Genomic DNA, 57,671 nt, shown 5'->3' on the forward strand with positions numbered 1-57,671 from the left:
GCCGATCAGACGGTTGCGCGGCAAGGCGGCGACTGCGGCGGGGCCGGACAGGGATTTCATCATCGTTTCAGGCTCCATAGCCGCGCATGGTCTGGCGGTTGGTCTTGACCGCCTTGGCCGGATCGGCGGCGGCGGTTTCGGACTCTTCCTCCAGCACCAGCCAGCCGTTGAAGTTGGGGGCAGCACTGGCGATCTCGATCACCTTCGCCGTATCGCAGACGCCCTTGCCGAGCATCGCCCAGCTGCCGTTTGCGTCGACATCCTTCAGGTGGACGTAGCGGATACGATCGCGGTAGGTGGTGAGCGTATCGGCCATGTCCTGACCGCCGCGCAAGATGTGACCGGTGTCCGGCACCCAGCCGACCAGCGCGGCGCCGATCAGCCCGAAGATGCGGTCATAGTCGGTGCGGTCGAACAGCAGCGTATTGTGGTGCGAGCTCGGATGTACAGCGACCTGGACGCCGGCCTTGCGCCCGAGCTCGCCGGCTTTGTTGTAGACCTCGGCGGCGATGGCGAACTTGTCATCGCGCGCTCCGTCGGAGACGACGGTGGCCGAGCCCATCGACACCAACGCGCCCGGAAAAGCGGCGGCGAAATCGATCCAGCGCTGCGCGGTATCGAGGTCAGCGCCGATCTGATCTTGCAGCGTAAAACCGCTCCTCGAACCGAAGGCGAAGGAAACGAGCGTCAGCCCGTATGACTTCAACGCGGCCGCGAATTCCGCCGGCTTGCCGGCATAGCGGCCGATCATCGTGTCGGTGATCTCGATGCCGGCATAGCCGCCATCAGCGATCGCCTTGAGCAGATCGTCGGGGCCGCCGGCAAAACGGTCTCCGAGCATTTCCCAGGTAAAGGTCTGGCAGCCGACTTTGAGGTCTTTCACGGTCATCCTTTCATTCCTTGATATCCTACTTGACCGAGCCTGCGGTCATGCCGGCGAGGAAGAACCTCTGGGCAACGAGGTAGATGACCAGGAGCGGCAGCGAACCGAGCACGCTCATCGCCATCATCTGGTTCCATTCGAAGGCGTGTTGCCCCATCAACAGCTGGATGCCGATCGGGACGGTGCGCATGGACGTTGACTTCGTCAGCGTCAGCGCAAAGAGAAATTCGTTCCAGCACAACAGGAAGGTGTAGACCGACGTCGCCACGATACCAGGCAGCGAGATCGGGACGATCACCCGCCAGAGCGCGGTCCAGCTGGTGCCGCCGTCGACAGCCACCGCTTCGTCGAGATCGCGGGGCAAGGTGTTCAGATATCCCGTCATCAGCAGGATCGCGTAGGGCAGCGTAAACACCAGGTAGGTCAGGATCAGTGCGACGTAGGTGTCGAAGATGCCATACGAGACGACAAGCCCGAAGAAGGGGATCAAAAGCGTGATCGGCGGGATCGTCTGCGTGCTGATGATAAGCGTGTTGAGGCTGCCCTTGCCGCGGAAATTGAAACGGCTGAACCCATAGGCCGCCAGCAGGGCGATCAGAACCGTCAGCACGGTCACCGCTCCGGCCACGAAGTAGCTGTTGAAGAAGAAGCGCAGCTTTACCGGGTCACCAAGGATGGCCGCATACGCTTCCAGCGTGAAGGCCTTTGGCAGGACGGTTGGCGGCAGGGCAAAGATTTCGGTATTCGACTTGAACGAGCTGCTAAGCATCCAGTAGATCGGGAAGGCCGCGAAAAAGAGCCCTGCGGCAAGCGCGACATGGAGCGCGACGGTGATCAGCCTGTCTTTCGGCGTGTGCCTTTTCCTCATGGTGACTACCGAGCCTTTTGATAGCGGATGTAGAACAGCGTCAGGCCGAGAGAGATCAGCAGGATGACCACGGCGCTCGCCGACGCCTGCGACAGGTTGTAGCTCGAAAACGCCAGCTTGTAGGTGTAGGTGCTCAGCACCTCGGTCGAGTAGATCGGACCGCCGCCCGTCGTGATCCAGATCAACGGGAAAACCTGCATGGTCCAGATGAAATCCAGCAGCGAGATGCTGATAATGATCGGCATCAGCTGCGGGATGGTGATGAAGATCAGCTTCTGGTAGGCCTTCGCCCCGTCGATATCGGCGGCCTCGTAGAAATCCTTGGGAATGCCTTGCAGGCCCGCCAGCAGGCTGACCATGAAGAGCGGATAACCCGCCCAGATATTGGCGAAGGTGACGGCGTGCAGCGCGGTCTCGGGCGAGGAAAACCACTCGACCTTGGAACCGATGACGCCCATCTGCATGAGAACGCTGTTCACGACACCGTTCGGCTCAAGCAGGAGGCGCCAGATCACGGCGATAATCACCGCGGTGAACAGCCAGGGCACTATGTAGAGCACGCGCAGGACATTGCGCAGCGTCGGATTGATGCGGTCGCTGTTCAGCATGAGTGCGAAGACCATGCCGATGGTCATATGGAAGACGACACTCATGCATGTGAAGTAGAGCGTGTGCCACAGCGAGGCCCAGAACACCGGATCGGCAAAGATCGCCTGGTAGTGTTTCAGTCCGGCAAAGGACGGGTCGCGACGCAGCACCGCGCTGTTCTGGAACGAATAGCCAATCACCGTCACCATCGGCAGCAGCATCAGAAGGCCGATTATGAGGAGCGAGGGTGACAGATAGAGATAGGGGGCGACTGCTCGTTTCAGTCGATGGTGGGAGCGCTTCTGCCGAGTCATGTGCCACCCTTGGTGTATGCCTTCCAGACGAAGGTGCGCTTCGGAAACAGGTCCATCTCAAATTGCCGACCCGTTGTTGACGGGTGGCCTGCCCGAAGTCAGGCCACCCGGTGGAAGATAGCAAACGGGCAATGAGCCGCTCAGAATTTCGCCATCCAGCCCTTTTGAGCAGTGGCTGCGGCTTGTTCGGGAGACTGCTCGCCGGCGAGCATCTTCTGGGCTTGCACGTCGAACTGGGTCATCAGGTCTTCAGCCACCGGCAGACCCGTGAATTCGTTGGCGAGATAACCGGTCTTGAAGATTTCGAAAGCCTTGCCGAAAGCCTTGTCGGACGTCACGAAGTCGGGTTTGGCGTTGACGTTGCCCGGGAAGGCGTTTGCAAGCGACACGAGCTTGGCGTTCACCTTTTCACTCATCAGATATTGGACGAGCTTCCAGGCTTCATCCTGATGTTTCGAGGCGGCAGAGATGCCGATGCCCCAGGAGGCATAGGGAAGGCCGCGCTTGCCGGTATAGTTTTCCACGACCGGGACCGGGATGAGATCGAAGTTCAGCTTGGGATTGCGTTCGCGGATGAGGTTCACATGCGCAAGCGAGTCGATCATCATTCCGACCCGATCGTTGACGAATTCCTCGACCTTTTCCTGCTCGGTCTTGGTGGCAATGCCGGGCGAGACGACGCCGGCGTCGTTCAGCGATTTGACGAAGGTGAGCATATCGACGACCGGCTTGCCCTCGAGCGCCGGCTTGCCGTCAGCCATCATCGATTGACCCGAGGCCCAGACCCACGACATCATGTCGTTCTGGACACCGGACGGCGTTTGCAGCGACAAGGGCAGCACCCAGCCATACTGGTTCTTGTCGGCATGGGTCATCTTCTTGGCGGCTTCGAGAAATTCCGCGCGGGTTGACGGCAGCTTGGTCACGCCTGCCTGGGCGGCGAGGTCCAAATTCACGAAGACCGGATAGACGAACGAAGCCACGGGAAACATCACTGCTTTGCCGTCCACCTTGATGATATCCGCGACCTGGGTCTTGTCGAACCCGCTCGCATCCATCATCGGGTTCATATCGGCCAGCGCACCCTGCGCGTTCAGATTGTTCACCCAGGCGCCGTCGAGACCGACGACGTCGCTAAGCGTTCCAGTTGCGGCACCAACCGAGATCTGGTCTCGCGTGGTCGCATAGGGGCCGCTGACCAGCGTCACTTTGATTCCGGGGTTTGCAGCCTCGAAGTCATTCATGATTGCCCTGAGCGATCCGGCCGGCAATTCGGGCTCCCACCATTGGGTGAATTCCAGCGTCGTGTCCGCCATGGCGCTGGTTGCGCCAAGCAACCATGCGGCCGCGGCTATTTTCAGCATCGCGGGTTGTATCCGAAACATCATTTTCTCCTCCTTCTTCAAGATCGACCGCACAATGCAACCGATCGCCTGCTTCATTCAGAAGTCTTCTTACGAGTACTTCGCAGGCGCCTCACCCTCGCCTGCGGGCTCTGCCACAGATCTCAGATCGCCAGGTGCGTCTCGGGATCGAAGAAATGGAGCTTGGTATCATCCAGGGCCAACCGGATTGCCGAACCGGAGCGGACTGCGCTGTCCGGTTCGAATCTCGCCACCGCATTCGACGTCAGGCCGAAATCCTGCACCGCGTCGGGGTCGCCGGAGTCCACCCGGACCCCGTCGATGTTCAGATGGACGATATGTTCCGACCCGAGTTCTTCGATCGAGGTCACCTTTGCGGGTATCGTCTGATACTTGCGGCCAGATTCGAGGCTGCTGTCATAGAGATCCTCCGGTCGTATCCCGAACACGACCTTGCGCCCCGCATACGACTTCAAACCCGGCCTGCGCACGAAGGCTGCTTCCTGCAGCCGAATGGCGAAGGTGCCTGACATCAGTTCGTCGCCCGTAAGCGTCGCCTCGAAAAGGTTCATCGAAGGAGAACCGATGAAGCCGGCAACGAAGGCGTTCACCGGCGATTCATAGAGCCTCTTGGGTGTGTCGACCTGCTGCAGCACGCCGCCTTTCAACACCGCGACCCTGTCCCCCATCGTCATCGCTTCGATTTGGTCGTGGGTCACGTAAATGGTCGTTACGCCGAGCTGCTTTTGCAGGCTGGTGATTTCGGCGCGCATTTGCACACGCAGTTTCGCATCCAGATTGGAAAGGGGTTCGTCCATGAGAAAGGCGGCCGGCTCGCGCACCATGGCGCGGCCCATGGCAACCCGTTGACGCTGTCCGCCTGAAAGGTTCGCGGGTTTGCTGTCCAGCAAAGACGTCAGCTGAAGGGTTTTGGCGATCTCGTCCACGCGCTTCTTGCGCTCGGCCTTCGGCTTGCCTGCCAGCCGCATCGAAAAGGCGATGTTTTCGGACACCGTCATATGCGGGTAGAGCGCGTAGCTCTGGAAGACCATCGCGATGTCGCGGTCCTTGGGTGGCATGTCGACGACGTCGACTCCGCCGATCCGAAGGCTGCCGCTGGTGATGTCCTCCAGTCCCGCGATCATTCGCAACGCCGTGGATTTGCCGCAGCCGGACGGTCCAACGAGAATCAAGAACTCGCCATCCTCGACCGACAGGTTCAATTGGTCGATTGCGTGAAAATTGTTCCCGTATGTCTTGCAGATATTCTCAAGAACGACTTCTGCCATATTCCTCCCTCCACAAGTCTAAGCCACTGATTTTTAATGATTGTCCTCGGCTTATGTTCACCTGCGAAATATATCCTTGGATCGTTCGGGCTATGTTCCGGTATCGAGTTGCGCACATTTCAGTTCGACTGCCGACGGCGCGTTCGTCGACGCCAGGAGTTCCGTGACCTGGTCGGCGGTGGGAAGCGCCTCGCGCCCGCCACGCCCCGTTATCGAAAGGGCCGCCGCCGCGGCCGCGAATGCCACCCGGCCTGCGGTATCGGCTCCGCGCGTCAATGCAAGGGCATAGGCGCCATGAAAGCAGTCACCGGCGCCGGTCGAGTCGACGACCGCAACACGGTGCGGGGGCAGGTGCCAAAGCCCTGTCTCGTCGCGTCCGCGATAGTACACGCCCCTGCCGCCATCAGTCAGAACCACGGCGGACTGCGACGGCAACCACAATGCATCGAGTATCTCGGCGGGCGATCGGCACCCTGTGGCAGTCCGCGCAAAGCCGAGAGGAAGAATGAGATGGTCGCAGAGCGCGATCAGCCTCTTCGTGGCTGCGCCGCTGCTCCACTCGATATCGCCGAGGATCGCAAGGCCGAGATCGCGAGCCCGAGCGACGACATCCAGCGACCGGATCGCATAGCTATCGACGATCAGGACTGTCGCGCGGCTGAGAACCTCGTCCGGAAAGTCCGAAGCGGTGCCCAGCATCGCATCGTCGTCATACGCGATGAACCGTTCCCCGTCCGAGCCGACGGTGATCCGCGAGCGCACCGGGCGTGCATCGGGATGGCGCGGCGCGAATGCGGTTTCAACACCGCTCGCAACGAGATCGCGCAGCACGGCGTCGTCCTCGGCACTGCCCAGCCATCCGACGAACCCGGCGGTTCCGCCGAGCCGCGCGACGGCGGCCAGCGCCGTCGCAACATTTCCCCCGAAAGCGCTGGCACTTTGCAGAACCTTCCCCTTGCCTGCCGACAACGGCTGATCGACGTAGACGATGTCGTCGATCGCAATAGCGCCGAAGCCGAGGATCGAGGGGACGGTGGGCATCGTTCAGGCCCCCGCCTTCGCCAGGGCGTCTTGCGCCGAAAGGCCGTCATGGATGACGCCGCGAAAGGCAAGCGCTGCCTTCTCCGGATCGCCATGCCCCCAGAGATTACGACCGACCACGGCACCGCGTGCGCCGGCACGGATGGCGTCCGCCGTCTGCTGAAGCGCGCCGAGCAGCGTATCGGTCTTTGGACCACCCGCGATCACAACCGGCACCGGGCAAGTCCGGACGGTCTCTTGGAACGACTCGAAATCGCCCGTGTAGCCGATCTTGATCACGTCGACGCCGGACTCGTAGCCGATGCGCGCCGCATAGGCGATCTCGTCGGGGGTGAAGACGATTTTTGCTCCGTCGGTGAAATCGCGAGGGTAGATATGCGCCACCACAGGCATGCCGTAACGGGCCGCCGCATTCACTGAATCGGTCAGCCAGCGTATGTATTTGCCCTCGGTCGCGCCGCGCACCGGAATGGCCACGGCCAACGCATCGGCGCCAGCGCGCACCGCGTCCTCGGGCGTTGCGATCAACTCGCTGATGCGATCGTCCGGAGTGAAGCAGCCCGCCTGAATCACCAGGGAAGCTTTGCCCGCATATTGCGGCCACAGATGGCGCGCGGTGCCAGGCTGGATGCTGACGTAGTCGGGTTTGCCCGCCATGACGCGTGCGAGCGCACCCGGCAGGTCGGCAAGGCCGCCTTTGCGCACGTCGCCATAGCCGACGAAGTGGTCGACCGCACCGCCAAAAAGGTTCCCCGATGGATGCGAGAAGAGGCGCGCAAGACGCACCTTGGTTCCTAGGCTCATGAGTGCAAAATTCCCTGATCGGTTGATTTCAAAATCCCGAACTCAGTGTTTCCGAAAGAAAAAAGAAAAACAATCTTTCGAAAGCTTTCGAATTTGCGTATTTTTGGTAGAGTGAGCCGAGGCCAGAGCGGTGGCTTGGCGCAGGGAGGCAGGGGCAGGGCAATGTTGTCGGAGCAGAGACGCCAATCCATCCTGGGTGAGGTGCAGCGCAGCGGACAGGTGCGCACGAAGGACCTGTCGGACGGGTTTGGCGTGTCGGAAGTCACGGTGCGTTCCGACCTCGAGATACTGGACCGCAAGGGATTGCTGACCAAGACCCGTGGAGGGGCGGTGACCCGGACCACCGATTCGACCACGGCCGCGTTCGCCCGGCGTATGCAAACGAACCTCGATGCAAAGAAGCGCATCGCCCGGGCGGCGGTAGACCTGTTCGAGGACAACCAATCGGTCATCTTCGACGGCGGCTCGACATTGATGCAGCTTGCCATGCAGTTACCGCCGCTCAGCAATGTCGTGGTCGCGGCCACGGCCATGAATATCGTGCAGCATCTTATGCATCGTCCCGGGCTCGACGTTCATATGATCGGCGGCCGGGTCTATCCCGACACGGTGAGCACGCTGATCACCGATGCCGATACGGCTCTCGGCGGCTTGGTAGCGCATCAGGTCTTTGTCGGAGCGCATGCGATAGACTCGTCACTGGATGTGGTCGACGTGAACGAGGACATGGCGCGAACGAAGCGAAACCTCGTTCGCATGGCCCGGCGCGTTGTCCTCCTCGCCGATTCGAGCAAATGGGGCGTCAGCGGGACCTCCAAGGCATTTTCGCTGTCGGCCGTCGATGTGGTGATCACCGACGATGGCCTGCCCGGTCCAATACGCAGCCAGCTTGATAAGATCGCGGCCAAGGTGATCTATGCCTGAACCCGTCCCGGTCTCTGACCGCGACAATGCGCGCATGACCCACGGGCTTCGTATCGGCGGTCGGCCGTTTTTCATGACAGTCATGTTCTCCTCCTCAGGCTGGCGGCCTCCCAACGCTGCGCCAGAATTATCACATGCTCTATAAAAATTTTACGCGCGTCAACATTTAAAATCCTGTATAGCGGATTGTGAAGGTGGACCGCTGCACTACGACGGTCCCTCAAGCATGCCATTGGCTTCGGAGGAAAAGCTGGAAATGCACGGAAAATCAAAGACAAAGCTCGGCATCGGTGTCATCGGCTGCGGCAACATTTCGATGACCTATCTGCGCAATGCAGCGCTCTTCGGCGGCGTCGAGCTGCGTGCCTGCGCCGACATTTCGGCTGATATGGCTGAGCTCCGCGCCAGGGAATATGGCATCCGCGCGCTCGGCGTCGACACGCTGCTCGCCGACCCTGATGTCGACCTCGTACTGAACCTGACCATTCCGGCGGCGCATTTCGACATTTCGTTGTCAGCGCTTTCGGCGGGCAAGCATGTCTTCACCGAAAAGCCGCTGGCTACTACCGCCGCCGACGGCCGCCGGCTTGTCGACGAAGCGGCAAAGCGGGGCCTGCTGATCGGCTCGGCTCCCGATACTTTCCTTGGCGCCGCCGGACGCCGCGCCCGCCGCCTGATGGACGAGGGCGCCATCGGCAAGCCGGTGACCGGCACCGCCTTCATGATGGGACGCGGCATGGAGCACTGGCATCCCAATCCGCAATTCTATTATCAGCCCGGCGGCGGTCCGGTGTTCGACATGGGTCCCTATTACCTGACCATGCTGGTCAATCTGCTCGGTCCGGTCGAGCGCGTCATGGCGATGGCGACGCGCGGCCAGGAGGAGAGGCTGATCACGGCCGACGGCCCGTTCAAGAACACGACGTTCAAGGTCGGCACGCCGACAAACATATTGTCGCTGCTCGAATTCCGTTCCGGCGCCACCGTCACCTTCGGCGCCTCATGGGACGTGTTCAGACATTCCAACCATCCGATCGAACTGCACGGCACCGAAGGCTCGCTCAGGCTGCCCGACCCCGATACGTTCGGCGGGACGGTCTCGCTGTCGGCGCGCGGCGCCGACTGGGCCGATTTCGCCAGCGAGAGCGAGCTCTACGGCGCCCGCAACTGGCCCTATGCCGCGCCCGACCGCGCCAACTACCGCATGCTCGGCGTCGCCGATCTGTCGACCGCGCTGACCACGGGCAGGAAGCCGCGCGCCTCGGGCGAACTGGCGCTGCATGTACTGGAGATCATGGAAGCGATCCTGGCTTCGGGCGAAAGCCGCGGCTCGGTTGGCGTCAACGGCACGGTCGACCAGCCGCCGCTGCTTGGCGAGGAGGAAGCGGCAAGCCTGCTTGCCTGACGGCAGGTTGGTTCGTGACGACATCGCCGCTGACGCCATCATCGCGGTCGCCGCATGGCGCAGCTTCGACCCCGCCTTTGGAAGTGTTCAGGCCGACTGCCGCATCACCAGGGCGGCGTCGAGGCTGACCTTCGGTGCGACGCTCGCTGTGTCCTCGTTGAGCAAGGCGAGCAGCGTCTCGACGCTGCGCCCCGCCATGGCGGCAAAATCCTGCGCGATGGTAGTCAGAGCGGGGCAGGTGTAGCGGCTCAGCGGATGGTCGTCATGGGCGGCGACACGCAGGTCGCAGTCTGCCTTGCGGCCGACCTTCTTGCCTTGCGCGAAGGCTGCCGCCATCACGCCGAAGGCCAGGCGGTCGTTGGCGCACAGTATGGTCTTGCCCGGCAGGCCGCCAGCCCCGAGCATCTGTTCCATCTGCTCGTAGCCGATACGCTCGAAATCCCATGTGTAGTCGCTTGTGTTGCCGATGACGACCGGCTCCTGGCCCAGCCGCTGCATGGCGCCGATATAGCTGTTCAGCCGCTCCGGCGAATTGTGGTTGACGTGCGGGATATCGAAATAGACCGGCGCGTCGCCGGAGCGGCAGAGATAGTCGACGATGGTCGAAACACTCTGGGCGTTGTTGTTGCCGACGAAGGGTGCGCCGCCTTCGAGATAGGTGTCGAAATAGACGATCGGCATTGTCTGCGTCAGCTTCTCCAGCGCGTGGCGGTCCGAGCGCAAGCCGAGCGGCGCGATCAGCGCGCCTGAGACTTTCAGCGACAGGATGGTGCGCGTCGCCTCGACTTCGAGCTCGCGCGAACCGTGTGAGGAAATGACAATGGGCCAGTAGCCCTCGTCGCGCAGCCTGAGTTCGATGCGGCTCACCATTTCGGAATAGAAGGGATCGGCCACCGTCGGCACGACGATGCCGATGCTGCGGGTACGCTTGCGATTGAGGTTGCGGGCAAACAGATTGGGCTGGTAGTCGGATGAGCGTAGCGCCTCCTCGATGCGCTTGCGCGTTGCCGGTTTGACGCTGGTCGGATCGTCGAAATATTTCGACAGTGTCGGCCTGGAGACGCCGCAAGAGCGGGCGAAATCCTCCATCGTCCTGTGCTTTGTCATTCGATCCCTCGTCTGGCCGGCGCCAGAACCTTGGTCATCCCTTGGCACTGCCCACGGTCTTGTAGCCGGCGCGCCGCCACGCAACCTCAGACGAAATTTACAGGAAACTTCAGTCGTTTCAACGCGCAATGACAAATTATGCCGTGCGTAAATGTAGTCAATTGACGCGAAAATTGTCCCGCATCAAAGTCTCGACCGCAGCGAGCAAGCGAAATATCCAGGAACCATGACGCAACAGATCGATCAGCTTCTTTCCCAGCTTTATCAGCGGCTCGACGCCGCCGCTGTTGTCACTGGCAATGCGGTCGATCCGCGCTATGGAGACGATCTCTCCGGCAAGGACGGAAGCCGGCCCGAACTGGTCTTGCGTCCGCGCAGCGCCGGCGAAGTCGCCGAGATCCTGCGAGTTTGCAGCGGCCTTGGCCAGAAGCTGGTCGTCCATGGCGGCCGCACCGGGCTGGCCGGCGCCGCGCGCGTGCAGCCGGGCGAAGCGGTTCTGTCGCTGGAGCGCATGACCGTGGTCGAAGCGCCCGACCGCCAGGCGGCAACCATCATCGCGGAAGCCGGCGTGCCGCTGCAAATGGTGCAGGAAGCCGCCGATGCGGCCGGCCTGATGTTCGGCGTCGATATCGGTGCGCGCGGCACCGCGACGGTCGGCGGCAACATCGCCACCAATGCCGGCGGCATCCGCGTGCTGCGCTACGGCATGTACCGCGCCCAGGTGCTGGGGCTGGAGGCGGTGCTTGCCGACGGCTCGATCCTGACCTCGCTGCGCGGCCTGGCCAAGGACAATTCGGGCTACGATCTCAACCAGCTGTTCATTGGCAGCGAAGGCACGCTGGGCGTGGTCACCCGCGCCTGCCTGAGGCTGCATCCGAAGCCCGCCACGGAGGTCGCCGCCTTCTGCGCACTTGCCTCGCTGGAGGCGGCTATCGCGCTGCTCGGGCTGCTGAAGCAGCGGCTCGGTCCGTTGCTTTCGGCCTACGAGGTGAATTTCTCGCCGCTCTACGGCGCCATGATTGCCGGCATGGCCGCGCCGGCGCCGCTGCCTGCCGGCGCGCCCGTCTATGTTCTGGCCGAGATCCAGGGCAACCAGGCCGAGCTGGACGGCGAACACTTTGCTTCGGTGCTGATGCAGGCCGTCGAAGACGGCATCGTCGACGATGTGGTCGTCTCGCAGTCGCCGCGCGAATTCCGCGCGCTTTGGGACGTACGCGAGGAGGCCAACCGCTTCCTGTTTGCGATCGAGGGCCTGATCGGCGTCGACATCTCCATTCCGCTGTCGACGATGGCGGCTTTCCTGCGCGATGCCGAAGCGGCGATCCGCGCCAGGGACGTCAGCGCCGAGATCTACGTCTTCGGCCATCTCGGCGACGGCAATCTGCACTATCAGGTCGACACCAGGGAACCGGCCGCCGCCTATGAGATCATCTATCGCGGCGTGGCCGCATGCGGCGGCTCCGTCTCGGCCGAACACGGCATCGGCCTCGACAAGAAGAAATGGCTGAGCCTGGTGCGCAGCGATGCCGAAATATCAGCCATGCGCCGCCTCAAGGCGGCGTTCGATCCGCACAACATTCTCAACCCCGGGCGGATTTTCGACATCGCTTGAATGCTACGCAGGACTAGCTCGCAGCTGACGAAAGCAGCGCGTGGAAGTCGACGGTTCTCAGCTGCTCGATGCCGTCCAGCGTCATGTTGCCGGCGACATAGACGATGATCGCCAGGCCGAGCCAGCCGATCCAGCGGTATCTGGCAAGCCGCGCCGCCACCAGCGTCGAGGCGACAGCCATCAGAACCACCGACAGGATGAGACCGAACACCAGCGCATTCATGTCATGGGCGGCCGCGCCCGCCACGGCCAGCACATTGTCCAGCGACATCGAGACATCGGCGACCACGATCTGCAGGATCGCCGTGCGCAGCGCCTTGGCCGGCCGCACCGCCGCAAGCGCTGTCGCGGCAGGGTCGGCGTCGGCATCGCTGTCTTCATCGCCGCCGGCGGAACGCAATTCCTGGAACATGTTCCAGCACACCCAGAACAAAAGCATGCCGCCGATCAGCATGATCCCGGGAATTTCCAGCAGTTGCACCGCGATCACGGCAAAGACGACGCGGATCACCGCGGCCGCGGCTATGCCGGCGACGATCGCCTTCTGGCGCAATGCTTTGGCCAGGCCTGCGGCCGCCATGCCGATCACCACGACATTGTCGCCCGAGAGCACGAGGTTGATGGTGATGACTTCCAGATAGGCGGCGACAGTCATCTGGTCGAAACTCATAAAGCGGTCTCCCCGGAAGGCTCCGGCCGGCTGCGGCCGATCGGACCGATGTCTGCGCAAACGCGAAGACAGCTGATTTGAGTGCGGCCCGGCATCGAAACAAGACGCCAGGCGCGGCCAATCGTTCCTCATCCACCGAATTCACTGCCGGATCGATGCTTGCCGACAGAAATGGCTCCATGGAAAGGGAAGACAAAAGCGGTCTGCTTGCCTATCAATGTCGTCGACCAAAGGAGAAACGAGCATGGGCAAGACGGCATTGATTTTCTGGGGCGGCTGGGAAGGTCATACCCCGGCCCGCAGTGCCGCTGTCGTCAGCGAGATGCTGGCCGGCCACGGCTTCGACGTGCGGATCGAACAGGGCACCTCGGCTCTCGCCGATCCGCAGCTTTCGGCAATCGATGTGATCGTCCCTGTGGTCACCATGTCGACGATCGAGAAACCGGAGCTGCAAAACCTTGTAGCCGCCGTCAGAGGTGGAACCGGCCTTGCCGGCTTTCACGGCACCATGGGCGACAGCTTCCGCAACGAGCCGGACTATCACTTCATGACCGGCGGCCAATGGGTCGCCCATCCCGGCGACATCATCGACTATCGCGTCGACATCACCAGCGATGATCCGATCGTCAGAGGTATCGACGGTTTCGCCTACCGTTCCGAGCAGTACTACATGCATGTCGACCCGAGCAACGAGGTGCTGGCGACGACGACGTTTGGCGGCGAGCATCTCGACTTCGTAGACGGCGTCGTCATGCCCGTGGTCTGGAAGCGCCGCTACGGCAAGGGCCGCGTCTTCTTCAGCGCGCTTGGCCACACGGCGGATGAGTTTTCCGTGCCGCAAATGCGCACCATCTTCGAGCGCGGCGTGCTGTGGGCCAGCCGGGCGGCCTGATCCCGGGCCTGTCGTCAAGTCGGGCGGCGGTCTTTGTCCGGTCAGAAAAAAGTCTTGGACGGCCCGCGGCTATTTTTCCCGCATTGCCCGACGGAAGTTCTGCGTGATCGGCTCGGCGAGGTAAGAAAGCACGGTGCGAGCACCTGTCCGGATCATCGCCTCGCTCGACATGCCGGGCAGCAGCTTACGGCCCTCCAGCTTGGCGAGCTCGCCCTTGTCGATCAACACGGTCGCGGCGAAGTACGGTGCCCCGCTGCGCTCCTCCACCATGCGGTCTGCCGACACGGTCTCCACCACGCCGTCGAGTGGCGGCAGATTGTAGCGTGCGAAGGCCGGGAAGCTGACGCGCGCGGGCTGTCCGGCGGCGATCGTCTCGACATCCTCCGGTTTGACCATGGCCTCGACCACGAGTTGTTGTCCGAGCGGCACGATTGTCATCAATGTCTCGCCGGGTTTCACGACACCGCCCGCCGTGTGGACCTTCAGATCCATGACGATGCCGTCAACCGGTGCGACGACTTCGGTACGGGTAAGCACGTCCCTGGCCGCACGCTCCTGCTGTCCGAGGTCAAACAACTCCGCCTCGACCTTGGTCAACTCATCGACGGCCTCATTCAGCCGTACAGTCCCGAGATTCAAGATTTGCATGTCGATCTCGGCCATGGCGCTTCTGGCACGAGCGATTGCGGCGATGTTGGTCGCGCGCTCGCCCTCGAGTTCCTGCTGTTGTCGCCTGAGCAACAGGTTCCGCTCGCGGGTGGTCAGCCCCTTCTCGAGCAGGCTCTCGAGGTCTTTGGTTTCACCCTCGATCGCCTCGATCTGCTTGTCCTTGGTGACGATAAGCTGCTCCAGTCCCGTTATCTCTTCCTCGGTCTGGTGACGGCGCTGGCTGAGAATTTCCCGCTCGTCCTTCAAATTATGGTGCTTCGCTGCGAACACGTCACGCTGCGCGGCCACCGCGTCCTTTGCGGCCGTGGCGGGGTTTGCGAGCAACGCCGGATCAAACGCGATCTCGGCCTTGTCGTCACGCTCGGCCCTCAGACGCGCGGCCAGCGCCTCTCGCGTTGCTATCCGGTTCTGGATCAGGTCAAGCTGCGCCCTTGCCTGCGTGGTGTCGAGCCGGACCAGAACCTTGCCGGCCTTTACGATATCACCGTTGGCGGCGTTCAATTCCGCAATAATGCCGCCCTCGAGGTGCTGGATGAGCTTGCGATCACCGGCGACCTTGACAACGCCGGGCGCCACCGCGGCGCTGTCCAACGGCGCCAGCGCCGCCCAACCCCCGGCCACGCCGAAGAACAGGAACATGATCGCGAACCCGGTGCACGTCACGCCCGCAAGACGCAGCGGTACCGGTTCCAGTCGGGAGGGTGGCGGGAGGGGTAATGGCACGACGTTCATATCGGTTCTCGTTTCATGCTTGGTTCGCCACTACAGTCGTGCGCAACGCACGCGGCGTACGCGGCGTACGCGACGTACGCTTTGAAGAGGGACGTGGATCATTGCTGACGCCGATCACGGCGGTGGAGATCTCTGGCGTCGGACTCGCTGGTATTTGATTTACCTGGCGAATACGCGCGGTGAGTTCATTGAAGACATAGTCGCGCGAACCGTAGAGGTCTTGTTGGCCCCGGTTGAGAACCAATATCTTGTCGACCTTCTCCATGATGTTCGGTCGGTGCGCGATCAGGATAACGGTCGCGCCCGCAGACTTGACAGTGCCCAGGGCCGCGATCAATGCGTCCTCACCGTCGCGGTCGAGGTTGGAATTGGGCTCGTCCAGGATAATGAGCGGCGGGTCGCCGTAGAGTGCCCGCGCCAATCCGATGCGTTGGCGCTGCCCGCCTGACAGCACCGCGCCGGAGTCGCCGATCTCGGTGGCGTAACCCTTCGGCAGCCCTTTGATCAGGTCGTGAACGCCCGCCAACTGCGCGGCCTTGATCACGTTGTTGAAGACCGCCGGGTTGAGTGTCGCGAAGCGGCAGATGTTTTCGGAGACGGTGCCGGCGAAGAGCTCGATGTCCTGCGGCAAGTAACCGACATGGTGACCCCGGTCCTCCGCCGCCCATTGGGCAACGTCCATGCCGTCCAGCAGCGCACGCCCCCCGGTCGGACGCCAGGCACCTGCCAGTATTCGCGCCAGGCTCGTCTTGCCGGCCCCGCTCGGGCCGATCAACGCCATTGCTTCACCCGGATTGAGCCGGAAGCTGATCCCTTTCAGGATAGGCTCGGCGCCCTGTCGGGCAAGCACCAGGTTCTCGGCCTCGAACCTGCCTTTCGGCCGTGGCAGTGGCAGAACCGGTGTGGCCTCCAAATGCTGTCCGGCGAGTGCGGTGAGACGCCGGTAAGCGGCACGCGCTCCCACCGTCCCCTTCCATGTGCCGATCGCTTGCTCGACCGGGGACAATGCGCGACCCATCAGGATCGAGGCGGCGATCATAATAGCGGGTGAAGCCTCGTTCCGAAGCACCAGGTAAGCGCCAAGACCCAATATGGCCATTTGCAGGGCCATCCGATGACAACGCGCGATGGCCGCGATGACGCCGCCACGGTTGGCAGCAAGAACCTGTCCTTTGTTTGCATCGTCCTGCTGGGCCTTCCAGCCCTCCAGCAGCGGCTTCAACATGCCCATCGCCTGGACGACCTCGGCGTTGCGGATCGCCGCCTCGGCCTGCACATAGGCCCGCGACTGTGCGCTTGCGGACTCGGTCAACGGTTTGCGTGTGATGTATTCGTTGAGCAACGCCAACGCAAACAGGACGATTCCGCCGCACAGCGCCAACCAGCCCAGCCAGGGATGCATGAAGAATATGGCGACGAAAAACAGCGGTGCCCATGGCGCATCGAGGATCGGGAAGATGCTGGGGCTGGTGAAGAAATTCCGTACTTGATCCAGGTCGCGCAGCGGCCGGGCGTTGGCCTGGCCAGGCGCCGAGGCGGCATATTCTACCGATGCTGTCAGGAGAACTGGCCCCAACCGCGCGTTCATCCATGATCCGACCTTGGCCAGAAGACGTCCGCGCACCACCTCCAGCCCAGCCATCGTCGCGAGTGCGCCGGCCGCCATCAGCGACAGCATCACCAACGTCTCCAGGCTGTGGCTGGACAACACGCGGTGGTAGACCTGGAGCATATAAAGCGCCCCGGTGAGCATCAGCACGTTGATGCCGCCGCTGAACCAGATAAGCGGCCGGATGGCGCGTCTGGCCTCTTTCATCACCACCTGAAGGGCGGGGGGCTGTTGCCTGGTTTTCATCACTATTTCTCTGATGACATCTCGGGCAAGGGATTGCAGTGGGGGCAGCCATGGCTGCCCGTTGGTCAAGTGTCAGATGACGGACGTGACCCGTCCCGAAGATTTCGGAGTTCGCTGCAGCGTAAGGTCGGAGTTGTACGGTGCATCGGACGGGTCAATATCATCACTATCGATCTGCATACCGGCGCTCTTGTCGATGATGACGTTTTGAGCTGCTATGGTGAGTGCCATGACGATTCTCCCCCTTTTTTACGCATCAAGAAAAGGGTTTCCCCTCCCCAGATGCCTCGTACCCGAGTGCCTCCGCTCGCGCGCTGACGCGTTGAATTGCGGCCTTTGATCCTCCATTGTGTCGCCGCCGAAGAGGACGCGTCCATTCCCGGTTCGATGGTATTGAGGCCAATGTCCGCACCTGATCGAACGATATATATCTTTCGATATCAGGCCGGCGCGGGGCGTTGCGGCGGGTATCACGGCCGATGCCATCACGCGGTTTTTCCGGCCCGTTGCCGGCCTCCTATCAATGCCAGTTGAAAGTGCTGGTGTCAGAGGAGGCCGGTTCCTGGATGGTCGGGGCCTTTGCCACGCGCCACCCAGGCCAGTTCCGCCCGGACATATATGATTTACTCCGACGCGAGCATTTACTACGGCGCTTCGCTGTCGGGTCAATATTCCCAGTTATATTGGTCACAGCCACTCTATCGAAACGATATATATCGTTCGATATAGGTCATAATACTATCGGACGGAAAGTTGACTTGCCATCCTCAGGCTGCGCCAAATGGCTCCCTTGGCAGTTTGGGGTTTGTTAGCATTTCAAGTGATGGCGGACGGGCAATCGTGGTTTTCTACGCTTCCGGAACTTGCGTACGTTGAGGAATGCTCTGTTTCCGGTTCTCGAAATCCACCATTTCCGGCGCGGCCTGACCTAATTCCAACTCACCCTGGAACAGCTCAATCACAATTGGGAGGTAGGTTATGGCTACTATTACCGCAAATCTTGTTCTCGACGAGCAGATCGGCGTACAGACCGTCACCGATGACAATGATATCGACCTCGACGCGGCGCTGCTCGCCCATCTCGCCGACGATGTCGGCGTGGAAATTAGTGCTACCGACCCCGCGACAGGCTTCCCGCAGGTGGCCGTCGACACCGCCCTCCTTGACACAACCGGAGCGACCGATCTGGCGCTGTCGATTCCCGATGACGGCGAGACGAGCGGCCTCTTTACCGTCGACGGTGTGGAAATCTTCCTCTACAACGAGGGCGGCATCATTTATGGGCGCGAGGCCGTGAACGGTGTCGCTGATCCCGCTGGCGCCCTGGCGTTCGCGGTCGCGCTTGATTTGACTGGCGGCGTGTCGTCGGCGCAGATCTACCTCATTCAATACGAACCGCTGCAACACAACGATCCTCTCGCAGTTGACGATGGGGACATCCTGTCTTTTGCCGAAGGCAAGATCACACTGGATGTGACGACCACTGAAATCGTGACGACGTTTCAGACACTCGACTTCGCGTCGATCCCGTCAGGGAGCCCGCAGGAGACACTCACGGTTGCGACAGCCGATCCCACCGACAACCACAGCGCCAAGTTTGACGGACTTATTTTCCCGGGGTCTGTGCCCAATCCAACGACAGTCCCAACCAACTCCGGAACCAATGATGATCTGAACCCCGACGCCATCGGCTTCGGTGTGAAGGGCGGCCAAGCCTCTCAGATGAATCAAAATGAGGGCTTTTTGGTTCAAGACGCGGCCTGGACTTCGGCTACTCCGGATGCGAACGAGATCGGCGGCATCAGGTTCGACATCCAGGCCATAGGCGGCGTGAAGACCGTTAACATTGAGTGGTGGACTGTCGATGATGGGGCAGTAATTGAGCACGGGACCGACACAGTAACCTTACCTGCCGGCAGCGCCGTCTTTGAGAATTACACCATCGAACCGACGGATCCCACGGAAAGTGTCGATCAAATCTACGTTCGATTTAGCTACGACACGAAGCAAAGCACCTCCGGCGTACGCGTTGAGAACCTCGAAGTTGCGTTCCCATCATCGACCGAGGTGACGGTCGTCAACCACGAGGACCTCGGGACGCACCTCGTGTTCGAGGACGCCGGGCCGACGTTCGACGGCATCACTGGTGATGCCACGCCGTTCCAGGTCGGGTTGGCCGCCGGTCAACAGGACATAGGGACGTTCGACCTTACTCCCGGAGCCGACGGCTCACACGTCACCATCACCGGTTACACCGATCTCGGTGGCACTGACATCACGGAGACCCTGACCAACGGTGGAACCACGCTGACGTACCACGACGTGGCCAACAATCAGGACCTCTACCAACTGAACGTGACGGACTCGGGCTACACCTTCGACGTGCTCTTCACACCCCAGGGTGAGCAGTCTGACCTCAACTTCAATGCGGTCAAGTCGGGCGGTCCCCAGGAGACCTTGACGGTACCCACGGTGGACAACACCGGCAGCATCGTCTTTGACGGCCTGATCTTCAGCAATACGCCCGCGGCGAACGCGACCGAGGCAGCCTTTGCGCCGTTCAACACTGCTCCACTGGGAGGCCCGACTGTAGCGGCTGACGACCTTAACCCCGATGCAGTTGGATTCGGGGTGAAAAGCGGTCAGGCTTCGCAGATCAATAACAACGAGGGCTTCACCTTCTCTACTGCGGACGGTTCTGATGTCAACAATCTAACCTTCGCGGTCGCCGGGATTGGAAACATCAACACCATCACGGTAGAATCGTGGCTTTACGCCGATGACGGTACTCTGATCGATCACAACATCGACAACGTTACTGGCTTGCGCTCGGGCAATCAGCTCGTGACCATCAACGACGATGGTGGTCAAGCCTTCGACACGGCCTACGTTCAGTTCCAGGTCGCAGGTGCCAACGCGGGTGTTCGCATTCTCGACTTCTCGACGAGCATCGAAGGTCCGGTTGCCGATCAGCCGTTCGAATTCACGCTGGCAAACACCGACCTCGACGGGGATGCTGTTACGCAAACACTGAACATCACTGCAACCCAGGACTTACTTATTTAATGGCGTCCTCGTATCCTTCAAAAGCTTCAACGCCGGGCGATCCGGTCCCCCTAGGGGGACCGGTCGTTCAAGACACCAAGGCCCTGGACTAAAGTTAGGCAACGCGCAAAGCGGCGAGCCAGCAACGCTTAAGCCAATCTCCCAGGGCCCGGTTATCAGGCGGGTTTGACCGAGAGCAGGCGGTCGCAATCGTCGAGAACGGAGGCGCCGATCACCATGTTCTTATCGAAGGCTGGGCTGCCGGAACAGGCCTCACACAATTTGGATCATTAGATCAGGCCGGCGCAGGCGCTGCGGCGGGTATCACAGCCGATGCCATCACGTGGCTTTCCGGCCCATTGCCGGCCTAATGTCGATGCCAATTTAAAGTGCTGCTATCAGAGAAGGCCTGTTCCTGGATGGTCGAGTCCTTTGCCATGCGCCACCCAGGCGAGTTCCGCCCGGCTGCCGAGGTGCAGCTTCTCGTAGACGTGATGCAGGTGCATCTTCACCGTGCCTTCGGATACGTGCAGCCGCTGCGCGATGGTCTTGTTGCGCAACCCGCGCGAGACGAGATCGGCGATTTCGGTCTCCCGCCCGGTCAGCCTGGACATCGGCTGCGGCTGCGATCGGGGCATCAGCAGTTGCTGGACGATCATGTTGTCGATCCATTTCTTGCCGCTTGCCACCGCGTTCACGCATTCGATGAGATAGCGGTGGCTGATGCCGTCCAGAAGCAGGCCGTCGACGTCGAGTGCCTGTATTTCCTTGATATCCAGCCTGCCGGTAGGCTGCACGATGAAGATGGTGCCGAGAGCGCCGTTGTCGGCCTTCAGCCGGGAGGAAAGTGCGGCCGTCTGCGGGTCCGCGATATCCAGGCCGACGATGACAATATCAGGCCGATGGCGCTCTACATGAGGGAGAACGTCGGCAAGGCTGCGGCACTGGGCGACAACATCGTGTCCCGCGTTCCGCAAAACCCACTCCAGACCGGCGAGATACACCCCCCGCGGGTCCGCGACTACCAAGGTGGACATGTGTACCCCGTCCGTAAAAAACGCAACGAACTTTGTTTAATATGTCAAGAAAACCAGAGCTTTGGGCATTTGTCAAGAAATTGCTAATATACTAATATAACCAAAGCTATAAAAGAAAGTCGTGGGCGCTCTCTGCGCGTTCGATAGGCACCACCGAGACGCTTGTGATTGCGCAAGGTGCCTCTGAAATCCGACGCCTGTTCATCCGCCAGTAATGACAGGTCTTGAGGGATCCTCTCCCCGGGGAGACCGGCGGATCTACTCGCAAAGCCAAATCATATGTTCTATGGTCGCCGGCATCACTGCGTTCGACCGCCGTGATCGGAACTGAGGTCTGTTGTTCTGAGACGGGGGCATCCATGTTCGAGGTCGGCGGATTTTTGCGGCAGCAAATGTCGATGTCAAAGGCCCGGCGCACCGTCGGCGCCCTTGCTCTGGCGGCTGCTGTATTCGGGATGTTGCTGCTTGCACCGCAGGCGGCCAACGCGCAGCCGAACTGGACGCTCGATCCGGCGAATTCGACACTCACCTACCAATCGGTGAAGAAGAACACCATCGTTGAAACCAACAAGATCCGGAACCTCTCGGGCACGCTGACGGCTGACGGCGCCGCCAAGGTCACGTTCGACCTCAACTCGGTCGACACCGGCATCGATCTTCGCAATGTCCGCATGCGCTTCCTCTTCTTCGAGACTTTCAAATTTCCGACGGCGGAAGTAACGGCGAAAGTCGATCCCGCCGCCTTCGCCGATCTCGCCACCAGGCGGCGGATGAGCGCGCATATCCCGTTCCGCCTCAGCCTGCACGGGGTCGACAAGGACCTGGAGGCCAATGTCGTGGTCACCATGATCACCGACAGCATGGTGTCCATCGCCTCGGAGGCGCCGGTCGCCGTGCATGTCGAGGATTTTGGCCTGTTGCCCAACATCGAAAAACTCCAGCAGGCGGCCAATGTCAGCAGCATCGTGCCGACGGCCTCGGTGTCTTTCGACTTCGTCTTCACCGCCGATGGCGCCAAGCCCGCGGCAGTGCCTGCCGTTGCGGCCGCAGCTCCAGCCGATGCCGGGCCAGTCGCCACCGATGCCGGCAAGACGTCCTTCAGTGACGATGAATGCCTGAACAGGTTCGAGGTGCTGTCGCGCACCGGCGCCATCTATTTTCGCCCGGCCAGCGCCCGCCTCGACGAAAAGAGCCGCCCGTTGCTGGCCGAGGTGGTTGGCGTCGTCGGCAAATGTCCGAAACTGAAGGTCGAGGTGTCGGGCCATACCGATTCCGACGGCTCGCCCTCGGCCAACAAGAACCTGTCGGAACGGCGTGCCAAGGCGGTCGCCGATGCGATCATCGCGGCGGGCATTCCATCGGCGCAGATCACGGCTTCCGGCTATGGCGAGGAAAAGCCGGTGGCGCCGAACGATACGCCGAAGAACAAGGCGCTGAACCGGCGGATCGAGTTTTCCGCCACGCCGCTCGCCAACTGATCCGGCCGTTAATCGAGAAGGAACACAGTGCGTTTGGATATGATTGCGAGTTGCGGCAATGTCATGCGCGGCATCGGCCTGGCCGTGCTGGCGCTGGTGTTGAGCTTGAGCGCGGCCAGTGCCGAACGCCGCATCGCCCTGGTACTCGGCAATTCCCACTACCAGAATGCGCCGGCGCTGCCCAATCCGGTGAACGATGCGCAGGCAATGTCCGATCGCCTGAAGGGCCTGGGCTTCGATATCGTCTCCGGCCTCGATCTCACCAAGGCGCAGACGCAGGAAAAGATCGCGCAATTCGCAAAACAGGTGCGCGGCGCCGATGTCGCACTGTTCTTCTATGCCGGCCACGGGTTGCAGGTCTCCGGCAGGAACTACCTGCTGCCTGTCGATGCGGCGCTGGAGGACGAGACCTCGCTCGACTTCGAAGCCGTGCAGGTGGATTTCATCCTGCGGCAGATGTCGCGCGAGACCAGCATCAGGCTGGTGTTCCTCGACGCCTGCCGCGACAACCCGCTCGCCGATGTGCTGGCCAAGGAGACCGGCGGCGACAGTACGGCAAGGAGCGGCCTTGCCGAAATTCCGATCGAGAATGGCGGCGCCGGCACGCTGGTCGCCTTCGCCGCCAGTCCCAACCAGCTGGCCTATGACGGATCGGGCGAGCACTCGCCGTTTTCGGCGGCGCTGCTTGCCCATATCGGCGAGGCCAACGTCTCGATCACCGAAGCGATGAACCGGGTTACGTCAGATGTGTTCAAGGCCACAGCTGGCCGCCAGCGGCCCTGGATCAACGTTTCGCTGACCACGGATGTCGTGCTCCACAAGGTTGATCTCAATGCGCCGCTGATCGTCGGCGATTCCAGCGCGGTGGCTCCCGAAGGCGATTCGCAGGCGCGTACCGGCGCCGCCGCCAACCCGCCGGGTACGGATGCCGGCGAGCAGGCGCTGGAACAGCTGCGCGAGGAAATTCCGAAGCTGGGCTCGGACGCGCCGGTGCTTTTCGACGTTCCGGTCAATTTTGGCGACCCGGCGATCGACGGCAAGAGCATCGCCCAGCTCATCCAGGGAAAGCCGCACTTCAGTCCGGTCGAAGGCCTGGAAAAATCCGTCTGGGACAATCAATGCAGCAACTGTCATCAATGGACCGAGGAGCGGCTGTGCGACCAGGCCAAGACCTACGTCACCAATGATATCTCGGTGTTGCGCCTGCAACACCCGCTGGGCACGCGCTTCAAGGTGGCGCTCGGCAAATGGGCGCAAAACGGCTGCAAATGAAACCGCTGCAAGTAAGAGCAATCAGGCTCTGCGCAGCGCTTCGGTTTCGGCCAGATGGATGCCCATTTCGACAAAGGCGGTGAGCACCGAGAAACGATCCGCCACTGCAACCCGGGCCAGTCCGGCCAGAATGCCGGCATTGACGGCATGGGCAGCGGGCAGCGGCCGCAGCCTCGACCCGTTGGCCTGATCGGTCGAGCCATTGACATGCCGTTGCACCGCCAGCGCGATCCAGCCGGCAGGGGTTTGCTGCCGCGCCATCGCCGCCTCGGCGACAGCCGCCCGGCGGCTTGCATTGCCGGGTTCGCCGACCCAGTCCTGGATCAGCGCCAGCGTTTCGAGATCCTGCTCCTCGAGCAGCTCGGTCAGATGATCAAGGCACTCATGGCCCCACCAGATCGCTGCCCGGTCGGGCAGGAGATAGGCGCAAAAGGTGATCGCTTCTTCGGGGGTGCGGCCGGCCATCAGCCGGCGACAGAACTCGAGCGAGGGTTGATCGGTAGGAACAGCCGTCATGTCCCGGGCAACGGCGCTGTTTGCGGCGAAGAGATCGCGTGCGGTCTGGAATCGAAGCCCGTTGACCATCGCTGCTATTGTCCTCCCCCAAGGGCAGCTCTCACTCAACTCGCCTGCGAGGCGCGGGTCAAGCCTGTCGACCGCCACATGTCCATGACGTTGTTCACAGACAAACGCGCCGCGCTTTGGTATATTCCACAATCAGACCCACGAATCCGAAAAAAGGCGAAGCCGGCTTTCGGAGAAGATTTGGGTCGAACGGAACATGGAGCCTGACCGTCCTGGTCCGACGGATCGGGCTTTGGTGACATCGGAAGCTCAGAGCAATTCCAGGAAGAAGCGGCTTTCCGTCCGGAATTGCGACGAAACAACGAGTCAGAGCAGGAGTAACCGTCATGCAGCGGGGCAGTTCAGTCTTAGTGTTGGCGGCCGTGCTTTTCTCGACGCACGCTTATGCCGACCCACTTCAGAAATCGGAAGACATTGTGAAGTTTTTTGCCGGCGCGATCGATCATGGCGCGGCGCGCGGGATTTGCGTCGGCACCGAGGATGAGTGCAAGAGCAAGACCGGCCAGAAAGATAAGCCGTCGGAGAAGGCCAGCCTCGATATGCTGATCAATTTCAGCCTGGATTCGTCCGAGCTCGACGCCAAGGCGCGCAGCGAACTCGACGAATTCGCCAAGGCGCTGAGGGACGATCGGCTGAGCAAACTGTCCTTCGTCGTCGAAGGCTATACCGACGCGTCCGGCTCGGCGACCTACAATGAGGGTCTGTCGCAGCGCAGGGCGCAATCGGTGACGGCTTTCCTGGAATCCAACGGCATCGCGTCCACCCGCATCACGGCGGTCGGGCTGGGCGAGGCCAATCCGCGCAATCCCGACCCCTACGCTCCCGTCAACCGCCGGGTCGAGATGCGGATAAAGGCGCAGTAGCTTTGCGGGCGGCGTCTTTCGAGAGCACGCCTCTCCTGTCGATCTAACGACAACGCCGCGCGTCCAACGGACACGCGGCGTTTCTGCTGTTTGACGTGGTCGATCAGTTCTTGAGCACGCCGCCGACCGCTACACCGGTGCCGAAGATCAGCGCCTTGGTCAGGAAATCATTGTTGTCCTGCGGCGGCGGACCTTCCTCGCGCACGACCTCGCGGTTGCGCCTTTTCTGCACGAACTGCTGTTGTCTGCGCGGCTTCTGGGCGTACTGCTTCTTGCGCGGTTTCTCCGCCACCGGCTTCAGCGTGCGGGCCTTTTGCACTACCTGTTTCTTCGGCTTGTCCACGCCGGCCTGGTCGGCCTCATGCTTGGCGCGCACGGCCTCCATCATCGGATCGGTCTGGATCTCCAGGAACGCCAGCTGCTCACGCGTCAGGAAAGTGGTCGGGGGCAGCCCGTTCTCCTCTTGCCAGTCGCCGATCGCTTGCCGGGTCTTGGCGCCGATGTTGCCGTCGACGCGGCCAAGCTCGTTGCCCAGCGCATCGACGCGCAATTGCAGGTCGATGCGGCCCTGGCGATCGAGACCGATGGCGTTCTCTGTCTCCGCGGTGCCGAGCACCTTCTTCATGTCGTCCGAAATGCCGACCGAGGTGCGCACGGCAGATCCGGGGTTCGCTTCGGCAACATCAAGCGCGGCTACTTCGCGTTCCTGGGCTTTCGGATCCTTCAGCGCGTCGATGTTCAGCCGCGCCACCGTGGCGAAACGGCCATTCGGGAACTGTTCGAGATAGGCTTCGTAGAATGGCGCGGTGTTGCGCTTCGAGGCCTCGTCCCACAGCCGCTGTTCGACTTCCCAGGACGGAGGTTCACCAACGACCAAGGCGGGAGCGGCTGCTGCCGCGGCGCCGGCTGCGTCGGTGGTTGGCTTTGCCGCGGGCGCCGCCGCCACGACGGGCTTTCCGATGAAGACCTCGCGGCCCAGCGATGCGTTGTGCCAGGGCCGCTGGCGGCCTTGGGTGGTCTCGGTCACTTCGCCGCGCACGCGCGTCAGCGCGCTCTGGATCTCAATACCAGGTTCGGTCAGGTGTCTGGCGAGTGCGGTGGAGTAGGGGCTGTTGACGCCGTTGCCGTCGAAGGCGATGGCGCCCGGATCCGTGGCATAGGCAATCAGGATGCCGCCTGTGCCGACACCTTCCGATTTTGCTTCGATCGGCGCCAGGCCGGAGCCCAGCGAGCGCGTCTTCGGCAGCGAGGCAGCCAGCGTCCTTGCCAGCGGATTGTCGCGGCAGGCATCGAGGATGATGACGCCGACCGCCGGGTCGGGCGGCAAGGCGGCCATGAAGTCGTCGATCTGGACGGTGCGGGTCTTGAGATAGGCCGGCGATGTCAGCTCGGCGTCGACCGGGATCAGGAAGTTCTTGCCGTCGACCTGCATGCCGTGGCCGGCATAGAAAATGACGGCGAGGTCGGCATCGTAGGACTGCTCGGTGAACTTGCTGATCAGGCCGTGCATGCCGGCATTGTCCTGGTCGACGCCCTCGATCACCTCGAAGCCGGCATTGCGCAGCGTCGATGCGATGAGATGCGCGTCATTGGCCGGGTTGGGCAACTCGACGGCATGGACGTATTTACTGTTGCCGATGACCAGCGCAACGCGTTTGGCGCCTGGTGCGCCGGCATCCGGCACTGCAGCCTGGACGGTGCCAAGCGCGGTCAGGATTAACAGAAAAAATCCGCTCAAAAGGACGGCAAACGCTTTCATAGGATCAGCCCTCCGCCCCAATGGGGCGCGTTATTGATGTCTGCGCATGCTAAATTCCAACAGCGACACTGTCGCTTCTGCCAAAATGGCTCTTGGGCGTATGTGATCCCAACCACAGTTTTGGTTCACGACGGACCCAAAAAAGCTCTCTAAATGCCCGCTAATATACCATCCGCCGGCCTCAAAACCAATCGGCCTGGCGGAAACCGGGGCGGCTGCGCACTGAACTGCGGCTAGCCCGGCTCAAGGCTGTTCTGAAGCGAACCCACCAACGCCGTGATGGCCTGCTTGTATTTTTCGAACTCCGGCGATGTCTGGCGGACTTCCGTCGTTGTCGTCTGGCCTGCATCGGTCGTCGCGGGCGTGGGCAATTTGCGGCCCATTTTCCGCTCCGCCCAGTCGACGACGTAGCTGGCGGTCTTGCCGGTGAGGAAAGGGTTGGCCTGGATGACCGCCGAGCCGAGCACGGCGCTCAACTGCGCCGATCCCGGCGACGCCAGCACCTGATGGGCGCCTTCCATGCCGAGGAAATGGCAGAGATAGAGCCGGCCGGCGGTGATCTGGTGGCCGCGCGCCTTGAGATAAGCCTCGCCCTCGCGCGCCAGATTGCGCACCATCTCGCGCGAGATGGTGGCGTCGTAGCGCAGCGCCAAAAGGTCGGCGGTCGACAGCGAGCGCGCCAGTTCGGGACGGTAGGTGTTCATCATCCGGATCCAGGTCTTGGATATGAACTGGCCGGCGCCGGTTGCCGAAGACAGCGGGTTCTTCGCCCGCGCGCTGCCGCCCGATTCGACATGAACGATACGGTCGGTCAGCGTTTCGACGGCGGGATCGCTGGACGTGGCGGCGATGGTTGCGGTCACAGTGCCCAGAGGATCGATTGCCTCGCCGCTCTGATAGAGTTCGAAATGCAGATGCGGCCCGGTCGACAGTCCGGTGGTGCCGATATAGCCGATGATGTCGCCGGCCTTCACCTTGGTGCCGACGCCGCTGGCAATGGCGAATTTCGACATATGCGCATAGCGCGTCTCGCGGCCGCCGGCATGCGCGATCTTGACCACATTGCCGTAACCGCCGCCGTCGCCCTGGAAAATGATCTCGCCATCGAAGGCGGCGGCGATCGGCGTGCCCACAGGTGCTGCCCAGTCGACCCCCTTGTGGATGCGGACCACGCCCAGGATCGGATGCTTGCGCGGCCCGAAGGTCGAGGTCATGACGCCGCTGACCGGCGTCACCATGCCGTTGGCCACTGTCAGCGAGCGCACCTGATCGTCGCCCGAGACGCAGGAAAACTGGCCATCACTCTGCTGGAAGACGAAACAGTCGAGGTTCTTTTGTGTGCCTTGCACGCCGACATAGAGCACCCGTCCGTCGGTCTCGTTCTTGCCGCGCGGCGTTTGCGAATAGATCAGCACCAGGCGCTGGTCCTCGCTGGCAAAAGCGTCGAGATCCTGTCCGCGCGACAGATACATGATGGCTTCGCCGATGATGCCGCTCGGCACGTTGTTGCGCGCCGCCGTCGAATAGATCGCGTCGAGCAGGCGGTATTGCCGTTTCTGCGTGCCTTCGGTCTCGGCGCCCGAATAGTTGAACAGATCCTCGCGCACCCACGGGTCGACACCCGACACGAAAGCGCCGGCGGCGTTGCGTGTCAGCGTGCCGACAAAGACATTCTTGGCGTAGACCGAGACCTGCATCAGCGACATTGTCGTGGTCTCGCGCGTCGGCCTGAAGCCGCGCATCGCCACGACATAGCCGGGCTGCAAGCCGTCCTTGTCGAACAGCGCCTTCAGCGCCTCGCCGGCAAGCTTTGCGTCTTCGGCGGAAAAATGTGCATCGAGCGCAACGCTGTCCAGGCTGCGGTCGTTGAGGATTTTCACGAACGTATCCTCGGTCGCCTCGAAGCGCTGGTATTCTGAGGTGACGGTGGCGACGCTGGTGTTGTTTTCGACCGCCGTCTTCTGAAAGGCAGGCAGTGCCGCTTCGCCTTCATCGATGGTCTCGCCCCAGCCGGCTTCGGGATCATCAGCTGCCGCCGAGGCACCCAGAGCGGCCTGCGGATCAGGAGCTGGGCCGGGAGCCGCCGGAACCTCGTCCGCGCCGGGCGAGGGTTGAAGATCGTTCTGCAGATCATTCTGCGGATCGCTGGGTTCGGGCGGCGCAACCGCGGTCTTCCGCTGCGCCTGGAAGAAGGCGAAATCCTCCTGCGTCGACGGGATCGTCGTCATGAATTTTTCGCTGGCGCTGAGCATCACGTCGGACAGGACTTCGATCTCAGGAGAGATGCCGGCCTGGTCGAGCTCCGCCGGGCGCGGCATCGCGCGGCCCTTGGTTGCAGCGCCGGCCTCGGGCGCCAGCGTGATCCACATCGGGTCGCCGGCCAGATCGATGATGGCCGGCACATAGACCGATGCGTCGGCTGGCACGTCGTCCGAGCCTTCGACGGCGTGCAACTCCTCGTCCTCGTCGCCAAACGACCAGTAGTCGGCGGTGAGGTAGAAGCCTGTGGCGATCGCGGCAAGGACGACGACCCCTAGACCAACCGCCAGCCCGAGCCAGATCCTGCGTCTGCGCAGCGCGGCGCGCGCCTGCTTCTTTGCCTTGAAGCTGGTGTCGATGCTGTGCGTCACGGCGCGCGTCCGGTCAGGAAGAAGGTCCAGCGCACCTGTTCGAGCGTGTCGACTTCGAGAAATTTCGCGGCGATATGGCCGCGTTGCCAGCATTCAGTGATGCCGCGGATGGAGAACCGCCGCCGCTCGATGCACATCTCGGTGGAGCCGGCCAGGATGGCGTGGCCGAAGACATCCGTGGCGTAGATGTAGATGTAGCGGTTGGTCAGCTCCTCGCGGATGACGTTGACGCATTGATTGGCGCCGATGGTCCACCAGCCATCGGTCTGGTCGGCGTCGTCGACCTTCTGGCCGACGGCAAGATTGACGACGTCGAGCGTCTGGTTGCAGACGGTGAATTCGGCGCGCGCCTGTCCAGTGGAAAGAAGCGCCAGCAAGAGCGTCGCAAACGCGATCGCGGCGAGGTTTGCGCGCGCATTCAGGGCAATGGGATCACGGCGACGGCGTTCCATCGGCGTCCGTGCTACCCGCCGAGGCGGAAATATTTGGCGGTCGCCGAAAATGCCGAGGTCCTGGCGCCGATCTCGTCGAGGATCCTGGGCAACAGCACCGAGGCCGGCGTCGGCGTCGAGAAGTCCGCCGCCTTGATCTCGTCGGGACCGGTGATCACCATGATGATCTGCGGCAGCGCCTTGCCTACCGCCTTGTCGGCGGCGCCGAGCCCGATCGGGATCGAGAAGGTCGCCTTGTCGGCTTGTGCGACAACACGGTCGTCGAGGTTGAAGGCGATGCCCCTGTGGTCGATCAGAATCACGCTGGACACCAGCCCGCCATGCGTCACCAGCGTGCCGTCGATCGGCGAACCGTCCGGCACCGATGTCTGGTCGAGCACCAGCTGCGGTCTGTCGGCCGTGCTTGCCCCCATGAAACGCAGGAAGTCGGTGATCCCGCATTGCGTCGGCTGGATGAGGCGCACGCTGATGTCGGGCTCGACATGGAACTTGGCCTGGAATTCCCCAAGCAACTGTTCGAAGGGCGGCACCGACGTGCCGAAGCCTTCGATCGCGACACCCTTGTCGGTGGCCGATGTCACAGTCGCGTAAAAACAGTCACCACCATTGAAGGCGCGCACCCAGGTGACCCGCTCCGCGGCCGCTTCGGCCGGCGGCGGCACCTCCGGCTTGGGCACATTCATGGCAATGTCGGGCTCTGCCGGCTTGTCGGCCTGCTCAGCGCTGGCGATATCGGGCTGGCCTGGCTTGGGCGCCTGCGCAGTCGGTTCGGGTGCCTGCGCCTCGGGCGCTTGAGCGGTGGGTTCCGGCGTGGGTGCTAAGGGTTTGGGTGCCTCGGCCGTTGGTTCAGGTGTTTGCGTGGTCGGCTCTGTCGCCTTGGTCTCTACCGGCGGGCTGACGGGCTCGGGGTTCTTCGCGGCATCGGGCTCCGTCGGGTTGGAAGGCGGTTGAGACGCGACGGTCTTGTCGATTGGTTCGGCTGGCTGCGGGGCCGCAGTGCTCGACGCGACCGGCGGCGTCGGCTGCGGCGCGGCCGGCGCTTCGGCCTGATCTTCAGCCGGAGTTTCTGCGGGTTGCGGCTTTGGCTCTTCCACCGGCGCAGTGTCCGGAGCGGGCTTGTCCGCGACGATCGGCTTGGTCAGCTCGGGTTGGAGCGGCGGTGTCTTGCCGGTATCGATGGCGCGAGGCCGGTCTCCGAAACCCAGGATGCCCGATGCATAGAGTCCTCCCAGCGATGCCACGACAACCGCCGCCAGCGCCGCGATCGTCAGGCTTCGGCCTGTAGTAGCAGGCTTCGTCGGTGTGCTTGCTCGCCTGGGAATTTCAGCTGCCGGCTTCGGTTGCGACAGAAGCGCTGGCCGCACGTGCGGCACGAAGGATGGCTCTGCCGTGCCGCTTGCGGGGACCGCACTGAGCCCTTGTGTCTGCGAGTCCTCGACCTTCGAGACCGGCCCGGTGGTCTGCCCGGTTCGCGTCAGACCCGGCCGGGGCGCAAGCGAGGCTGGCGGCAAGGTGGCGTCGCTGTCATCGCGCGTCAACCGGGCGATTTCGGCCATGCTGGCCGGTCGATCACCCGGGTCAGGCTGCAGCATCGCTTCGACGATGTCCCTGAAATCGGCATCGATGCCGGAGAGATCAGGCACGGTCCGCCGTTTTTCGACGATCTCATATTGCGAGCCGCCCATGTCGATCGGCTTGCCGAGCAGCGCCGCCGCCAGCACCAGCCCCAGGCTGTAGATGTCGGACTGTTCGCTGACCTCGCCGCCATAGAGCCCGAGCTGCTCTGGGGAGACATAGTTATATTTTCCGGCGAACTTGCCGCCGATCAGCGTCTCGCCGCCGACCGTCGCCGATCGCGCAATGCCGAAATCGATGATCTTGGCGCGATCGACCCGGCCGCCAGGCAGGATGATGTTGTCGGGCGAAAGATCGCGGTGGATGGCGCCGGCCTGGTGCACTGCGCTCAAGCCCGATGCCAGCCGGTGGCACAGCTTGCGCACATCCTGCGTCGCCATCGCGCCGCCGCGCATGACGTCGTACAGCGACTGGCCGTCGACGAATTCCATCGCCAGATAGGGCCGCCCTATACCGGGATCTATGGTGAAGACGTGATAGCGCACGACAGCGTCATGCGACAAATGGTTGAGGATCGAGGCTTCCTTGCGAAACAGCGACAGGATCGTCTGGTCGCGGGCGAATTCCGGCAGCACGATCTTGATCGCGACATGATCGCCGGTCTGGATGTTGTGGCCGCGATAGACCTCGCCCATACCACCGGAGGCGATGCGTTCGTCGAGCTCGTAGATGCCGCTGAGCTGAGTGCCGACGCTGGTATCCGCCATATTGGGCAACAGCCGCGTCTTGTCGTCGGAGCTCATCGGTCGTGGCCTCCTGCTTGGGACAGACCGTTGCCTTTGTCTCTGATCTTGACCAGCACGATGGTGACGTTGTCGGTTCCGCCGCGCTCAAGCACCATTGCCAGGAGCTTTTCGCAGGCAGCCTGTGGCGCTGCAGACAGTGCTGCTGTCGCTATCTCCGCATCGCTGACATGCGCCGTCAGCCCGTCAGTGCTCAGGATGAAAATGTCACCCGCCAGCGTCTCGCCTTGCTGGAAGTCAATGGCGATCTCGTCGTTGACGCCGATGGCGCGCGTAATGACGTTGCGTCGGGGCCAGTTCTCCGCCTCGGCCGCACTGATCGCGCCGCTGTCCAGCAGCTCCTGAACCTCGGTGTGGTCGCGCGAAATCTGCGAGATCGCGCCATCGCGCACGAGATAGACGCGGCTGTCGCCCGACCACAGGCAGGCGAACCTGCCGTCCATGGCCAGAAGTGCTGCAACGGTGGAGCCGATGGTCACGCCGCGCGAGCGAGAAATCCGGCGGATCTCAGCGTGGGCCCGGCTTAGCCGGTCCTCGAAGCGCGCGCGCAGATCCGGCGCCGAGCTGGCGATGCCGATCGTTGCCAGATGCTCGACAATGCTCGCCGAGGCGACCTCTCCGGCTTCATGCCCGCCCATGCCGTCGGCCACGACCCAGAGACCGATCTGCGGCTCGACCAGATAGCTGTCTTCATTGTGGTCGCGCACGCAGCCCTTGTGGCTCACGCCGTAGCTCTCAAAGGCGGCACCGCTCACTTGCCTACCCTCCGCAACGCCTTGGCTGACGTAGCTGACCAGTCTGCCACAGCCCCATCCATTAGAGTATCGAAATCTAAGCCGCTGATGACGGACGGTGTGGTGCCGCCGCTGTCTCTTCGCGCCGCGATCGCCGATTCTGCCATGCAATTCCCCATCAGAAGGCTTTGGGACAGCTGAACGCGGAGAGCGCCGGCAGCGTGAATGGGTTGCCGTCCTCCCCGGTCTTGATCGTGTAGGCAACATCGCGCCCGCCGATGACGAAATGCGCTTCGAGACTGTCGCCATTGGCGGTGACCTGTCCCTTGTCCAGCAATCGTTTCAACGCCCAGGGTCCGTCGAACTTGATTGCGGACTCGCGTCCCGGCAGCTCTGGCGTCAGGCTGAGACTGGCCGAGCCGGTCTTGCCCGGCCACGGAATCAGGCCCGGCGTGTTGCCGGCCTGGGTGGCCTGCAGCACCTGGCCATCGATATTGAGCAACGCCATGTCGGCATCGCCATGCAGCGACAGCGGCGTGAAGGTGATGTTGATCGACGGCACCGGGCCACCAAGCGGAAAGAAGGCGGCGCGGATTTGTGCCGCAAGCTGGAAGTTCCTGAGCGTCGATTTCGCCAGATTGCGGCCGAACTTGGTGTCCTGTTTCCAGTCCCAGTCCTGGCCGCTCATGTCGACCAGCGACGCAAGGTTCTGCGCGAAGAACCGGTCGAGAACCCCGCCCGGAGAAAACAGCCTGGCAAAATCCGCCATGGCGACATCGTCGGTGCCGGCAGGGGCGAATGGAAAGCGCCCGGCAATCACCTCTTCACACGGACGGCCGACCGTCTCTTCCAGCATTTCATTGAGATGCGTGGTCGATGTTTCGGCGACAGTGCCCTCGAAATCATCCGCCGCCGCGCTCACCATCCTGGCCAGTGCCTTCGGCAGACGCGAGGCATTGGCGCGCAGCGTTGATATCTGAAGCTGCAGATTGGCGTTGGCCTGGTCCGTCTGCGCGGGGACATCAGCTGCCAGCCGCACGCTTTGATAGATTTCGCGAAAGTTCTGGGTCAGGGCATCGAGCGGGCGCTGGCCGGGTGCGCCGGCCACCAAAGCCTGAACGGACCGGAACTGGGCTTCGATGTTGGCGCCCGGATCCTGGCTCTGCGTGCTCACAAAGGCGGTCCCGGCCCGGCTTTGCGATTTGCGCGCGGCAAGCTCGATACCGATGCGGGCGAGGCCCTTGGCGCGCGCGGCGGCTTCCTGATCGCTGTCTTGAGACGCAGCCGGATTGCGCTCCTGCGTCAAAGCCGTTTCGCGCGCGATCGCCTCGAACAGCAGCATCAGCGGCGAGCTCGGCGAGCCGGCCGCGGACAGCGCCAGATATTGCGGTTTGTCGGCGGCCATCGCCTTGAACTTCAACCTGTCGAGAACCTCGTTCCACGCCGCCGCAAAACCCTTGCCGTAGCGATCGAGAAGCTGGGGGCCGAGCTTGAGTAACTCCTGGTCGAAGCCGCCTTGCTCTCCGCCGCTGCCGATCACCCATTGATCGTCGACCAGCGCCTGCGCCACCTTGGCGAGTTGCGCCAGATAGAAGTCGAAGCCGGCATGTGTGTAGAGACCGGGGACGCGAAGGCCGGCGAGATCGTTTCCGTCATTGCGCTCGAACAGCACCGGCGCTTCTGGGCCGGCTTGCTGCGACACCGAAAAATCGTCCAGCGCCGCCGCATAGGTGGCCGACTGGATGAGCGCGGTGGCCCGGTCGGCAAGGCTCATGCGGCCGAGCGAGCGCTGGGCGGATTCGACCAGCGAACGGTTGGGCTCGAACGAGGGATCCTGATCGTCGTCGAGTGCCAGCATGGCGCGCAGATGCTTCTCCAATTGCGCCCGCCCGTCGCGATTGTGGGCGCCGGGATAGCGGTTCTGCTCCCAGTCGCGCTTCAGCCAGGTGACGACCAGTTCGTCATCGACTTTCGGCGCCTTGCCGCCCAGCATCAGGTAGATCTTCAACGGCTCGTACAACGCCATCGGATCGGCCATCCTGGCCTCGATCGTGCGTTCGAGCTGGAACAGCAGGCGCGAGCGGAACATCCGCTCCAGCCCCTGCCGGTAGGCGGTCTCGGAGGCGGACAGGATACGCTCACGCTGGCTGAGGCCGAACGTCGCCTTGGCCGGCGTCGGCTGGTCTTTTGCGTCATAGCCGGCCGGCAGGCTGCGCAGCGCATCGAGCGCACCGATGACGGTTTCGAGGTCGGCGTCCGACACCGTCGTGCTTGCGAGCAGCGGGGCTGCCGTCTCGCGGTATTGACCGGCCGCCTGGCTGGTCGCGGCAATCAGCGATTTGTTGGTCGCAAAGCTCAGGCCGAGAACGCCAAGTCCGGCAGCCGCTATGGCCGCGATCGCCGCCAGGCCGGCATAGCGGGCGATGGTCGCCCGCCTGTCGGCTGCCCTGTCATAGGAGACCCAGCCGGACTCCGCGAAAATCACGCGGCTCAACAGATCGTGCAGGAAGAAGCTTTTGCCGGTGCCGGAAAGATGCGCCTGGGCGTTCTTGCCGAAACTGCGGCCGATGCTGCCGAGCAGTTGGTCGATCGGTGTGCCTTCCTGGGTGCCGGAGGAAAAATAGAGACCGCGCAAGGGCGCGTTCAGCTGCTTGCGCGTCGGCTCAAAGACGCCGTCGAGGAAATGCACGATCAGGCCTTTCAGCGCGCCGAGCTGCGCGGCGAAGCCGAAAATGGCGATACGGGCGACGGGATCGGTCTCCGCCTGCAGCCGCTCACTCATCTCTTCGCTCAGGCGTTTCACCAGCGCGTCGAATTCGGCCGGCGCCTCGCCAACCATGTTCAGGCCGCGCTCCGCGGTCTGGAAGGTTGCGCCCCACACTTTGCGCCGGCGTGCTTCGTCGAAACCGCCGAAAGTCTCCATGAATCCGGAGACCAGGTCCGCCTTGGTGAACAGCACATAGACCGGGAAGCGGACCTTCAGGACCGCGTGGATTTCCTGCAATCGGCTGCGGATCTCGGCGACACGGGCCGCCTGCTCGCCGTCCGCCATCAGGTCGGCGAGACTGATTGCCAGGATGACGCCATTGATCGGCTGCCGCGTCCGATGCCGCTTGAGCAGCGACAGGAAGGCGAGCCAGCTTTTGCTGTCTGCCCCAGCATGCGAATCCTGCGTCGTGTAGCGCCCGGCCGTGTCGATCAGCACCGCCTCGTCGGTGAACCACCAGTCGCAATTGCGCGTGCCGCCGACGCCTGCCACAGGCTGCGCCTGGCCCGACCCGGCAAGCGGAAAGTTCAGCCCGGAATTGACCAGTGCGGTGGTCTTGCCGGCGCCCGGCGGGCCGATGACGATGTACCAGGGCACGTCGTAGAGGAAATTGCGCTTGCCGCTCGACTGCCTGAGCGTCGCAACCGCCTCGCTCATGCGGGCTTCCAGCACCTTTGCATCGCTGCCGTCATCCTCGGCGGCGGCCATGGCGGCTTCCAGCGCCTTCTGTGCCTTGCGTCTTTGCCAGAGCCGGATCGCGTAGATGATCGCCACCGTACCGACGACGGCGCCGATGATCACCGTCCGCAGCCAGACCGGGTCCAGCGGCCGGGCGCCGGCAAAGCGGATCAACGGACCCGCGAACCAGACCGCCGCGGCAAAGCCGGCGAGCGCGAGCGTGCTGAAGATGCGCAGCAGCCAGCCGGTCACAATGTCTCCTCCCGCGGGATCATCACATCGACACGGCGGTTTTTGGCGCGGCCCTCCGGCGTTGCATTGTCGGCTATGGGCTCGTCCTCGCCCTTGCCCTCGACCTTTGTCCGCGACGGATCGCTGAAATGCGCCGCGATCATCTTTTCGACCGACTGGGCGCGGGCGACGGAGAGGTCGAAATTCGACTTGAAGGCGCTCGTCTTCTTCGGTTTGACGTTGTCGGTGTGGCCGACGATCCGGATCGGCCCGCGCTCGGCATTGAGAGCCGCCGCGATGCTGACGGCCACGGGTTCGAATTCTGGTTTGACGTCGGCTCGTCCGGACTGGAACAGCAGTGCGTTGCTGATTTCCACGACGATGAAATCGCCCTTGGTGCCGACGCTGACGCCGCCGGCTTCGATCTCCTTGCCCAGCGCGGCGCGGATGCGATCGACCTGCGCAATCGCCGCTGGTGCTGCGACGACTTTCACCTCCTCGGTCAGCGGCACGAAACCGGTGCGCTCGATGGTGACCGGCGTCACCGGATTGAGCGCAAGCAATTCGCGGGCGACGGCCTCGCCATCATTGGTGATAAGAATCCGCAGCGTGAAAAAGGCTGCCGTCAAAGCCGTCGCCGTCGCGGCGGCGATGGCCCACAGCGGAATTCGCCTGGAGCCTTGCGCTGACGTCAGCGACAGGCCTTGCCAGCGCGGCGAGATGTCGTCGTCACCGGGGACGCGGAAATAGGCCAGCGTCTCGTAGACGTCGCGGCGGACACGCTCCAGGCCCTCGCGCGCCTGGCCGCGATACTGGCCTTCGAAGCCAAGCGACAGGCAGACATGCATCAGTTCGATCAGATTGCGGTGAGGTTCCGGCGTCGCCAGCACCGTGTTCAGCGCCTGGAAGAAACCGGCGCCGGTAGGTTTGACCTGGAAGAAGCGTGACAGCATGGCGTGCTGTGCCCACATCTCCCTGCCGGAGCCGGGCAGGTTGGCGATGATATCGTCGGCGGTTTCGCAAAGCGCATAGCTGGCGATGCGCGCATCCTCCTCCGAGGTATCGGTCCTGGCGATCTTGCGGTCGAACTCCTCGATCAGGCCGGCGACATGCTCCGCCAGCGGCTCAGCCTGTCTTTCGACGGCCACCAGCCGCAGGTGCCCAAGCAGCATCAGCAAGGGCGCCGCGGCAGCAACGATCGGGTTGGCCGTTCCATAGTCGACGCCGTCGCTGGCGCCGAGCAACACATCCCATGGCGTTTTCTCTGCCGTCTCGGCCGAACCACGAAACGACGGATCGACGGACGCTGCGGCGAAAGGCACGCCTTGATAGATCACCGTCCCTGTTACGTCGGCCTGCGGTGGCGGCTGGCGGCCGGCGTTGGGATCGAAAACCGTCGATTCCGAGATGCGGGCAGGAGCGATCACGGTGCTGTCGGGCGCCGGCGCATCGCGGGCGAGAACCGTCTTTTGCTTGCGGCCGGGGTTGGCGCGGCTGGGGCGGATGACGGTTTTGCCGGCCGGATCGAAAGGATCGTCCTTCGAGCTCATCGCCGATCCCCGTCTCTACGCCCGCACGGCCAGGCGACGCATAGCGCTGCGCCCGCGCGAACGCGGACCGCAGGACGCTATCTCGCCGTGACATGACATGTGCCGCAGACCCCCGAGGTCGACCAACCGTACCCGCGTGCTCAATTGTCGTATGTGATCGTAGTCTCAGAAGGTTCCGATTGAAACCCGGCGCAATTTTGGTCGCCGGCCGGTCCCTGGATCGGCTTTACGGCAGGGAGGTCAGCTCTTGCCTGTCGGTTTCTGTTTGGCGGCCTTGGCATAGGCTTCGCTGAAATAGGTGAGGAATATGTCCAGGAGGCCGTTTTCGTGCGCTTCCTCCTTGGCCCGCCATGTCGCGACCAGCGCGTCCCAGGCGCGCGTCTTTTTCGAGCCAAAGGAAGACGGCGGCAGTTTTTTGGCAATCGCCTCGGGCGACAAATCGTCGAGCAGCCGCGCCAGCGCTGCCTGCATGGCGGCGAAGGTGGCAAACTCATGCGTCTTGAGGTCGTGGAAGGCGTCTTCGATGCTGTGCCTGGCATCGAGATAGCCGGCCCTGCGTCGCGCAAACATGATGTCGAGAATTTCGTCGGTCCCGGGCACGAACTTCAGCGGGTTGTTGTCGGCGGCGTTGATCATCGTGCGATCGCTGGTCTTGGCCAGGACTTTCGCCGCGGCGCGCGCCTTCAGCAGCAGCACCAGTTCGTCGACGACGATCCGCAATACGGCGCCGATCTCGCCTGCCACCTCATTCGGCTGGCGCAGCAGAAGCACTTCCGGCGGGATTCCGGCGCCGGCGGCAATCGCGCGCAGGATCTCGTCGGCTTGCTGTGGCCGGCTGGAGACCGAAGCCGGTGGCGCGGTCGGTGACCGTGGCACTGCGACATGGTCCGGAAAGGATCCGGCGACGGGCATCTGCCGTTGCGTCGAGCCATGGCCGCCGAAGGCTGCGTTGCCGTCATCGATCGAAACCGAGACGATATAGCGCCCGATCCGGAGCCGGTCGCCTTGCGCAAGCCGGTGCGGGCCGGCCAGGCGCTGGCTTGAGCCATTGACGAAGGTGCCGTTGCGCGAGACGTCGTAGAGAAAGAAAGCGCCGCCTTCATAGCGGACTTCGCAGTGCCGTCCGGAGATGAATTTGTCCGGATCGGGCAAGGTCCAGGCGCAGTTCTCGCGCCCGATCTCGAAGCCGCGGTCGCGCGATGCGTAACCGGGCGGCAGCCCGGCAGGCAGGACATCGACATTGCTGATCTGCAGACTGATGAACATGCAATATGGCCTGTCGACCGCTGGCTTCCCATTGATCCGATGCGCCGCAGTCTAGCAGCTTGCGGGCACAGGGGGAGAGCGGCGTTTCACACTGGCGAAAGCGGCGCAAACAGGACCTGCCAGCTGCTCGTCCCCTTTGGTCTGCCACGGAACATGTGGTAGGCTCAACACGGCCTGGGTTGGCAAATTGCGAAAAGTCCCTGAACGTGAGGTCGTTAACACAAGAAGGGCTTCGAACCTGCCACACTAGCGTCCAGGAGGGGCACGACCCATGCCGAGTGAACAACGCGCCGCACTTGTGCAGACGCCGGTCGGCGCCGAGCTGTTGACCTTCACGCATCTCGTCGGCCGCGACGAGATCAGCCGCTGTCTTGCCTACACCGTGGGATTTGTCAGCACCAATGCGGATATCGATCCGCTGAAGATGCTGGGCGGCGTCGTCTCGATCGAAGGCGAGTCCGACCCCAAGCGCTGGTTCAGCGGCCTCATCGCCGAGTTTCGCCTCACCCGCATCGAGGATCGGATGGCATATTACGAGGCGGCCGTCAGGCCGTGGCTATGGTTCCTCGGCAACACCACCGACTGCCGCATTTTCCAGGACAAGACCGCCGTCGAGATCGTCGAGGAGATATTCTCCAAATATGGCGGCATCGCCAAGTTCGAAAAGCGCCTGCAGGGATCCTATCCGCCGCGCGAATATTGCGTGCAGTATGACGAGAGCGACCTCGATTTCGTGCAGCGGCTGCTCGAGCACGAAGGCATAATGTACTTCTTCGAGCACGCCGAGGGCGAGCACAAACTGATCCTGGCCGACGCCATGAGCAAGCTGAAGCCCGCGCCTGGCTATGAGACCGTGCTCTATCAGTTCGAAGGACAGGGCTCGCGCCGCGACGTCGAATACATCACCGAGTGGATCCCAGGCAGTGCGGTGCGCCCGGGCGCCTATGCCCACACCGACTACGATTTCGAGAAGCCTGCCGCCGACCTGATGGCAAAGTCGGCGCAGCCCTTCGGCCACAAGCAGGCTGCCGGCGAGAACTATCGCCACCCCGGCGCGCATCTGGAGGTCGGCCGCGGTGACAGCCTGGCCGCGATCAGGCGCGAGGAAATCCAGGCGCCGCACATGCGCATTGCCGCCGTCGGCACCGTGCGCGGCCTGTTCTCCGGCTGCACCTTCAAGCTCGACGGCTTTCCACGCAAAGACCAGAACAAGGAGTATCTGGTCGTCAGCGCCGAATACCGGCTGTTCGATCCGGGCTACCGCGCCGGCGTCGACACCGACGGCGAGAATTTCAAGGTCGTGCTTGGCGTGGCGCCGACTTCAGTGCCTTATCGGCCGCCAAGGATCACGGCGCGGCCGATCATGCGCGGGCCGCAAACGGCGACGGTCGTAGGTCCGTCCGGCGAGGAGATATTCACCGACAAATATGCCAGGGTGAAGGTCCAGTTCCACTGGGACCGCCTCGGCAAGAAGGACCAGAAGAGCTCTTGCTTCGTGCGCGTGTCGCAGACCTGGGCCGGCAGCGGCTGGGGCTTCATCCAGATTCCGCGCATCGGCCAGGAAGTGATCGTCGATTTCATCGAAGGCAATCCCGACCTGCCGATCATCACCGGCAGGGTCTACAACGCCTCGCAGATGCCGCCCTACGGGCTGCCCGGCAACGCCACGCAGTCGGGCTGGAAATCCAACTCGTCGAAGGGCGGCGGCGGCTACAACGAACTGATGTTCGAGGACAAGGCCGGCTCCGAACTGGTCAATTTCCAGGCGCAGAAGGACCACCACCTTCTGATCAAGCACGACCGCAACAAGACGGTGCAGCACGACCAGTCCGACCGCATCGACCACGACGCCAAGCACTCCGTCGGCCACAACCTCGACGAGGACGTCGGCAACAACAAGACGGTCAAGGTCGGCGTCGACCAGACGACCGATATCGGCAACAACGATACCGAGACGGTCGGCACGAACCGCTCGCTGACGGTGGGATCGAACGAGACGATAGGCATCGGCGCGAATTCGACCGAAACGATCGGCGCCAACCACACGCAGACCGTGGCGATCGTGCAGACGATCACTGTGGGCGCGGCGCGCGTCGACACCGTCGGGGCTGCTGAAACCAGGACCGTAGGCGCGGTGCAGTCCAACACCATCGGCGCCTCGCGCTCGGTCACGGTCGGCGCGGCGCAGAGCCACGACATAGGGGCGGCCGACAGCTGGAACATTGCGGCTGCGCAAACAGTGAATGTTGGCGCGGATCAGAGCTTCACTGTCGGCGGCGCTCAGGCATCGCAGATCGGCAAAGCCAGATCGGCAAAAATTGGCGCCGATGACGCAACCGAGATCGACGGAGGGCACATGCTCAAGGTCGGTAAAGGCAGCGGCATCGACGTCACGGAAGACAGCTCGATCAAGGTTGGCAAGAACCTGGTGATCGAGGCGGGTGACTCGATCACGCTCAAATGCGGTTCGGCCTCGATCATCATGAAAAAGGATGGCACCATCGTTGCCGACGGCAAGGATATTTCGCTGCTGGGCAGCGGCAAGATCACCGTCAAGGCCGACGGCGACGTGGTCGTCAAGGGAAGCACGATCAACAACAATTGAGGACGTCATCATGGAAGTGCTGGAGCGTATCGATGGCGTCGTGATCGGCCTGCTGATCGGTTTCGAAGGCGGGGCGCCACTGGTCGTTTTCGTCGGCAATCCGCGCGAGACCGCGATTGCGGCGCGCAGCCTCACGGAACTGGACGCCTCAGCCATCGGGTCCGAACTGGCCCTGCTCTTTGAGGGGGGCGACCCGATGCGGCCACTGGTGGTCGGTCGCATCGTCGATCCCGCACCCCCCGGCCGAAGCCTCGAAGTCGTCCGTGACGGCGAGCACGTCATCATCAACGGTGACGAGCGTATAGAACTGCGCTGCGGTCTGGCATCGATCATTCTGGAGAAGAATGGCCGCGTCACCATTCGTGGCACCCAGTTGACCAGCCAGGCCAGCGGCACCAACCGCATTCGCGGCGGGGCCGTGCATCTCAACTAAGGGGTGCCGATGCACCGGATCGCGACCATCCCGGCCATTGTGAACCAGCATGCCGAGGACGCGGCATTTCTCTGGCTGCGTCGCCGTCAGGAGATCGATGGTCCGATCCTGGACGAGACCGATATAGGGCGCATCGACCAGCGTCTCGAAGCCAACCTGGAAGGACTGATGGCAGCCGGCAGTGCCGGCTGGGCTGCTGCCCGGTCACTCTTCGCGGACTACGCTAAACCTGGTGAACTCTTTGTGCTCGGCACCCTGGCGATGCGTTGGAGCGATGCCAAATTGGTGACCTCAGTGATCGACGCCGGTGCAAGCCTTGGTGAAACCGGCACGTCAAGCCTGTCTGGTGCCATCGCACGCACGCCGCGCGAAAGCCTACGGCCGTTCGTGGCGCAATGGCTGGACACGCGCGACGCGCGGCTACGTTGCCTTGGGCTGTCTGCGCTCTGGCATCACCGGGTCGATCCGGGCGAGCGCCTGCATGATCTGGCCAGCCATTCCGATGCGAACGTGCGCTGGCGTGCCGTCCGGCTAGCTGGTGCGCTCAAGCGGCGCGACCTGCTCCCTGCAGTCCTGGCCGGCCTTGATAGCCAGACGACGAAAGAACGCCTTGCAGCAGCCTTCGCCGCCTGCCTGCTTGGCGAGGCTCGATCCGCACATCCGGTGATCGACAAGATCCTGCTGACGGAGACGGACCTTGCGGGGACGGCAATCGAGTTGCGCCTGCTGACGACGCCGCCGAAGGCCGGCAAGGCCTGGCTACGATCGCGTCTCGAACAGCCCATCTCGCGCATCGCGGCCACGGCATCGGTCGGCCTGTTCGGCGATCGTGGGGTGGTGCCGTGGCTGATCGAGAAGATGCGCGATCCGGAACTGGCATCGGCGGCGGGGTCCGCGCTTCGCGATCTCTTCGAGGTGGATTTTGGCGAGACCGGTATTTTCGTTGCCGATCCTGCTGTTCTTGGCAAGGAGTTTGCCCATCTCGACGACAGCTCGCTGCCGGCGGCCGATCGCGTTGCAGCATGGTGGGATGAAGGGCGGGGCGGACGCGATCACCGTCCGTTCAGGTCCATGCGACGGATACGGCTAGACGCCCTGCGCGCGGCAATCGCTACACCAGACGTGCAGCTGGCCGATTGGCGCAGCACACGCCGATTTCCCGCCTGGCTCTGAATTCCAAAGGACCGACCCAAAGCAGGGCTCGGTCGACTTGAGCGTCCGCAACGCTATCGCCGGCTCATGCCGGCCATCACCGCTGCCGCCCGCAAGCCGTTCTCGGATGCAAGTTCACAGGCAACCGTGGGGCCTGGGGCATAATCGTTGAGAAAACTGTCGGCGGCCAGCATCAGCGCGAGTGCCCCCCCGGCGGCTCCGATGTCGCCGATCGTCATGGCCGGATAGGCGGTAGGCAGCCTTTCGCGGCGGGTGCGATAGAAGCGGGGCCGTGCAATCAGTTGCTCCAGGCCGCTATAGCGCTCGCCATTGCTGTTGCTGATGACGAAATCGATGTCGGGCTCGGAGCGACCAGATCCCGTCACCGCATCGCGCAGGGCGCCGAGAAAGGCACGGCCCTGGCTGTAGCGTTCCGACAGCACACTGTCTTTTTCCCGGGCGATGCCAATGCCGTGGATGGCGGCATGGACACGCGCCTTTCCTTCCAAGCTGCGGGTCAGCCGGACAAAGGCCGCCGCCTCGCCCGGAACAAGGCCCTGTGCGTTGTCTTCGCCCTTCAGCCGTCCAGCCTGTCCCAGTCGCGCCAGATCCGTATCGTTGACGAGACTGTCGACGCCACCGAGCAGAACTTGCTCGACACCTTGCTGTTCCATGATTTCCAAGGCGTGTTCAAGCAGGCCAATGCTTGCGGCCGCGCCGCCGTCGGTTGCGCGCGAAGCGGCATGAAAGCGCTGCCCAGTGGCCTTGATGACCGCAGCGAGGAACTCAGATGGCGCAATATCCTGATAGGCCGGGTGTTTACGAAAGCTTTCGGGTGGGGTGAGCAGGATAGCGGTCGCTTCCGAGGTGCGTGTCCCCGTGAGGAGCGCTTCGTTTGCGGCACGTGAGGCCAAGTTGATCAGCCACGCGCCCTCGGTTCGTCGTAGTTGATGATGCGTGGGAATGCGCGCGACGATCTGAACAGCGCCGAAAGGTTCGGCCAGGGTCATTTCCTCGAAAGCCGAAAGGCTTGCCCTGATGGCGGCCAGTGTCTGCCTGGCATTGAGCCCGGCAGCGGTCACCGCGCCACCGCCCACGACATAGAGTGGCCGTTTCATGGCTGCCAAACCGGCTGGCCGCGCAGCGTGCCATCACCGCCGAGCGGATTCAGATAGGCTTTGCGCTTGCGCACTGCGCTGAGGAGAACCGGCGAGACATGACCGAAAACGATCTCGCGCAGGGCAGGGGCGTTGCGCTTCGTGACAAGGGAAAGGCGTGCTTTCAGAGATACGCGCCACAGATCAGGCTCGATGATCACGGTATCGGCGTGGAAAACGTGTTCCTCGACGCGGTCGTCATACACCAATCGTATCGGCGCCACGATGCGAGGCAGCCGGAAATCCCACCGTCCGGTAGCGGTGAGGCCAACCAGCGAAACGGTCTCGCGGCCGCTAAATTGCGGCAAGTGCTGGTCGGGCGCGGTACAGAGATTGTATCGCGGGTCGAAATCCACCGGCGGCAAGGGCCATTGCGTGTCGATCCATGCCTGGTCGTAGGTTCCGGCATAGCCGATGCGTGGCTGCCAGCCGCGACCCAGCGCGCCAAATCCGGCAGGCTTAGGCCGATCGGAAGGGCTGAGGAAAGGTTCTCCCGGATAGGTGACATTGGGCGCCTGCGTCTTGACCGCCGGATCGGCCGACCGGGCATGATGAAAACCGACACCGACCGGATTGCGCAGTTCCATCTTCCCATCCGGCGTGGTGCCACCATAGGCGCGTTCGTAAACGATCGGCATGGCTCTGAACGGATGCGGAGCGCTGTAGCTGCCGGCGTCGTAGATGCGGTCCCCGACAACATTCAGCACTTTGCGAACGCTGCCGATACTTAAGCCCACTTGCATTTCGCGGACCGGCTTGCCATTCGGCGCATGCGCTGTGCCGTTCAGGATCACTTCGGCAGCAGGTTTCGCCGGCACGATATCAGCCTCGTAGCGGTTGGAAGAGAGAGCGGGATCGCCGAAAGGCACATCGCCAAGCGTCACAGGCAGCTGCTCATCCGCGGGCTTCAGTTCGGCATTTTGACCGGGCGCTTCGAAGCTCGCGGAAAACATTGCCAGCAACACTTCCTGGCCCTCCGCATTCAACTGCACGTGGGTGGCGGCGGCGAAAGGTGTACGGTTCTCCAGCCAGACGTCAAAGGCCATGGTTCAACACCACTCACCTTTCTCATCGATCCCGATCGGCCAGTAGGGCATGCACGCGATCAACCTGACGAGATCGGTTTCGCCCGCCTCGATCAGCCATTTGAGCAGCAGTTTCTCGGGCGCAACCGCCTGGGTGGCTTTGACCGACTTGTTTACGCGATCGCATTCCATCCAATAGCCCCGAACGGCCCAGACCACGTGAGGGTTGGATGCAGGCCCGGCGAGGCGATCATCGAAAGCTTCGGCAATCGCTTTCTTCTGGCTGAGGCCAAGGTCCTTCTGGGTCTCGATCGTATCTTCCCACCAGGCTTCCGCGATATCGTAGGCCAGCTTCAGATCGTTGACGTAGTCGGCAAACACTTGCCTGTGTTCCGGCGAAGCCTGTTCCAAAGAGATGTCGGCGAAGGACTGGCCACGCACGTCACCCGGCTGCGCCAGCAGCCTCTCTATACCGTCCTCGGTGTTGTACAGAGTGATCAGTGCCATGTCACACAGGGTCCTCATCCGGGGTCAGACCGACCGGCACGTAGCAGATGCCGTCGACAAGCTCGTAAATATCGGGCGCCAGCTCTTCTATGTCGTAGATCAACATCTCGGCGTGGTCGCCAATGTCGGCCCCCTCGTCGTCGTCATCGTCGTCGTCCTCGCCCCACATCTCCTCGGTAATATCGTCATTGTCGTCCTCATCGTCCTCCTCCTCATCCAGGATCGCCTCATCGTTCAGCGCCTCGATTTCGAAGTAGTATTTTCGGAAGACGGCAAGCGTGCGCGGATGGCCTGAAATGCCGGTTGGCCATCTGGTGAGCATGGTTTGCTCGCCCTTCAGGGCACACATACGTTTCCACCAGGCGCGAAGTTCGGGTGCGATGGCGCGCAACTCTGCCACGTAGCGGGTCTGAACGTCGTCGAGTGCAGCCATTTGGTTGTCCCTCTATGCGAAGTGCGATGCGTTCATGCGCTTGGAAAACGCCCTCGCTTTTGAACCCTGGCTTCGCTGGTGGCTGGTGCAGTGCGGCTTGACGGTTTCCGGTTTCGAGAAGTGCTTCTTGAACGCCGCCGCGCCCATGTGGCACCCGCCCATTTTCCAGGCGACCACCAGCGGCGGCTGGTGGTCGTGGATCATATAGTGCCCCTTGGTTTTCTGCTTGTTGATTTTGGCCTCGAGCCTGGCAATCCTGGTCTGCAGCTTCGCGCCGTTTGCCAGCCGCTTTTTCATGTTCGCCAGGTCGCGCTGGCATTCCCAGCAGACCTTGCCGTTTACCTTCTTGGCCTGTTTCGACTTCCGGCTCGGGCGATGCTTGCGGCCATTGTATTTGCGCGCGCATTTCCTCAAGCGGTCCCCCTTTGGGAGACTCTTGAAGAAATTCACCAACGCCGAACTGTCGATGCAGTTGGGCGGGTCGCTCATCTCGTTCTGGCCCATGGGATCGCCATGCCGGTCGACGCCCTTGCCCTCCACCTTCACGGTGAACGACCAAAGCTTGAACGCGCCCTTGCCCTTGATCTTGTGGGTTACGACTCCCGCGCCAAGACCTTGTGTGGCCGGCTCGTCGCCGGTGCTGGTGGCAACTTCCGAAGAGCTCTCCAGCGCGGTCGGATTGCCCTGGATCTTGACGCTCTTGCTGCCCTTGGTGAGATCGCTCGCCGACAGCATGTTGACATACGGAACCGGCACCGGGACGCCGGGTGGAGTAGGCGGCGACAGGCACACGTCGCCAGGCGCGATGCCCTTCCCATTGCTACCCTGGTGGAAGAAGCCCATGCCGTCGGCATAAACGCTGTTGCCCATGGTCAGCGTACCCCGACTTCAGTCCGTGCCGCGCGCATGGCCGGCAGGGCATTGGCCGCAAGATCATGGATGTCGGCGAATCTGAACTCCCTTACCTCCCAATCGTCGCTCCAGAACGCGATCCTCTGCATGTCTTCACCTGCTAAAGGCGCCTCCACTTCCTGAAGATAATCAGCCAGCCGCGATTGGGAGGAATGCTCCTCCACACAGCGTTGCAGCAGTTCAGCCACCGTATCGAACCAGGGATCGGCCGGCTCAGGCGGCGGGCCTAGCCGCACGACGGCAAAGGGGTAACGCCGCCCGACGCGATCCTCGCTCATGCGCCAGACACCGGCGCAGGGCTGGTCGCCGAAAATGCCGGCCTGGACGATGAAGCGCCACACGCGTGGATCAAGTTCTCCCTCATCCGGCCTCTCGCGCAGCTCCATCGACATCCAGCGGTCCCAGCGGTCGATGAAAGTCCGCGGCAGGTTTGCGGCGACGAAATCTCCGGTCGCCGGGATCTTGCCGAAAAAGCCGGTGTTCATATCTGCGGCGGACATGAGAATTTCTTGAACATCTGGAGGTTGTAGGGGTTCTCGACACTCGCCGCCTTGAGCTTGAAGTCGGCGTACATGCCTTTCGTTCCCAGCCGCAGGCTGTAGACATCGGACAGCGAGGTGCCGGTAAAGCGGCCGCCGCGCAGCATCCTCAGCCACGCCCAGCTGCCGGTCTCGTTGAGCATGATCTCGGGCGAGCCGTCGATCGGCTGGAAGGCGAGCGAGATGACGCCGGTTCCGTCCTTGCCGGGCCAGGTCATCGGCTGCGGCCGCGTCGCATTGTTGAAGTAGACCAGGCTCTGGCCGTCGAGATTGAGGGTGACGCGGGTGACGTTGGGCGACAGGTCCGTCGGCTCCAGCGTGAAGGCCATCACTGGACCTTGACCACCCGGGAAGAGATCGTCGCGAATGCGCCGCGCCTGCTCGAAGGCGGCAAGCGCGGACGGGTCGAGGCCGAAATCGGCGCGCCATTTCCACGGCTGCGCCGAGGTGTCGACATAGCTGATCAGATGGTCGTTGATGAAGGCGTCGATCATACCCGCCGGCCCGAACAGGCGGGCGAAGTCGCGCACGTTGACGTCGACGGCGCTGTCGGGGCTGAACGGATAGCGGTCGTTGAGCGCAGCCTGGCAGAAGGGCAGGATGTCGGCACGCCATATTGCGTTGAGCTCGGAGGCCACGGCTTTCTGCGTCAGCCCGCTGGTGTCGCCGGCAATGCCGCTCAGCCAGGTGTTGACCGGATCGGGCAGGATCTGCGCCTGCCTGGCGACGGCGCCGGTCAGCTCGGCAAGGCCGCCCTGTTTCTTGATCGCATCCTGCGGGTCGGGATTGGCGGTGACCGTCTGCAGCACGTTGGACAGCGCCGTCAGCGCCACCACCGCGGCGTCAAGCGCCGGCGGCTGGCCGTCGACCTCGGCAATCGTGCTCTTGAGCGGCTTGAAGTGCTCGGCCACCAGCGTGCCGGTCAGGTCGACCTCGCTGGCCGAGCCGGCTCGCGGCAACAGCTTGGCGCCTGTCTTGACGATCTTGCCCAGCTTGCCGAGTTTGCCCAGCAGTTTGGAGCCGCCCTTCGCCGCCGCCTTGTCGTCGGTCGCCGGCGCCTCGTCAGAGCGGGTAAGGTCGACCTCCTGGACGACGGCCGTCAACAGCCGCTTCAGCGCGGAATCGGCGCTGGAAAGGTCCTTCAGATTCTCGCTGGCAATGTTGAGGTCGCTCAGCGGCGCCAGCCGCATGTCACGCAGGAAACTGTCCCACTGCGCGATGTAGTCGTCATAGTAGAGCTTCAGAATGTCTTCCGACAGCGCCGACACGGACGTTTCGGAATTCTCCGAGCAGCCGCCGGCAAATACGGCGCGGTCGAGTGCTGCCTGGGCGGCGACGTCCTCGACCCGGTCGAGGATCGCATCGTGGAAACCGTCATAGGTAAAGGCGCCTGATATGCCGACACGCAGCGTCTTGTCGGAGCGTCGCGAAAACACCTTGGCGCCGTTCGGGCCGGCGAAATTGGCGGGGATCCATTCCTTCAATCCGGCCACCGCCGGGTCGGCCAGCAACTGCTTGTAGGCACGCGCCGGCAGCGAGATCGTGCACACCGTCTTCAACGCTTCGGCGACCAGCGCCTGGTCGGGCGCTATGTAGCTGTCGTCGACCGCCATGCGGCGGATCGCGGCCAGCTGGTGTTCTTCCGCATCGGCGGTCGGGAAGGGTGCGGCCGGTGCGAATTCGGGCAGGTCGTTCACCCACCAATTCTGCACGAAATCCGAATCCATCTGCGACAGGCCGGTCATCATGCGGTAGGTCTTGAGCGCGCCCAGCATGAAATCCGGATCGCGGATCTGCCGCCACATCGTCGCTTCCAGCAGCGCCACCATGCGCGGCTCGAGCACGTTGCGCAAAGCGTGGTCGTAGGTGTCGGCCTGCGCCCGCATCAGTTCGGCGGAAGCTGATGGCCCGAGCAGATCCTGCACCTTGTCGGGCGGCGCAGTCCTGGCATTGGCGACCTCATCCATGGCGTTGAGGGCAACGTCCATCGCCGGCTGCTGCACCGAGGCGGGCGTCGCGGCGGCCGACGTCAGCGGCGCTTGCAGCGCCTCGAACTGACCGGCCTGCGCGGCGATGGCGTTGCGGTTGTCGTAGTAGGACCAGGCGAACAGCGAACCGGCCAGGATAGCGGCGGCCGCGCAGGCAGCGGCGGCGCCGCGCCAGATCCAGCTGCGGCGGCGCTGCGCCAGCGGATCGAACGTGCCGAGCCCGGCCTCCTTGAAGATCACTTCGGTCAAAAGGTTCTTGAGGAAGAAACTGCGCTTCTCAAAACGCTGCGCCGGCATCGAACGCCGCGCCGGCAGGCCGAAGGAAGAGGCGAGTGCGGCGGTGAGCCGGTCGATCGGCGCGCCTTCCTGGGTCGCCGAGGTCAGATAGACGCCGCGCAGCCAGGCGGCTTCCTCGTAGCGGCTCTCGCCGAACATCGCCTCGACCAGCACCTGGATCGGCTCGGACAGGCTTTGCAGCTGGGCGGGAAAGCGGAAGATCTCCGCCCGCTCGGCGAGTTTGTCTTCGTCTTCCAGCCGCGGCACCAGCCGCTTTTCGAGCTCCCTCGAAAGCGTCGAGATTTCGCCCGCGATCGTCTTGGCGTCTACGCGCGCGTCGAGAGGGAAGGTCGTGCCCCAAACCTGTTCGCGCGCCTGCGTCGACAGGCCGCCGAAGAAAGCCTCGAAGCCTCTGATAAGATCGGCCTTGGTCAGCATGAGATAGACCGGCAGCCGGATTTCCAGCCGCTCCTCGAGCTCCGCCAGTCGCCTGCGAATCTTGCGGCCATGCGCCTTGACGGCTTCGTCTCCGTCCGAAAGCGCATCGATCCCAAGCGCGACGATAACGCCGTTCAGCGCGCGGCGGCCGCGGTGCTTCTTCAACAGGTCGAGGAAGCCCAGCCATTCAGCGGCGTCGACGTCGGGCTGGCTTTCTTGCTGCACATAGCGGCCGGCAGTGTCGATCATCACCGCGTTTTCGGAGAAGAACCAGTCGCAGTTGCGGGTGCCGCCGATCCCTTGCAGATCGTCGGTCAGGTCGATCGGAAAGTTGAGGCCGGACTGGCGCAAGGCCGTCGTCTTGCCGGTCGCCGGCGGGCCGACGATCACATACCACGGCATCTCGCGCAGGAATTTGCGGCCACCGAGCTTGCGCCGCTTCAGCTCGACCATGACGTCCTGGAATTTGGCGCCGACCGCGGCGACGTTCTCCTCACCGGGGCTGAGCCGCTTTTCTTCGACGGGTGCGGCAATCTCGGCGACGAACATGCGGTTGGCGCGGATCGCCCGGCGCTGCGCGACGATCAGCCAGATCAGCCAGAAGATCACCAGAAGCGCGATGATGACGATGCGCACCGTTTCCGTTGCCATCGGCACATAGTCGCCGACCCGCACGATCGGGCCGAATACCCAGATGATCAGCGACAGCAGCGCCAGCCCGATCAGCGTCCACAGGAAACGCGATGTCAGGACCGCCCAGAGGAAGCGCAGGATGAACATGTCACAGCCTCTTTTCGACCAGCACTTCGACGCGGCGGTTCAAGGCCCGCCCCTCGCGTGTGCCGTCGTCGGCGACAGGATCGGTCGCGGCGCGGCCTTCGGAGCGCACGCGATCCTTCGGCACGCCGTTCTGGATCAGTATGTCGGCAATCTCGGCGGCACGCGCCTCCGACAGCCGCTGGTTGGTCGACAGCGGATTGGTCTTCTGTAGCGGAATACCATCCGTGTGGCCGACCACGGTGATATCGCCGATCAGCTCCTGGTTTTCGAGGATCACCTTGGCGACCGAAGCTATGAGCGGATCGAAACCGTCGGTCAGCTGCGCGCGCGACGACTGGAAGAGTTCGGGGTTGGAGGCCTGGATGACCAGCCGCGCCAGCGAGACACTCTCGGTGCCGCTCAGCGCTTTCTTGAGCTCGTCCGGTGCCGCTGCCTGGAACTCCGGCAGCAGCGCGAAATCCACGGCCACCGGCGGCGGCGCGTCGACCTTCGGCGAGGCGCGGGTGACATCGGCGCGTGTCGGCGGCGGCAGTGCGCGCACCAGCGCCGAAAGCTCGACCGCCTGGCTGCTCAGGCCCATCGACAGGCCGACATGGATGGCTGTCGCGATCACTGCTGCGGCCGCCGCCATCACCCAGATCGGCACGATGAAGCGCTGCGGTTCGTCGGATGCGATCACGCCCTTCCAGTTGGGCGACAACGGTGCGCCTTCGGCGTCGTTGTCGCGCAGGAAACGCGCCGCCGCTACGCGGACGGCATTGAGCGAACGGTCGCCGGAGCGGCCGGGCACGCGGTATTTGCCGCGAAAGCCCAGCGCCATGCAGTGATATTGCAGCTCCAGCATTTCGCGGTCGCGGTTGGGATGGCGCTCGAGGTCTTCGAGGCGGGCGAAGAATTGCGCGCCTGCGTCGACGTCACCGCGCAGCATCACCACCAGCGGCTGGCGCGGCCAGGCGCTGGCGCCGCCCCAAGGCGTGTTCAACGCGAGGTCATCGAGCAGCGCCGCCACCAGCCAGGCGGCCTGGTCGGCGCGCTCGAGCGACGAGCCTTGCGCCATGGTGGCATCGCGGCAGCGCACGAGTTCATCGAGCAGCCTCGTGCGCAGCGCTTCCGGATTCTCCGGCGGCAGCGCGTTTTCCAGTTCGGGCGCAAATTCCAGCAAGGGTGAGAACGCGTTGACGAGAACGTTCGGATGCGCGCGCGAGGAACGCCTGGCTGTGACGCCCGATGCCGGCAGGGGCATGGCGCGCGGCGTCGGCGCTCCGCTCAGACGGATGCGCGTGCGCTCCCGATCCTCGGACAGTCCGAATGGATCGTCCCTGCTCATCATCTCACCTGTTGACCGAGTAGCAGTCGACCTGCGGTTCGCTGGGCAGCACGCCCGAAACGCCGATCACAAAGCCGGGCGCTTCGAGAAGCGAGGCCCAGTGCTCGCTTTTCTGGTCGAGTTCGAGGCACAGCCGGTCGCCGTCATAGGGAATTTCGCGCGGCTGCGAATGCAATGGCTTCAGCGGAATGCCGGGCAGGCGCGATTTCCACAGCCCTTCGAATTCGCTCGCCGAGCCGACCGTCGCCTGGTTGACGAAAATCTTGCGCAAGGCATCCTCCGACAGTTCGGAGCCGATCCGAACCACGATCCGGCTCGCCACCAGAAGCTTCGGGTTGTCGATGCGGATCTTCCACACATTGGTGGCATGCCGCATGACCGGCAGCGCGCGCGATTTCGGCTCGATGTAGCGCAGGCTGAGGATCAGCGAACGCAACGCGTCGGCCAGCGCCGAATAGGCCGGGCCCGGCGCCATGTGGTCGTAAACAGGCAGTTCGCCGAGCCGCCGCGCGCTCGAGCCGTAAGTCGCCATCGAGCCGGCGAGGCCGGCCAGCTCCATATAGACCTCGGCCGGATGGAACACGTCCTGCGCCAGCATGTGCGCCAGCCGCGGCCGCGCGGCGTTGACCAGATTGAGGATCAAAAGATCCTCGACGCTGCGCCCGGGGCCACCCAGCACCATCTTGCCATGCGCCTCGGCGATCTGGTCGAGGCCGGTGACCACCTCCTGCAGCAGGCGGCTGTACCAGGAGGCCGCGCCGATGACCAAGGTCGGCGGCAGGAAGGTGTCGTCGAGCGCCACCCCGCCATCGGCGCGCACGCCCTTGAGTTCGGCCACCGGCAGCGCGGTGTAGCCTCCGACCGCTGTACCCGGCGCCAGCAACTGCGCCTGCGGTCGTGCAATCTCGATTTCTTCGGGGTCGGAGCCGCCATGCACGGCGTCGCGCACCGACACGATCCGTCCGCGATAGCGCGCGCCAGACGGCTCGGCGTGCGCCGGGTCGAAGCCGACGCCGCCGGGTGGTTCGAGCGGCAGCGCGATCAGCACCGGTCCTGCGCCCATCTCCGGCGTCACCGCCAGCGGCCGCGGCGCATCCATCGTCTCGGGGATCGAGAACGGCGTCCCGTCGGGAAAGATGCCGCGCGCCGAAAGCACCGAAATCTGGCCGGCATCGAGCAGTGCCTGGTCGAGCGTCAGCGTTCGAAAGCCGAACGTGTGCAGATGCCCGGCCTGCAAGGCGCCGCGCACCGTCGCCTCGAAGAAGCGGTCCTGTTGCTGGAAATGCTGGGTGCGCAGGAAAAGCCCCTCCGACCACAGCACCCTGTTTGCATCGCTCATGCCGGCACTCTCTGCTTCCTGCTCATCACCTTGGTGCGGCTTTGCGGACTTTCGCCGCTAGGCGGAAATGCCGCCGCTGCCGAGCTTCACATTGACGGTGAACTTCGATCCCGGCGACACCGACTTGGTCGTGCGCCAGTTGCGTCCGGTGGGTTCCCTGATCAGCGCGACGAAGCCCAACGCCGCCACCTCGGGCTCGACCGTGATCGTCTTCGACGCGGTCTTGCCGGGTCCGACCGAAATCGTGTCGGAGCCAACGAGATCGGCGCCAAGTGCCGAGCCGGCACCGCCTTGCAGGGCGAAATAATCGGCAGAATTGAAGGCGCCAGTGCTCTTCAGACGCAGGATCATTACGGTAACCGGCCTGTCGCCACCGCCCGGTCCCGGGTTCATGCCGGCGCCGCCGGCAAGATTGACCGTTATGACGGACGGTTTCGGCGGGCCGCTCTGGCAAGCCGTCAGCAGTCCCGTCGCGCCCAAGGCAAGAATGAATTCGCGTCTGTCGATCATGTCCTAGTCCTCCTCATATGCGTCTCGAAAATCAGCGCCGATTTCGCCCAGAAAGCGCGTCTCGGCGCTGTGAGCGATTTCACTGTGGCGTTTCTGGTACAGTTCCCAGAGCTTGGCGCCGCGCCCGCCGGTCAGCAGATTGCCGATCGCAGAACTCGACTTCAGCTCCTGCTCGATCGCCGCCGGATCGAAGCGATCGATCATGCGCTTGAGTGCGCCCTGCACGCCGCGCCAGGCGCGAACGTGGTGCTGCGCCAGATCGCGCACCGCGTCCTGGATCGCCGCCTCGGCGCCTAGGAAACCGGGGCTGCGCTCGGCCAGGATGGTCACCAGCGCATCGTCGACCGAGGGCAGGAATTTGAGCGGGTTGACCTCGGATGCGCCAACCACGGTTTGGGCGACGCGGGCATTGCCCTTCTCTTCGGCGCGCTTGCGCAAAAGCTGCATCAGCCCTTCCATCATCAGCCTGTATTCGCGGCCGAATTTTTCCATATCGGCCACCGGGTCGCGGCCGGGAAAGTCGGCCTCGTCCATGCCCATGCCGCGCAGGAAAGCGGCGCGCAATTCCGCGTTCGACTGTCCGGCCGGCGGCCGCGCCGCGGCTTGCCGGACAGGAGCGCGCGGCGGCGGTGGAGACGGGGCTGGTGGTGGCTGCCGTGGCGATGGCTCGGCCGCGCGGACGGGCAGATCCCAAGGCGCGGGAGAGGGGGCAGGCGAGGGCGCATCGCTTCCGCCGCCATCCGTCACGCCGGCGTCGAGGCTGGTGGACTCGGCAGGGCCAAAACCAAACCCGTCATCAAAGGCCGGCGGCTTCTCGGAGCTGGATCTGTTCGGCTCTCTCGACAGCGGCGCGGAGTCGAGGCCGAAGGGGTCGTCGAACAGCGGCTTGCCGCCGCCTTTGTCGGTGGCGGCCTCCGGCGCCGGCGTCGCCACCGGGTCGAGGCTGAATGGATCGTCGAACGCCTGCGAGCTGCGTTCGTCGGAGCGCGCGCGCGCGAAAGCGCCGGGCACCGGCTTCTCGAACGGATCGGGCAGGTCGGCGGGTCGCGGCCGTCCCGGCTCTTCGTCGGTGATAGACGAAAAGAAATCGTCGCCGCCGAGGCTGACCGGCGCCCGTGATGCCGCCGGTCTGGCATCTGGCACCGAAGGCCTGGAGGCTGGCGCTTCGGTCGTCGCTGCCTGCAGGTCGACCCATACGACATAGTCGCCCAGCCGCAGCCGCATGCCGCTTTGCAGGCGCGCCGAATTTCCCGCGCCGAGCGGGCTGGCGGCATCGTCGATGAACAGCCCGCTGCTGGAGGTGTCGGTGACGAAATAGCCGCCCTGCTTGCTGGTGATCTTGCAGTGGGCGCGCGAGACGAACATGTCAGGATCGTTGATCTGCCAGTCGGCGTCGGCGCTGCGGCCGATCACCAGTTCACCCTCGTCCAGCCGGGCCTGCCGCGTGACTTGCGCGCGTGGTCCCTGTTCGAGCGTCAGCAGCAGGCTCATGCCGCCACCTCTTCCCGCCAGCCGACGATGGTCCGCAGCCGCATGTCGTCGGCATCTCCCCGCTCAGGATTGCGCGCCAGCCAGGTGGTGCGGGCGAGCTGGACGGTTCCGAGCTTCGCCGGCGGCACGGCCTTTGCCGCAAGCACGATCCTCAGATCGACATCGATGGTCTCGCCGATCAGGTCGCGCACCGCCTGCTTCAACAGCTTCAGCCGCTCGCCGCCCGGCAGGAAGGCCTTGTAGTCCTTGTAGCTCAGCGCCCCGATGCGCAGCTCGATCCGGCTTTGCCGGCTGAAGCTGCGCGGGCCGATGGTAGCGCTGCGGCCGAGCGTGGCGTAGCTGCCGGCAAGCCGCGTCTGCAACACCTTCGGGATGGTCAGCCAGGCGGCGACAAACTCCTTCAGCACCACCGGCACCTTGAAGGCTTCGGCCAGGAAAAGCGTCAGCCGCTCGGGGCCGTCGACTTGGGCAGCGAGCGAGGCGGCCTGGCGAAGCTTCACCGCGTCGAGTTCGGTATTCTGCGTACCCGGCAGACCGATGCCGGCCATCGCCTCCAGCATGGAGCGGACGCGGCCCCCGACCCCGCGTTCGACCTGCACCGCCGGATGCGCATCCGCCCAGGCGCGATAGTAGAGCGCGATCATCCTGTGCTGCAGGATGTTGACGAAATCGACGAAGGTCGTGTCGCTCGTCTGTCGTGCCTCGGCACCGGCATACCAGCGTTGCGACAGTCGATCGAGCACCCAGCGCGTCAGATGCAGCGGCATCGGCCCTTCGGGTCCGAGCAGGCCGAGATTGTTGACCGTAACGCGTGCCGGCGACTTGTCCGTCGGCTCGCGGAAATCCACCACGTCCTGCACCGCGAAGGACAGGCGCACATTCTGGCCGAGCCTTGCCGGCTCGCGGTCCGGCCGGCCGGAATGGCCGAACAGCCCGCCTTGCCGTTCCAGCCGGCGCAGCAGTTCGAAGAAGTCGAAACTCTCGGACAGGGTTGCGGCTCGCTCTAGATCAGGTAGC

The 57,671-nt window shown here is 63.3% G+C and carries 47 protein-coding genes (3 of these 47 only partly in view); 11 read left to right on the top strand and 36 right to left on the bottom strand.

Features of this window, described 5'->3' with window-relative positions; translation table 11 throughout:
- The 8 genes from AC04SG_RS13565 to AC04SG_RS13600 all read right to left on the bottom strand — a co-directional run.
- Positions 1-63, bottom strand: partial view of a ribulose-phosphate 3-epimerase gene (locus AC04SG_RS13565; RefSeq protein WP_488551446.1) — the start only. The gene continues 657 nt to the left of window position 1, outside the view; the window shows 63 of its 720 coding nt (coding positions 1-63); its start codon is at positions 61-63; the stop codon falls past the left edge of the window.
- A 4-nt stretch (positions 64-67) separates the two neighbouring features.
- Positions 68-889, bottom strand: coding sequence for a sugar phosphate isomerase/epimerase family protein (locus AC04SG_RS13570; protein WP_488551447.1), 822 nt, complete (start codon positions 887-889; stop codon positions 68-70).
- A 19-nt stretch (positions 890-908) separates the two neighbouring features.
- Entirely contained in the window at positions 909-1,751 is an 843-nt protein-coding gene (locus AC04SG_RS13575) for a carbohydrate ABC transporter permease (RefSeq protein ID WP_112566025.1), read from the bottom strand.
- 5 nt (positions 1,752-1,756) lie between these two features.
- Positions 1,757-2,653, bottom strand: a complete 897-nt coding sequence (locus AC04SG_RS13580; protein WP_488551448.1) for a carbohydrate ABC transporter permease — start codon at positions 2,651-2,653, stop codon at positions 1,757-1,759.
- Between the two features lie 140 nt (positions 2,654-2,793).
- Entirely contained in the window at positions 2,794-4,041 is a 1,248-nt protein-coding gene (locus AC04SG_RS13585) for an ABC transporter substrate-binding protein (RefSeq protein ID WP_488551449.1), read from the bottom strand.
- A 119-nt stretch (positions 4,042-4,160) separates the two neighbouring features.
- Entirely contained in the window at positions 4,161-5,306 is a 1,146-nt protein-coding gene (locus tag AC04SG_RS13590; protein ID WP_488551450.1) for an ABC transporter ATP-binding protein, read from the bottom strand.
- A 90-nt stretch (positions 5,307-5,396) separates the two neighbouring features.
- Positions 5,397-6,347 (bottom strand): PfkB family carbohydrate kinase, encoded by a 951-nt coding sequence (locus AC04SG_RS13595; RefSeq protein WP_488551451.1) that lies wholly within the window; start codon positions 6,345-6,347, stop codon positions 5,397-5,399.
- A 3-nt stretch (positions 6,348-6,350) separates the two neighbouring features.
- Positions 6,351-7,151: a beta/alpha barrel domain-containing protein gene (locus AC04SG_RS13600; protein ID WP_115143758.1), complete on the bottom strand. Its 801-nt coding sequence runs from the start codon at positions 7,149-7,151 to the stop codon at positions 6,351-6,353.
- Between the two features lie 162 nt (positions 7,152-7,313).
- On the opposite strand from AC04SG_RS13600, the gene AC04SG_RS13605 reads away from it, so the two are divergent.
- Positions 7,314-8,075 carry a DeoR/GlpR family DNA-binding transcription regulator gene (locus AC04SG_RS13605; protein WP_112566013.1) on the top strand — a complete coding sequence of 254 codons (762 nt, stop codon included), beginning with the start codon at positions 7,314-7,316 and terminating at the stop codon, positions 8,073-8,075.
- Between the two features lie 256 nt (positions 8,076-8,331).
- Positions 8,332-9,480, top strand: coding sequence for a Gfo/Idh/MocA family protein (locus AC04SG_RS13610; protein WP_488551452.1), 1,149 nt, complete (start codon positions 8,332-8,334; stop codon positions 9,478-9,480).
- A gap of 87 nt (positions 9,481-9,567) precedes the next feature.
- Here AC04SG_RS13610 and AC04SG_RS13615 read toward each other — a convergent pair whose 3' ends face one another.
- Positions 9,568-10,587 carry a LacI family DNA-binding transcriptional regulator gene (locus AC04SG_RS13615; RefSeq protein ID WP_488551453.1) on the bottom strand — a complete coding sequence of 340 codons (1,020 nt, stop codon included), beginning with the start codon at positions 10,585-10,587 and terminating at the stop codon, positions 9,568-9,570.
- Between the two features lie 226 nt (positions 10,588-10,813).
- On the opposite strand from AC04SG_RS13615, the gene AC04SG_RS13620 reads away from it, so the two are divergent.
- A complete protein-coding gene (locus AC04SG_RS13620) occupies positions 10,814-12,199 on the top strand; it encodes an FAD-binding oxidoreductase (RefSeq protein WP_488551454.1) in 1,386 nt (461 codons plus the stop codon).
- 13 nt (positions 12,200-12,212) lie between these two features.
- Here the strand turns inward: AC04SG_RS13620 and AC04SG_RS13625 are convergent, their stop codons facing one another.
- A complete protein-coding gene (locus tag AC04SG_RS13625) occupies positions 12,213-12,869 on the bottom strand; it encodes a YjbE family putative metal transport protein (RefSeq protein WP_488551455.1) in 657 nt (218 codons plus the stop codon).
- Positions 12,870-13,113: 244 nt separating this feature from the next.
- Between AC04SG_RS13625 and AC04SG_RS13630 the strand changes: the two genes are divergently transcribed.
- Positions 13,114-13,761: a ThuA domain-containing protein gene (locus tag AC04SG_RS13630; RefSeq protein ID WP_488551456.1), complete on the top strand. Its 648-nt coding sequence runs from the start codon at positions 13,114-13,116 to the stop codon at positions 13,759-13,761.
- Positions 13,762-13,830: 69 nt separating this feature from the next.
- Here the strand turns inward: AC04SG_RS13630 and AC04SG_RS13635 are convergent, their stop codons facing one another.
- From AC04SG_RS13635 to AC04SG_RS13645, 3 genes are all read right to left on the bottom strand, one after another.
- Entirely contained in the window at positions 13,831-15,162 is a 1,332-nt protein-coding gene (locus tag AC04SG_RS13635) for an HlyD family type I secretion periplasmic adaptor subunit (protein ID WP_488551457.1), read from the bottom strand.
- 13 nt (positions 15,163-15,175) lie between these two features.
- Positions 15,176-17,017, bottom strand: a complete 1,842-nt coding sequence (locus AC04SG_RS13640) for a type I secretion system permease/ATPase (protein WP_488551458.1) — start codon at positions 17,015-17,017, stop codon at positions 15,176-15,178.
- A gap of 72 nt (positions 17,018-17,089) precedes the next feature.
- Complete coding sequence (locus AC04SG_RS13645; RefSeq protein ID WP_488551459.1) at positions 17,090-17,248, bottom strand: hypothetical protein; 159 nt, start codon at positions 17,246-17,248, stop codon at positions 17,090-17,092.
- A 747-nt stretch (positions 17,249-17,995) separates the two neighbouring features.
- Here AC04SG_RS13645 and AC04SG_RS13650 point away from each other — a divergent pair.
- Positions 17,996-20,083, top strand: coding sequence for a DUF5801 repeats-in-toxin domain-containing protein (locus tag AC04SG_RS13650; protein ID WP_488551460.1), 2,088 nt, complete (start codon positions 17,996-17,998; stop codon positions 20,081-20,083).
- 377 nt (positions 20,084-20,460) lie between these two features.
- Here AC04SG_RS13650 and AC04SG_RS13655 read toward each other — a convergent pair whose 3' ends face one another.
- Positions 20,461-21,039 carry a response regulator transcription factor gene (locus AC04SG_RS13655; RefSeq protein ID WP_488551461.1) on the bottom strand — a complete coding sequence of 193 codons (579 nt, stop codon included), beginning with the start codon at positions 21,037-21,039 and terminating at the stop codon, positions 20,461-20,463.
- A gap of 458 nt (positions 21,040-21,497) precedes the next feature.
- Between AC04SG_RS13655 and AC04SG_RS13660 the strand changes: the two genes are divergently transcribed.
- Complete coding sequence (locus tag AC04SG_RS13660) at positions 21,498-22,577, top strand: OmpA family protein (protein ID WP_488551462.1); 1,080 nt, start codon at positions 21,498-21,500, stop codon at positions 22,575-22,577.
- Between the two features lie 27 nt (positions 22,578-22,604).
- Positions 22,605-23,849 carry a caspase family protein gene (locus AC04SG_RS13665; protein ID WP_488551463.1) on the top strand — a complete coding sequence of 415 codons (1,245 nt, stop codon included), beginning with the start codon at positions 22,605-22,607 and terminating at the stop codon, positions 23,847-23,849.
- Positions 23,850-23,870: 21 nt separating this feature from the next.
- Here AC04SG_RS13665 and AC04SG_RS13670 read toward each other — a convergent pair whose 3' ends face one another.
- Positions 23,871-24,434, bottom strand: coding sequence for a DUF6931 family protein (locus AC04SG_RS13670; protein ID WP_488551464.1), 564 nt, complete (start codon positions 24,432-24,434; stop codon positions 23,871-23,873).
- A gap of 326 nt (positions 24,435-24,760) precedes the next feature.
- On the opposite strand from AC04SG_RS13670, the gene AC04SG_RS13675 reads away from it, so the two are divergent.
- Positions 24,761-25,297: an OmpA family protein gene (locus tag AC04SG_RS13675; RefSeq protein WP_192255974.1), complete on the top strand. Its 537-nt coding sequence runs from the start codon at positions 24,761-24,763 to the stop codon at positions 25,295-25,297.
- Positions 25,298-25,400: 103 nt separating this feature from the next.
- On the opposite strand, the gene AC04SG_RS13680 is transcribed toward AC04SG_RS13675, so the two are convergent.
- From AC04SG_RS13680 to tagH (AC04SG_RS13715), 8 genes are all read right to left on the bottom strand, one after another.
- On the bottom strand, positions 25,401-27,056 hold the full coding sequence (locus AC04SG_RS13680; protein ID WP_488551465.1) for a caspase family protein: 1,656 nt from the start codon (positions 27,054-27,056) through the stop codon (positions 25,401-25,403).
- A gap of 233 nt (positions 27,057-27,289) precedes the next feature.
- A complete protein-coding gene (locus AC04SG_RS13685; RefSeq protein WP_488551466.1) occupies positions 27,290-29,686 on the bottom strand; it encodes a M23 family metallopeptidase in 2,397 nt (798 codons plus the stop codon).
- Positions 29,683-30,138, bottom strand: a complete 456-nt coding sequence (locus AC04SG_RS13690) for a DUF1036 domain-containing protein (protein ID WP_488551467.1) — start codon at positions 30,136-30,138, stop codon at positions 29,683-29,685. The genes AC04SG_RS13685 and AC04SG_RS13690 overlap by 4 nt, the downstream gene beginning before the upstream one ends.
- Positions 30,139-30,149: 11 nt before the next feature.
- Positions 30,150-32,516, bottom strand: coding sequence for a serine/threonine-protein kinase (locus AC04SG_RS13695; protein WP_488551468.1), 2,367 nt, complete (start codon positions 32,514-32,516; stop codon positions 30,150-30,152).
- Positions 32,513-33,271: a PP2C family protein-serine/threonine phosphatase gene (locus AC04SG_RS13700; RefSeq protein ID WP_312037326.1), complete on the bottom strand. Its 759-nt coding sequence runs from the start codon at positions 33,269-33,271 to the stop codon at positions 32,513-32,515. Before AC04SG_RS13700 ends, AC04SG_RS13695 begins: the two co-directional genes overlap by 4 nt.
- Positions 33,272-33,428: 157 nt before the next feature.
- Positions 33,429-36,947, bottom strand: coding sequence for a type VI secretion system membrane subunit TssM (tssM, locus tag AC04SG_RS13705; protein WP_488551469.1), 3,519 nt, complete (start codon positions 36,945-36,947; stop codon positions 33,429-33,431).
- A complete protein-coding gene (gene tssL, locus AC04SG_RS13710) occupies positions 36,944-38,476 on the bottom strand; it encodes a type VI secretion system protein TssL, long form (protein ID WP_488551470.1) in 1,533 nt (510 codons plus the stop codon). Before tssL ends, tssM (AC04SG_RS13705) begins: the two co-directional genes overlap by 4 nt.
- A gap of 240 nt (positions 38,477-38,716) precedes the next feature.
- A complete protein-coding gene (gene tagH / locus AC04SG_RS13715) occupies positions 38,717-39,742 on the bottom strand; it encodes a type VI secretion system-associated FHA domain protein TagH (protein WP_488551471.1) in 1,026 nt (341 codons plus the stop codon).
- Between the two features lie 271 nt (positions 39,743-40,013).
- Here tagH (AC04SG_RS13715) and AC04SG_RS13720 point away from each other — a divergent pair, with 271 nt between their 5' ends.
- The 3 genes from AC04SG_RS13720 to AC04SG_RS13730 are packed head-to-tail and all read left to right on the top strand — an operon-like array spanning position 40,014 to position 43,953.
- Positions 40,014-42,347: a type VI secretion system Vgr family protein gene (locus tag AC04SG_RS13720; RefSeq protein WP_488551472.1), complete on the top strand. Its 2,334-nt coding sequence runs from the start codon at positions 40,014-40,016 to the stop codon at positions 42,345-42,347.
- 7 nt (positions 42,348-42,354) lie between these two features.
- A complete protein-coding gene (locus tag AC04SG_RS13725; RefSeq protein WP_488551515.1) occupies positions 42,355-42,780 on the top strand; it encodes a DUF6484 domain-containing protein in 426 nt (141 codons plus the stop codon).
- A 9-nt stretch (positions 42,781-42,789) separates the two neighbouring features.
- Complete coding sequence (locus tag AC04SG_RS13730) at positions 42,790-43,953, top strand: hypothetical protein (protein WP_488551473.1); 1,164 nt, start codon at positions 42,790-42,792, stop codon at positions 43,951-43,953.
- Between the two features lie 53 nt (positions 43,954-44,006).
- On the opposite strand, the gene AC04SG_RS13735 is transcribed toward AC04SG_RS13730, so the two are convergent.
- Positions 44,007-45,050: a hypothetical protein gene (locus tag AC04SG_RS13735; RefSeq protein ID WP_488551474.1), complete on the bottom strand. Its 1,044-nt coding sequence runs from the start codon at positions 45,048-45,050 to the stop codon at positions 44,007-44,009.
- Complete coding sequence (locus AC04SG_RS13740; protein WP_488551475.1) at positions 45,047-46,135, bottom strand: DUF2169 family type VI secretion system accessory protein; 1,089 nt, start codon at positions 46,133-46,135, stop codon at positions 45,047-45,049. The genes AC04SG_RS13735 and AC04SG_RS13740 overlap by 4 nt, the downstream gene beginning before the upstream one ends.
- Before the next feature lie 3 nt (positions 46,136-46,138).
- Positions 46,139-46,621 (bottom strand): hypothetical protein, encoded by a 483-nt coding sequence (locus AC04SG_RS13745; RefSeq protein WP_488551476.1) that lies wholly within the window; start codon positions 46,619-46,621, stop codon positions 46,139-46,141.
- Between the two features lies 1 nt (position 46,622).
- A complete protein-coding gene (locus AC04SG_RS13750; protein ID WP_488551477.1) occupies positions 46,623-47,054 on the bottom strand; it encodes a hypothetical protein in 432 nt (143 codons plus the stop codon).
- A 12-nt stretch (positions 47,055-47,066) separates the two neighbouring features.
- Complete coding sequence (locus AC04SG_RS13755; protein ID WP_488551478.1) at positions 47,067-47,924, bottom strand: DUF4150 domain-containing protein; 858 nt, start codon at positions 47,922-47,924, stop codon at positions 47,067-47,069.
- A 2-nt stretch (positions 47,925-47,926) separates the two neighbouring features.
- Positions 47,927-48,466: a type VI secretion system-associated protein TagF gene (gene tagF / locus AC04SG_RS13760; protein WP_488551479.1), complete on the bottom strand. Its 540-nt coding sequence runs from the start codon at positions 48,464-48,466 to the stop codon at positions 47,927-47,929.
- Positions 48,448-51,987 (bottom strand): type VI secretion system membrane subunit TssM, encoded by a 3,540-nt coding sequence (gene tssM / locus AC04SG_RS13765; RefSeq protein ID WP_488551480.1) that lies wholly within the window; start codon positions 51,985-51,987, stop codon positions 48,448-48,450. The genes tagF and tssM (AC04SG_RS13765) overlap by 19 nt, the downstream gene beginning before the upstream one ends.
- 1 nt (position 51,988) lies before the next feature.
- Positions 51,989-53,314 (bottom strand): type IVB secretion system protein IcmH/DotU, encoded by a 1,326-nt coding sequence (gene icmH, locus AC04SG_RS13770; RefSeq protein WP_488551481.1) that lies wholly within the window; start codon positions 53,312-53,314, stop codon positions 51,989-51,991.
- A gap of 4 nt (positions 53,315-53,318) precedes the next feature.
- Complete coding sequence (gene tssK, locus AC04SG_RS13775; protein WP_488551482.1) at positions 53,319-54,653, bottom strand: type VI secretion system baseplate subunit TssK; 1,335 nt, start codon at positions 54,651-54,653, stop codon at positions 53,319-53,321.
- 57 nt (positions 54,654-54,710) lie between these two features.
- On the bottom strand, positions 54,711-55,163 hold the full coding sequence (gene tssJ, locus AC04SG_RS13780; protein ID WP_488551483.1) for a type VI secretion system lipoprotein TssJ: 453 nt from the start codon (positions 55,161-55,163) through the stop codon (positions 54,711-54,713).
- 3 nt (positions 55,164-55,166) lie between these two features.
- Positions 55,167-56,654, bottom strand: coding sequence for a type VI secretion system-associated FHA domain protein TagH (tagH, locus tag AC04SG_RS13785; RefSeq protein ID WP_488551484.1), 1,488 nt, complete (start codon positions 56,652-56,654; stop codon positions 55,167-55,169).
- A protein-coding gene (gene tssG, locus AC04SG_RS13790) for a type VI secretion system baseplate subunit TssG (RefSeq protein WP_488551485.1) crosses the window boundary here: on the bottom strand, positions 56,651-57,671 show its 3' portion. Its footprint extends 23 nt past the window's final position; only the last 1,021 of its 1,044 coding nucleotides appear in the window; its start codon lies off the right edge, out of view; the stop codon is at positions 56,651-56,653. Before tssG ends, tagH (AC04SG_RS13785) begins: the two co-directional genes overlap by 4 nt.
- On the bottom strand, positions 57,658-57,671 hold the end of the coding sequence (gene tssF, locus AC04SG_RS13795) for a type VI secretion system baseplate subunit TssF (protein WP_488551486.1). The gene runs 1,861 nt beyond the window's last position; 14 of the gene's 1,875 nt are visible here — the last part of the coding sequence; its start codon lies off the right edge, out of view — the gene reads right to left on this strand; the stop codon is at positions 57,658-57,660. The genes tssG and tssF overlap by 37 nt, the downstream gene beginning before the upstream one ends.

Source organism: Mesorhizobium sp. CNPSo 4684, assembly GCF_057784315.1.

Excerpts from the sequence above, each read along its gene's own strand:
- AC04SG_RS13630 (WP_488551456.1), top strand. The coding sequence starts at position 13,114 with ATGGGCAAGACGGCATTGATTTTCTGGGGCGGCTGGGAAGGTCATACC.
- AC04SG_RS13740 (WP_488551475.1), bottom strand. The coding sequence starts at position 46,135 with ATGGCCTTTGACGTCTGGCTGGAGAACCGTACACCTTTCGCCGCCGCC.
- AC04SG_RS13600 (WP_115143758.1), bottom strand. The coding sequence starts at position 7,151 with ATGAGCCTAGGAACCAAGGTGCGTCTTGCGCGCCTCTTCTCGCATCCA.
- tssM (WP_488551480.1), bottom strand. The coding sequence starts at position 51,987 with ATGTTCATCCTGCGCTTCCTCTGGGCGGTCCTGACATCGCGTTTCCTG.
- AC04SG_RS13670 (WP_488551464.1), bottom strand. The coding sequence starts at position 24,434 with ATGGTCAACGGGCTTCGATTCCAGACCGCACGCGATCTCTTCGCCGCA.
- tssL (WP_488551470.1), bottom strand. The coding sequence starts at position 38,476 with ATGAGCTCGAAGGACGATCCTTTCGATCCGGCCGGCAAAACCGTCATC.
- AC04SG_RS13635 (WP_488551457.1), bottom strand. The coding sequence starts at position 15,162 with ATGAACGTCGTGCCATTACCCCTCCCGCCACCCTCCCGACTGGAACCG.
- AC04SG_RS13570 (WP_488551447.1), bottom strand. The coding sequence starts at position 889 with ATGACCGTGAAAGACCTCAAAGTCGGCTGCCAGACCTTTACCTGGGAA.
- AC04SG_RS13650 (WP_488551460.1), top strand. The coding sequence starts at position 17,996 with ATGGCTACTATTACCGCAAATCTTGTTCTCGACGAGCAGATCGGCGTA.
- AC04SG_RS13590 (WP_488551450.1), bottom strand. The coding sequence starts at position 5,306 with ATGGCAGAAGTCGTTCTTGAGAATATCTGCAAGACATACGGGAACAAT.
- AC04SG_RS13605 (WP_112566013.1), top strand. The coding sequence starts at position 7,314 with ATGTTGTCGGAGCAGAGACGCCAATCCATCCTGGGTGAGGTGCAGCGC.
- AC04SG_RS13745 (WP_488551476.1), bottom strand. The coding sequence starts at position 46,621 with ATGGCACTGATCACTCTGTACAACACCGAGGACGGTATAGAGAGGCTG.
- AC04SG_RS13720 (WP_488551472.1), top strand. The coding sequence starts at position 40,014 with ATGCCGAGTGAACAACGCGCCGCACTTGTGCAGACGCCGGTCGGCGCC.
- AC04SG_RS13595 (WP_488551451.1), bottom strand. The coding sequence starts at position 6,347 with ATGCCCACCGTCCCCTCGATCCTCGGCTTCGGCGCTATTGCGATCGAC.
- AC04SG_RS13730 (WP_488551473.1), top strand. The coding sequence starts at position 42,790 with ATGCACCGGATCGCGACCATCCCGGCCATTGTGAACCAGCATGCCGAG.
- AC04SG_RS13615 (WP_488551453.1), bottom strand. The coding sequence starts at position 10,587 with ATGACAAAGCACAGGACGATGGAGGATTTCGCCCGCTCTTGCGGCGTC.
- tagH (WP_488551471.1), bottom strand. The coding sequence starts at position 39,742 with ATGTTCATCAGTCTGCAGATCAGCAATGTCGATGTCCTGCCTGCCGGG.
- AC04SG_RS13695 (WP_488551468.1), bottom strand. The coding sequence starts at position 32,516 with ATGAGCTCCGACGACAAGACGCGGCTGTTGCCCAATATGGCGGATACC.
- tagH (WP_488551484.1), bottom strand. The coding sequence starts at position 56,654 with ATGAGCCTGCTGCTGACGCTCGAACAGGGACCACGCGCGCAAGTCACG.
- AC04SG_RS13575 (WP_112566025.1), bottom strand. The coding sequence starts at position 1,751 with ATGAGGAAAAGGCACACGCCGAAAGACAGGCTGATCACCGTCGCGCTC.
- AC04SG_RS13680 (WP_488551465.1), bottom strand. The coding sequence starts at position 27,056 with ATGAAAGCGTTTGCCGTCCTTTTGAGCGGATTTTTTCTGTTAATCCTG.
- AC04SG_RS13580 (WP_488551448.1), bottom strand. The coding sequence starts at position 2,653 with ATGACTCGGCAGAAGCGCTCCCACCATCGACTGAAACGAGCAGTCGCC.
- AC04SG_RS13610 (WP_488551452.1), top strand. The coding sequence starts at position 8,332 with ATGCACGGAAAATCAAAGACAAAGCTCGGCATCGGTGTCATCGGCTGC.
- tagF (WP_488551479.1), bottom strand. The coding sequence starts at position 48,466 with ATGTCCGCCGCAGATATGAACACCGGCTTTTTCGGCAAGATCCCGGCG.
- AC04SG_RS13645 (WP_488551459.1), bottom strand. The coding sequence starts at position 17,248 with ATGGCACTCACCATAGCAGCTCAAAACGTCATCATCGACAAGAGCGCC.
- AC04SG_RS13640 (WP_488551458.1), bottom strand. The coding sequence starts at position 17,017 with ATGAAAACCAGGCAACAGCCCCCCGCCCTTCAGGTGGTGATGAAAGAG.
- tssJ (WP_488551483.1), bottom strand. The coding sequence starts at position 55,163 with ATGATCGACAGACGCGAATTCATTCTTGCCTTGGGCGCGACGGGACTG.
- AC04SG_RS13735 (WP_488551474.1), bottom strand. The coding sequence starts at position 45,050 with ATGAAACGGCCACTCTATGTCGTGGGCGGTGGCGCGGTGACCGCTGCC.
- AC04SG_RS13755 (WP_488551478.1), bottom strand. The coding sequence starts at position 47,924 with ATGGGCAACAGCGTTTATGCCGACGGCATGGGCTTCTTCCACCAGGGT.
- AC04SG_RS13690 (WP_488551467.1), bottom strand. The coding sequence starts at position 30,138 with ATGGAACGCCGTCGCCGTGATCCCATTGCCCTGAATGCGCGCGCAAAC.
- AC04SG_RS13660 (WP_488551462.1), top strand. The coding sequence starts at position 21,498 with ATGTCAAAGGCCCGGCGCACCGTCGGCGCCCTTGCTCTGGCGGCTGCT.
- AC04SG_RS13620 (WP_488551454.1), top strand. The coding sequence starts at position 10,814 with ATGACGCAACAGATCGATCAGCTTCTTTCCCAGCTTTATCAGCGGCTC.
- AC04SG_RS13625 (WP_488551455.1), bottom strand. The coding sequence starts at position 12,869 with ATGAGTTTCGACCAGATGACTGTCGCCGCCTATCTGGAAGTCATCACC.
- tssK (WP_488551482.1), bottom strand. The coding sequence starts at position 54,653 with ATGAGCGATGCAAACAGGGTGCTGTGGTCGGAGGGGCTTTTCCTGCGC.
- icmH (WP_488551481.1), bottom strand. The coding sequence starts at position 53,314 with ATGAGCAGGGACGATCCATTCGGACTGTCCGAGGATCGGGAGCGCACG.
- AC04SG_RS13750 (WP_488551477.1), bottom strand. The coding sequence starts at position 47,054 with ATGGCTGCACTCGACGACGTTCAGACCCGCTACGTGGCAGAGTTGCGC.
- AC04SG_RS13675 (WP_192255974.1), top strand. The coding sequence starts at position 24,761 with ATGCAGCGGGGCAGTTCAGTCTTAGTGTTGGCGGCCGTGCTTTTCTCG.
- AC04SG_RS13585 (WP_488551449.1), bottom strand. The coding sequence starts at position 4,041 with ATGATGTTTCGGATACAACCCGCGATGCTGAAAATAGCCGCGGCCGCA.